Annotated in this window: 49 protein-coding genes and 1 riboswitch (1 of these 50 running past the window's edge); of the genes, 19 read left to right on the forward strand and 30 right to left on the reverse strand. The window is 37.3% G+C overall.

Features of this window, described 5'->3' with window-relative positions; all coding sequences use genetic code 11:
- Positions 1–116: 116 nt before the first annotated feature.
- From ABVT42_RS15605 to ABVT42_RS15625, 5 genes are all read right to left on the reverse strand, one after another.
- Positions 117–494 (reverse strand): Tse2 family ADP-ribosyltransferase toxin, encoded by a 378-nt coding sequence (locus tag ABVT42_RS15605; RefSeq protein WP_367024064.1) that lies wholly within the window; start codon positions 492–494, stop codon positions 117–119.
- A gap of 62 nt (positions 495–556) precedes the next feature.
- A complete protein-coding gene (locus ABVT42_RS15610; protein WP_353898114.1) occupies positions 557–1,174 on the reverse strand; it encodes an immunity protein Imm33 domain-containing protein in 618 nt (205 codons plus the stop codon).
- Positions 1,175–1,282: 108 nt separating this feature from the next.
- Complete coding sequence (locus ABVT42_RS15615; protein WP_353898113.1) at positions 1,283–1,699, reverse strand: hypothetical protein; 417 nt, start codon at positions 1,697–1,699, stop codon at positions 1,283–1,285.
- A 100-nt stretch (positions 1,700–1,799) separates the two neighbouring features.
- The gene (locus ABVT42_RS15620; protein ID WP_353898112.1) at positions 1,800–2,111 is read right to left on the reverse strand and encodes a hypothetical protein; all 312 of its coding nucleotides are present in this window, start codon (positions 2,109–2,111) and stop codon (positions 1,800–1,802) included.
- Between the two features lie 68 nt (positions 2,112–2,179).
- Positions 2,180–2,527: a hypothetical protein gene (locus ABVT42_RS15625; RefSeq protein WP_353898111.1), complete on the reverse strand. Its 348-nt coding sequence runs from the start codon at positions 2,525–2,527 to the stop codon at positions 2,180–2,182.
- Positions 2,528–2,818: 291 nt separating this feature from the next.
- Between ABVT42_RS15625 and ABVT42_RS22455 the strand changes: the two genes are divergently transcribed.
- Positions 2,819–3,010, forward strand: coding sequence for a hypothetical protein (locus tag ABVT42_RS22455; RefSeq protein WP_367024067.1), 192 nt, complete (start codon positions 2,819–2,821; stop codon positions 3,008–3,010).
- A gap of 361 nt (positions 3,011–3,371) precedes the next feature.
- On the opposite strand, the gene ABVT42_RS15635 is transcribed toward ABVT42_RS22455, so the two are convergent.
- From ABVT42_RS15635 to ABVT42_RS15655, 5 genes are all read right to left on the reverse strand, one after another.
- Positions 3,372–3,947, reverse strand: a complete 576-nt coding sequence (locus ABVT42_RS15635) for a DUF1240 domain-containing protein (RefSeq protein WP_353897955.1) — start codon at positions 3,945–3,947, stop codon at positions 3,372–3,374.
- Between the two features lie 7 nt (positions 3,948–3,954).
- Positions 3,955–4,938 carry a hypothetical protein gene (locus ABVT42_RS15640; protein ID WP_353897954.1) on the reverse strand — a complete coding sequence of 328 codons (984 nt, stop codon included), beginning with the start codon at positions 4,936–4,938 and terminating at the stop codon, positions 3,955–3,957.
- A 338-nt stretch (positions 4,939–5,276) separates the two neighbouring features.
- Positions 5,277–7,127, reverse strand: a complete 1,851-nt coding sequence (gene dxs, locus ABVT42_RS15645) for a 1-deoxy-D-xylulose-5-phosphate synthase (protein ID WP_353897953.1) — start codon at positions 7,125–7,127, stop codon at positions 5,277–5,279.
- A 48-nt stretch (positions 7,128–7,175) separates the two neighbouring features.
- A complete protein-coding gene (ispA, locus tag ABVT42_RS15650; protein ID WP_353897952.1) occupies positions 7,176–8,066 on the reverse strand; it encodes a (2E,6E)-farnesyl diphosphate synthase in 891 nt (296 codons plus the stop codon).
- Between the two features lie 3 nt (positions 8,067–8,069).
- The gene (locus ABVT42_RS15655) at positions 8,070–8,291 is read right to left on the reverse strand and encodes an exodeoxyribonuclease VII small subunit (RefSeq protein ID WP_353897951.1); all 222 of its coding nucleotides are present in this window, start codon (positions 8,289–8,291) and stop codon (positions 8,070–8,072) included.
- A 225-nt stretch (positions 8,292–8,516) separates the two neighbouring features.
- Here ABVT42_RS15655 and pomA point away from each other — a divergent pair, with 225 nt between their 5' ends.
- Entirely contained in the window at positions 8,517–9,275 is a 759-nt protein-coding gene (gene pomA, locus ABVT42_RS15660; protein ID WP_353897950.1) for a flagellar motor protein PomA, read from the forward strand.
- Positions 9,276–9,283: 8 nt separating this feature from the next.
- Complete coding sequence (locus ABVT42_RS15665) at positions 9,284–10,285, forward strand: flagellar motor protein MotB (protein WP_353897949.1); 1,002 nt, start codon at positions 9,284–9,286, stop codon at positions 10,283–10,285.
- Positions 10,286–10,500: 215 nt separating this feature from the next.
- Here ABVT42_RS15665 and ABVT42_RS15670 read toward each other — a convergent pair whose 3' ends face one another.
- From ABVT42_RS15670 to ABVT42_RS15690, 5 genes are all read right to left on the reverse strand, one after another.
- The gene (locus tag ABVT42_RS15670) at positions 10,501–10,953 is read right to left on the reverse strand and encodes a hypothetical protein (protein WP_353897948.1); all 453 of its coding nucleotides are present in this window, start codon (positions 10,951–10,953) and stop codon (positions 10,501–10,503) included.
- 478 nt (positions 10,954–11,431) lie between these two features.
- A complete protein-coding gene (locus tag ABVT42_RS15675) occupies positions 11,432–12,019 on the reverse strand; it encodes a hypothetical protein (RefSeq protein WP_367024070.1) in 588 nt (195 codons plus the stop codon).
- Positions 12,016–12,867 (reverse strand): hypothetical protein, encoded by an 852-nt coding sequence (locus ABVT42_RS15680; protein ID WP_367024071.1) that lies wholly within the window; start codon positions 12,865–12,867, stop codon positions 12,016–12,018. Before ABVT42_RS15680 ends, ABVT42_RS15675 begins: the two co-directional genes overlap by 4 nt.
- A gap of 199 nt (positions 12,868–13,066) precedes the next feature.
- The gene (locus ABVT42_RS15685) at positions 13,067–13,462 is read right to left on the reverse strand and encodes a DUF3574 domain-containing protein (RefSeq protein ID WP_353895753.1); all 396 of its coding nucleotides are present in this window, start codon (positions 13,460–13,462) and stop codon (positions 13,067–13,069) included.
- A gap of 404 nt (positions 13,463–13,866) precedes the next feature.
- A complete protein-coding gene (locus ABVT42_RS15690) occupies positions 13,867–15,417 on the reverse strand; it encodes a trypsin-like serine protease (RefSeq protein WP_353895754.1) in 1,551 nt (516 codons plus the stop codon).
- Between the two features lie 664 nt (positions 15,418–16,081).
- Between ABVT42_RS15690 and ABVT42_RS15695 the strand changes: the two genes are divergently transcribed.
- On the forward strand, positions 16,082–17,797 hold the full coding sequence (locus ABVT42_RS15695) for a lamin tail domain-containing protein (protein ID WP_353895755.1): 1,716 nt from the start codon (positions 16,082–16,084) through the stop codon (positions 17,795–17,797).
- Positions 17,798–17,880: 83 nt separating this feature from the next.
- On the opposite strand, the gene ABVT42_RS15700 is transcribed toward ABVT42_RS15695, so the two are convergent.
- Entirely contained in the window at positions 17,881–19,503 is a 1,623-nt protein-coding gene (locus tag ABVT42_RS15700; RefSeq protein ID WP_353895756.1) for a Na/Pi symporter, read from the reverse strand.
- A gap of 233 nt (positions 19,504–19,736) precedes the next feature.
- Between ABVT42_RS15700 and ABVT42_RS15705 the strand changes: the two genes are divergently transcribed.
- Both ABVT42_RS15705 and ABVT42_RS15710 read left to right on the forward strand, forming a co-directional pair.
- Positions 19,737–20,003 carry a hypothetical protein gene (locus tag ABVT42_RS15705; protein WP_353895757.1) on the forward strand — a complete coding sequence of 89 codons (267 nt, stop codon included), beginning with the start codon at positions 19,737–19,739 and terminating at the stop codon, positions 20,001–20,003.
- Entirely contained in the window at positions 19,978–20,226 is a 249-nt protein-coding gene (locus tag ABVT42_RS15710) for a MarR family winged helix-turn-helix transcriptional regulator (protein ID WP_353895758.1), read from the forward strand. Before ABVT42_RS15705 ends, ABVT42_RS15710 begins: the two co-directional genes overlap by 26 nt.
- 89 nt (positions 20,227–20,315) lie before the next feature.
- Here ABVT42_RS15710 and ABVT42_RS15715 read toward each other — a convergent pair whose 3' ends face one another.
- The 4 genes from ABVT42_RS15715 to ABVT42_RS15735 form a co-directional block, all read right to left on the reverse strand.
- Positions 20,316–21,200, reverse strand: coding sequence for an EamA family transporter (locus ABVT42_RS15715; RefSeq protein ID WP_353895759.1), 885 nt, complete (start codon positions 21,198–21,200; stop codon positions 20,316–20,318).
- A 917-nt stretch (positions 21,201–22,117) separates the two neighbouring features.
- On the reverse strand, positions 22,118–22,804 hold the full coding sequence (locus ABVT42_RS15725; protein ID WP_353895760.1) for an outer membrane beta-barrel protein: 687 nt from the start codon (positions 22,802–22,804) through the stop codon (positions 22,118–22,120).
- 346 nt (positions 22,805–23,150) lie between these two features.
- Positions 23,151–23,471, reverse strand: coding sequence for a DUF3718 domain-containing protein (locus ABVT42_RS15730; RefSeq protein WP_353895761.1), 321 nt, complete (start codon positions 23,469–23,471; stop codon positions 23,151–23,153).
- Between the two features lie 159 nt (positions 23,472–23,630).
- Positions 23,631–24,380 (reverse strand): SIMPL domain-containing protein, encoded by a 750-nt coding sequence (locus tag ABVT42_RS15735; protein WP_353895762.1) that lies wholly within the window; start codon positions 24,378–24,380, stop codon positions 23,631–23,633.
- 315 nt (positions 24,381–24,695) lie between these two features.
- Between ABVT42_RS15735 and ABVT42_RS15740 the strand changes: the two genes are divergently transcribed.
- Entirely contained in the window at positions 24,696–25,628 is a 933-nt protein-coding gene (locus tag ABVT42_RS15740) for a M14 family metallopeptidase (protein WP_353895763.1), read from the forward strand.
- Between the two features lie 49 nt (positions 25,629–25,677).
- Here ABVT42_RS15740 and ABVT42_RS15745 read toward each other — a convergent pair whose 3' ends face one another.
- Together ABVT42_RS15745 and ABVT42_RS15750 are read right to left on the reverse strand one after the other, a co-directional pair.
- A complete protein-coding gene (locus ABVT42_RS15745; protein WP_353895764.1) occupies positions 25,678–31,815 on the reverse strand; it encodes a GAF domain-containing protein in 6,138 nt (2,045 codons plus the stop codon).
- Between the two features lie 261 nt (positions 31,816–32,076).
- Positions 32,077–32,409 (reverse strand): tRNA-binding protein, encoded by a 333-nt coding sequence (locus ABVT42_RS15750; protein WP_353895765.1) that lies wholly within the window; start codon positions 32,407–32,409, stop codon positions 32,077–32,079.
- A 135-nt stretch (positions 32,410–32,544) separates the two neighbouring features.
- On the opposite strand from ABVT42_RS15750, the gene rsmD reads away from it, so the two are divergent.
- The 5 genes from rsmD to ABVT42_RS15775 all read left to right on the forward strand — a co-directional run bounded on the left by rsmD (position 32,545) and on the right by ABVT42_RS15775 (position 39,068).
- Complete coding sequence (gene rsmD, locus ABVT42_RS15755; protein WP_353895766.1) at positions 32,545–33,141, forward strand: 16S rRNA (guanine(966)-N(2))-methyltransferase RsmD; 597 nt, start codon at positions 32,545–32,547, stop codon at positions 33,139–33,141.
- A 228-nt stretch (positions 33,142–33,369) separates the two neighbouring features.
- Positions 33,370–33,729 carry a YciI family protein gene (locus tag ABVT42_RS15760; RefSeq protein ID WP_353895767.1) on the forward strand — a complete coding sequence of 120 codons (360 nt, stop codon included), beginning with the start codon at positions 33,370–33,372 and terminating at the stop codon, positions 33,727–33,729.
- Positions 33,730–33,878: 149 nt separating this feature from the next.
- Positions 33,879–35,102, forward strand: coding sequence for an RNA polymerase sigma factor (locus ABVT42_RS15765; RefSeq protein ID WP_353895768.1), 1,224 nt, complete (start codon positions 33,879–33,881; stop codon positions 35,100–35,102).
- A gap of 151 nt (positions 35,103–35,253) precedes the next feature.
- A complete protein-coding gene (locus ABVT42_RS15770; RefSeq protein ID WP_353895769.1) occupies positions 35,254–36,198 on the forward strand; it encodes an ABC transporter substrate-binding protein in 945 nt (314 codons plus the stop codon).
- Entirely contained in the window at positions 36,198–39,068 is a 2,871-nt protein-coding gene (locus ABVT42_RS15775) for a sensor domain-containing protein (protein WP_353895770.1), read from the forward strand. The genes ABVT42_RS15770 and ABVT42_RS15775 overlap by 1 nt, the downstream gene beginning before the upstream one ends.
- A gap of 25 nt (positions 39,069–39,093) precedes the next feature.
- Here the strand turns inward: ABVT42_RS15775 and ABVT42_RS15780 are convergent, their stop codons facing one another.
- From ABVT42_RS15780 to ABVT42_RS15790, 3 genes are all read right to left on the reverse strand, one after another.
- A complete protein-coding gene (locus ABVT42_RS15780; protein WP_353895771.1) occupies positions 39,094–39,597 on the reverse strand; it encodes a GNAT family N-acetyltransferase in 504 nt (167 codons plus the stop codon).
- Positions 39,598–39,691: 94 nt separating this feature from the next.
- The gene (locus ABVT42_RS15785) at positions 39,692–40,510 is read right to left on the reverse strand and encodes a class I SAM-dependent methyltransferase (protein ID WP_353895772.1); all 819 of its coding nucleotides are present in this window, start codon (positions 40,508–40,510) and stop codon (positions 39,692–39,694) included.
- Positions 40,503–42,554: a M3 family metallopeptidase gene (locus ABVT42_RS15790; RefSeq protein ID WP_353895773.1), complete on the reverse strand. Its 2,052-nt coding sequence runs from the start codon at positions 42,552–42,554 to the stop codon at positions 40,503–40,505. Before ABVT42_RS15790 ends, ABVT42_RS15785 begins: the two co-directional genes overlap by 8 nt.
- Positions 42,555–42,800: 246 nt before the next feature.
- On the opposite strand from ABVT42_RS15790, the gene gorA reads away from it, so the two are divergent.
- The 3 genes from gorA to ABVT42_RS15805 all read left to right on the forward strand — a co-directional run bounded on the left by gorA (position 42,801) and on the right by ABVT42_RS15805 (position 46,501).
- Positions 42,801–44,150, forward strand: a complete 1,350-nt coding sequence (gorA, locus tag ABVT42_RS15795) for a glutathione-disulfide reductase (RefSeq protein WP_353895774.1) — start codon at positions 42,801–42,803, stop codon at positions 44,148–44,150.
- A gap of 172 nt (positions 44,151–44,322) precedes the next feature.
- Positions 44,323–44,853, forward strand: a complete 531-nt coding sequence (locus tag ABVT42_RS15800; protein WP_353895775.1) for a gamma carbonic anhydrase family protein — start codon at positions 44,323–44,325, stop codon at positions 44,851–44,853.
- A gap of 487 nt (positions 44,854–45,340) precedes the next feature.
- Positions 45,341–46,501: a methyl-accepting chemotaxis protein gene (locus ABVT42_RS15805; RefSeq protein ID WP_353895776.1), complete on the forward strand. Its 1,161-nt coding sequence runs from the start codon at positions 45,341–45,343 to the stop codon at positions 46,499–46,501.
- Between the two features lie 57 nt (positions 46,502–46,558).
- Here the strand turns inward: ABVT42_RS15805 and aroE are convergent, their stop codons facing one another.
- From aroE to ABVT42_RS15820, 3 genes are all read right to left on the reverse strand, one after another.
- Entirely contained in the window at positions 46,559–47,353 is a 795-nt protein-coding gene (gene aroE / locus ABVT42_RS15810; RefSeq protein ID WP_353895777.1) for a shikimate dehydrogenase, read from the reverse strand.
- 112 nt (positions 47,354–47,465) lie between these two features.
- Positions 47,466–48,617 carry a ribonucleotide-diphosphate reductase subunit beta gene (locus tag ABVT42_RS15815; protein ID WP_353895778.1) on the reverse strand — a complete coding sequence of 384 codons (1,152 nt, stop codon included), beginning with the start codon at positions 48,615–48,617 and terminating at the stop codon, positions 47,466–47,468.
- A gap of 19 nt (positions 48,618–48,636) precedes the next feature.
- Entirely contained in the window at positions 48,637–51,567 is a 2,931-nt protein-coding gene (locus ABVT42_RS15820) for a ribonucleoside-diphosphate reductase subunit alpha (RefSeq protein WP_353895779.1), read from the reverse strand.
- 224 nt (positions 51,568–51,791) lie between these two features.
- Positions 51,792–51,955: riboswitch (cobalamin riboswitch) on the reverse strand.
- Positions 51,956–52,255: 300 nt separating this feature from the next.
- On the opposite strand from ABVT42_RS15820, the gene ABVT42_RS15825 reads away from it, so the two are divergent.
- Both ABVT42_RS15825 and ABVT42_RS15830 read left to right on the forward strand, forming a co-directional pair.
- Entirely contained in the window at positions 52,256–52,630 is a 375-nt protein-coding gene (locus tag ABVT42_RS15825) for a DUF3192 domain-containing protein (protein ID WP_353895780.1), read from the forward strand.
- Positions 52,631–52,892: 262 nt separating this feature from the next.
- Entirely contained in the window at positions 52,893–53,762 is an 870-nt protein-coding gene (locus ABVT42_RS15830) for a DMT family transporter (RefSeq protein WP_353895781.1), read from the forward strand.
- Positions 53,763–53,848: 86 nt separating this feature from the next.
- On the opposite strand, the gene ABVT42_RS15835 is transcribed toward ABVT42_RS15830, so the two are convergent.
- A complete protein-coding gene (locus ABVT42_RS15835; protein WP_353895782.1) occupies positions 53,849–54,397 on the reverse strand; it encodes a tetratricopeptide repeat protein in 549 nt (182 codons plus the stop codon).
- A gap of 218 nt (positions 54,398–54,615) precedes the next feature.
- Here ABVT42_RS15835 and ABVT42_RS15840 point away from each other — a divergent pair, with 218 nt between their 5' ends.
- Positions 54,616–55,266, forward strand: coding sequence for a Crp/Fnr family transcriptional regulator (locus ABVT42_RS15840; protein WP_353895783.1), 651 nt, complete (start codon positions 54,616–54,618; stop codon positions 55,264–55,266).
- A 296-nt stretch (positions 55,267–55,562) separates the two neighbouring features.
- Here ABVT42_RS15840 and ABVT42_RS15845 read toward each other — a convergent pair whose 3' ends face one another.
- Positions 55,563–56,285, reverse strand: coding sequence for a HisA/HisF-related TIM barrel protein (locus tag ABVT42_RS15845; RefSeq protein WP_353895784.1), 723 nt, complete (start codon positions 56,283–56,285; stop codon positions 55,563–55,565).
- Positions 56,286–57,316: 1,031 nt separating this feature from the next.
- Between ABVT42_RS15845 and argC the strand changes: the two genes are divergently transcribed.
- Positions 57,317–57,671, forward strand: partial view of an N-acetyl-gamma-glutamyl-phosphate reductase gene (gene argC / locus ABVT42_RS15850; protein ID WP_353895785.1) — the start only. It continues 704 nt past the right edge of the window; the window shows 355 of its 1,059 coding nt (coding positions 1–355); it begins with the start codon at positions 57,317–57,319; its stop codon lies beyond the right edge, outside the window.

Genomic DNA, 57,671 nt, shown 5'->3' on the forward strand with positions numbered 1-57,671 from the left:
CGATGCTATTTTCGTCTAGCTCTTCAATGTAATTAGTATAGTGACGAAGAGCGTCAAGCAATAAAGTCACTTCGGTATATGGCAGTTTTAAGTCTATTGTTTGCATAGTTAACTCCTTAGTTTATTTTGATAGCATGTTCTCTAACTTTATCCATTAGCGCATGAAATTCGCTCAATTTCATTGTTCGCTCTGGAGCTAGCATATAGTGCGTTTCATGATTTGGCCGCTTGTCAATTACAAACTTGACGCCTGGCGGCAGTGGTGTCCCTTTGCGAATTTTCCAAGTATTTTTCTTTCCTTGTGGCAGCGATGAAAATGCGCTAATTCCATTTCCATCTGCGATTATATATTTGATACCTGCGCGATCCTGAATTTTCGCATCTTTATTTGGTCTGATGTTATCAAAACGCGGTGATTTAGAGTTGCCAAACCTATAAAGGTCAAGAAACAGTTCGGTATGATCTGTAATAAATATTTCTTCTGGTGTAAGCACTTAAATCCTCCTTTATTAGTACGATGATTGTTTTGAGTCATAACGTCAACTGGAGCTGATTGTTATATTTTTTTGTACGATTGTGTTTTCTCAGACCATACATATTCATTTTCGTAGTCTTCTAGATCTAGCACATCTATAAAACGACTGCACTTATTTAAAACAGCACCCAGTGACACGTAGTTCCAATTTTCGGAATCATTTAGGTATTCCTCAGTTTTTTCTCCGGAAAAGATATTCCAACCACTATAATTTTCTTCGCTCTCTTCAGGTTGTTCTCTATATAGTTGACCCACTGGCTTAAGATCATTTAGAACTTCAGATGTTACATAACAACGCGGCAAGTATTTTTCCACTAAATCCGGCGCACTGTCTTCAATATCAGTTTGCATTATGTTTTTTTCATCAAACTCAATTACATCCTGATATTTAAGATCCGGTATATAATAAGGGTCATTATCCAAGGTTCCGGTGTATTTACTACCTTCTTTTTTTGTAATGATCACCCACATTCGTTCAGCAGACCATCCCTTATCGTTTTCTACATCACAGGAAAACATAAGCTTTACAATGTTTCCAACAGATAAGCTTTTTAAAACTGCATTCGAAGGGATATAAAATGTATAAGGAGCACTCTTAGCAATCTTAGTTACATCTTCTAGTTCCCACGTTTTCTGCACAAGCTTCACCTTAAAATATAACGCTAAGCTAAGCGGAAAAATACAGTTTGGCTAAAATGCGCGAAGCGCGAGCCAACTATAATTTTTCCGATTAAGCGCCTTGTTAGTTCACTTTCCACACAAATGCTCTGCAAATAATTCTGACCATTTGTATTTCTGTACGTTTTTACCATATTCTGTGACGTTTTCTACTAGACCATGTGACTCAAGGACTTTTACCTGTTGCTCTAGATTATTGTGGTCTTCTACGTAATAAGCTAGGTACTTGCCACTATGGTTAAAAATGCCACTTTTATTTAAGATAAAAAACTCTCTGTGAAACTCATAATCAGGATTAAGCAAATCTTGCTTCATTTCAGTTAACAAAGTTTGGTGTTTTGCCCATAAAGCATCAAAAAATCGCTTAGTCTCATTTACTTGCTCTTTTTGCTTGCGCTTATCCGTATATTTATTGCCAAAATAAGTTCCCGCAGCGCCAGTAGCACTTCCTACGAGAAATCCAACGGCTAGGCTAAAGTAATCCATGCTTTCCTCAGTGAACTAACGCCCGTTTAATTTGAGAGGCGCTTTTTGCCGATTCAAATTCAAACACTGGTTAGGGTGCATGAAATCGGAATGCCTCATATTATTTAGCACCATATAACAGTGCAATGGATGCAGCAGCAGCGAAATCATTTGCAATATAACGGCCTACAACTTCACCATTTATATAGATTTTATTATTCTTGTACTCACCCAAAACATTGTTCTTTAAGTCTGTAACAGTACCGTTTTTAAATACGGCAATTTTTTCATCATTAATGTTGTAGATAAATCCCTGCTCTACATGCTCATCATAAGATCCTAATCGTTTTCGCTCAGGTCGTGACCACGCAACCCCAGCTCTAAAAATTCCTATGACCTTTTCATTGAGATCATAAAATGTATTCATGTCCATGATTAAGCAGCCCCAACGCTCACCGCAGGCGTGCGATGTTTTGCATCGCTTGCCTGTATTTGTTAAGACTACATTCTAATTCTAACATGGCGGAGTGGGCTATTACTCCAGGACGGATATGTGTCGCAATTATATTCTGCGGAATCAATATAAATGGCAAGTCCCTTACCTGCCATTTGAGCAGCTAATGCTAATGATATGTTGTGCTTACCGGCAGTAGAATTTGCAATCGTTACCCACTTACCAACAGTTGCACCTTCAAACTTTCCAACAAGATATACGTTGTCAGTTTTGTTTCCATTTGTAATAACTTCAAAACCTCCAACAGCATAGTTACACCAACCTTCTGCGAATGCCGTCGTCGAGAACTGAAACAATGATAGAATGATAAATATTTTAAAAAAACGATTAATCAATTTTTTCTCCTAGTAGTTTTAACGCTTATTGAATGCAGCAAAGCAATATAATCCGCAATAGACATTCACTTCATTTTGAAATTCATTAATTATTTCAAAAGTTTACCTTAAATTAACCGATTAGCAAAGTGCGGAAAGGTTGCTTTACTGCTTATAAACAACAATCGCATTTAAGAATATAATTTTATTTTCAATCAGTTAAAAAATAATTAAGCAATGTATCATGCAATCGCTTGAACGTAACGACTTATTCAAGTGGTATAAAATAATCTAAAACAAGGATGTTTCACCATGAATAGTCAGCAAAAACCTAAGAGACTTACTCAAGTTAGAAATAAAATTCGTGCTTTAAATTACTCACTCCAAACAGAAAAAACGGTTCAAGAATTACTGGGGCATTCAGATGTGAGGACGACTCAAATTTACACCCATGTACTCAATAGAAATCCAACTGGCACTTTAAGCCCGTTGGATAATCTTTAATTCATTTTATCCATAATTTAATTAAGGTGTTTAAGTTTAAAAAAAGAAACAATATTTTTAAAATAAAAGATAAAAGTCATTTCACTTTTTTATTTTTTCAGCCCATCTTTTATGCACAAAATGTTATGCACAAAATGGCTTTTTATGATAGTCTAACTAAGCTTACGGTTGGAAAAGGTTAAGCCGACTTGCGAAGGAATAATTGATTAAAATGATTGATTAAAAAACTGAATCAATCGATTATTTTTTAATTTAATTGTTTCGTCGAAAAGCAGGTCAGTAAAAACCGCCAACCTTTCAGTTAGCGGCCATTCAAGATGTGGATATATTCCCTCTAAGTCCGTTATCTCTATTCAAAAGATTATTTTTCCTGTTCAAAATAAATATTAGCTTGATCTCGAAGCATTTGCCCAGTCACTTGAATACTATTTGCTTCTTGTTGATCGAGCCAGAGCATGACCTTTTTACCGACTTCTTTACTTTTTGGGTAACAGAGCTCGGGATCTTTAACATAAATATTAGGCCGCAACATACCACCAATTTCATATTGAAAACACCAATAGTAGTTGAGTTGTTCAAGTCGATGATCAACCCAAAAGCCAAAAAGTATGCGACTGACAAAAAATACAATGATGCTACCAATTGATACATAGTAGAATACTTTTTTCTCAATATCCGTCACTTTACTCAATATAAACTTTATTGCTAAATATATGATGTAAATAGAAAAGGGTAAAGCAGCTAAACTAGGTAAAGAGTATCTAGATACCTCAACATAATAACTGAGATTATAAATACGCTCATAGCAGTCTAATAATAAAGGGAGAGCTATATTTAAATTAATATAAATTAAGCCAGAAAATGCGATAATCATTACTAAAGCTGAAAGCTTTGCCTTATTTTCTGCTTTAATTTTTACTTGGATATATTCAGACATAAAGCTTTTAAAATTTAAAATATGGGGCATTTGTTAAACGAGATATAAAACCATAGGGATCTTCTATAGCTGTACTTAGTAGTCGTTTGGAATTATATTGAATATGATTTAGTTCCTGATTTAAGCGAGTTTCACCCTCTTTTAAATAGCCTGCTATTTTTTGTGGAAGTTCTAGGTGGTTAAATAGCATAGAAAGACCGATGCCTAATAATCCTCCTGCAAATACAACTATTATCATGGGGCCAACTGCAACCATAGTAGCCCCAGATACAAATGTTAAGAAACTAATACCAGCTTTGACAAGCCCAATTGCTGTAAACGCAGCAATAACATCAGTAGCAATACTACCGACAAAAAAATGCCAAGTTACTGTATCATCAAACACCAAATTAATACTATGAAACCCCACCGAAAAGATTACAGAAAATATACCGCCAGCCCTTAATGCCTTACTAGCGCCAGCATAACCGAGCCCCATACTAACAACTTTAGGATTATTTAATAAGTACCTGGTACCGATTAAATGATGGCGCAAGCCTGCATATCCTTGAATAATAATATAAGGTTTGGCACCTACAAAATTAACTTTAACTTTGGTGAATAAACTACCGCCTCGGTGTAAGTCTTTGGCAAGTACGGTCAGTGTGGCTGAATCGCTAAAAATAGGAATTAATGAGCCAACAAATTGTATACTTTCAGAATGCTGATCCCAACGTTCTTTTAACTTTTGCCAGTTCTTTTGAATCGATGATGAAATTTCAGTTGAGTTTTGAACAATGCTATTCATATGATTGAAAGCATCTAAATTGGAACTACCTGGGTTAATCCGTTTGTAGTTCACCAGATAAAAGTCCAAATACTCTTCTGTAGTCATAATCAATAGCGTATGTTGCTTTAGCTTAAGAGCATTTTCCAGTTGTTGTTGAGCGATTTGTTTTTGTGCTTTGTATTTGATTTGATTGTCAAGATGAATATCAAAGAGAGTTTGCATAAAAATATCCTTAATATTGTTGAAGCTCGTTTCACTGAATTAAAAAAACTATTTCAATGATTTTTTATAATTTGAATAAACAATTCAAATTTCCTTTTTAAATTTAGGAGGTCTGATTAGACCACGAATAAAATTAAAAAATCAAAGCGATAAAATAAAAATTTTTTATAATTAGACCGAATTAACAAAATAATCAAAATAAATAAGAGTTCAAGTCACTTGATTAATATGGTTTGGTGAACGGGGACACCTGTGACTTTTAAGCCTTGTTCCGATGAGCAAGGCTTTTTGGTTTTTAATGAGCATGGGATGTCCCATCTCGTTTGAATAAACTTGAATTAACACTGCACCGCTTTAAGTATGGACGCTTTATCCAATCCGCATCGACTTAATAGCTCTCCAGGATCGCCATGCTCAATAAATCGATCGGGCAAACCTAAGTGAGTTATTTTAATATGCTCACCTGCGCAGCTCAAAAATTCATTAACAGCACTACCGGCACCGCCCGCAATGGCATTTTCTTCTACCGTGATAAAGTGCTGATGTGACTTTGTTAACTCAACTAATAAAGCTTCATCTAAGGGTTTAACAAATCGCATATCGACAACCGTTGCATCAATCTCTTCAGCTACCGACAATACGGTGTGTAACAAACTGCCAAACACTAAAAAGGCTTTATCTTTTCCTTTGCGGCGAATTTTGGCTTTGCCAATTTCTAAAGTCGCTAAATCTTCACCGGGATCTAATCCAATCCCCGCACCACGCGGATAACGAACGGCTGCCGGGCCATCATAATAAAATCCTGTTGAGAGCATCAAGCGACATTCGCGTTCGTCACTCGGAGTCATAATAATCATATTAGGAATACAGCGCAGGTAACTTAAATCAAATGCGCCATGATGAGTTGCACCATCACCGCCCACTAAACCGCCGCGATCAATTGCAAATAATACATCCAGATTTTGTAGCGCCACATCGTGAATTAATTGATCGTAACCGCGCTGTAAAAAAGTGCCATAAATGGCACATACTGGCTTTGCTCCTTCGCAAGCCATCCCAGCGGATAAAGTCACCGCATGCTGCTCGGCAATACCAACATCGAAATATCGCGTAGGAAATTCTTTTGAAAAAGCGATCAAATCAGATCCTTCACGCATGGCAGGGGTAATTCCCATTAAGCGTTCATCAGCTTTGGCCATATTACATAACCATTTTCCAAAAACATTAGAATAAGTCATTTTCTTTTTCAATTTTGGAAGCTGTGTTTCACGTGGATTAAATACAGGCACAGCATGATAGGCAATTGGATCTTTTTCGGCTGGCTCAAAGCCTTTGCCTTTGCGCGTCACTATATGCAATAACTGAGGACCTTTTAGCGCTTTGATATTGGCAATCGTTGTCATTAGTGTAGGTAAATTGTGCCCGTCGATTGGGCCAATATAATTAAAACCCAGCTCTTCAAATAAAGTACCCGGCAAAACCATACCTTTCATATGTTCTTCGACACGATGTGCCCATTCAGAAATGGTTGGCATATTTTGCAGTACTTTTTTACCACCTTCTTTAATGCTGCTATAAAACTTACCCGATAGTACTTTGGCCAGATAATTATTCAAACCACCCACGTTTTCAGAAATCGACATATCGTTGTCATTGAGAATAACAATCAGATTGGCATCTAAATCAGCTGCATGATTGAGCGCTTCAAACGCCATTCCTGCGGTCATTGCACCATCACCAATAACGGCGACAAAGCGGCGATCGTCTCCTTTTGCCTTAGCGACAATAGCCATTCCCAATGCCGCACTGATCGAGGTACTTGAATGGCCGACACCAAAAGCATCAAATTCACTTTCAAATCGACTCGGAAAAGGATGGACGCCATCGGTCTGACGAATTGAAATCAAGTTTTCTTTACGGCCTGTTAATACTTTATGCGGATAAGCCTGATGCCCAACATCCCACACTATTTTATCTTCTGGGGTATTAAACAGATAATGCAGTGCAACGGTTAGTTCCACCGTGCCCAGCCCTGCCGCAAAGTGCCCGCCACACTGACTGGTAGTATCAATAAGAAACTCTCTTAATTCCTTAGCAACGTCATCAAGTGAAGATTCGTCCAGCGCTCTTAAATCAGCCGGAGAATGAATTCCTGCCAAAAAAGGATATTTTTTTGAATCACACAACATATTTGTTCTTTCTACTGTTTATTTTAAATTTAAATTAAACATTTAAACTTAATAGTTTCGCTTAATCATATATTCGGCAAAAGCAGCCAGGTTATCACTTTCATAAGGTAGTTGCCTTACTGCATGCAATGCACTTTCGACTAGTTCTTTTGCCCGCTGTTTTGCACCTTCCAAACCTAATAACGCCGGAAAGGTCGATTTATTTTTTGCTTGATCAGAACCCTGAGGCTTGCCCAATGTTTGAGTATCAGCTTCAATATCCAGCACATCATCCCATATTTGAAATGCCAGCCCCAGGCTTTGACTATATGTTTGCAGACTATGGAGTACACCTTGATCCCTGACAGGACTAGTCAAATAACCTAGTTTCACCGACACATTAATCAAAGCCCCTGTTTTCATACGATGCATTGCTTCTAACGTCGCCAGATCAGTCAGTTTATCGGTCATTTCCAAATCGATTGCCTGACCACCGCCCATACCCAGCGAACCACTTGCCCGGCTGAGTTCACCTAACATTTCGATGCGCACCTGAGGCTCAACACTGAGTGCTTCGGCGGTAGCTAATAGTTCAAACGCCAGCGTTTGCAGCGCATCGCCAGCTAATACAGCAGTTGCCTCATCAAATGCAATATGACAAGTGGGTATGCCACGGCGTAAATCATCGTCATCCATACACGGTAAATCATCATGAATTAGCGAATAAGCATGGATTAACTCTACCACCAGGGCAGGAATGTCCAACGCTTCGGGCGATGTCCCTAGCATTTCGCCCGTGGCGTATACCAAAGCCGGACGCAGTCGCTTACCCGGATTTAACGCACTATGGCGCATAGCACTGTGCAACCGCTGCGGGATGACAGTTTCGGCAGGTATATAGTGGTTTAACAGCTGCTGTACGCGACGCTGTATTTGTTTAAGGTAAATCTGGTGCGGCATAGATTATTCTTCAGTCACTGTAAACGGCGTTTCCCCATTTTGGGTTAACAATGTGACTTTTTGCTGGGCTTCATCGAGTAGTTGCTGACATTGGCGTGTCAATTTAACGCCTTTTTCAAACTGGCTGAGAGAGTCTTCTAAAGGCAGTTCACCTTTTTCCAGACTTTCAACAATAGCTTCCAGTTGTTTTAGTTGATCTTCAAATGAAAGTTTCTCAGCACTCATATCAGGGGTATCTCGCTATTCAAAGTGAGCGCTATTGTCTCGCATTTTTAGTTTGAATGAAATATTTTCACTAAACAGAAACTAATTTGGCCTTTAGTGCACAAATTTATATCTAGAACTGGAATTGTTGCAAATCTTGGCTAACCTTGAAGTAAGTCTTTTATAAATAATAAGTTGCGGCCAATCTTTAACCGCAACCACCTGAAATAAAAGGAGCTTTTTGAGTTGGACATAGCAACTTTAGTCGGGTTGCTCGGTGCAATTGCCATGGTGGTAATGGCAATGGTACTGGGCGGTAGTGTCCTGACATTTATTGATGTTCCTTCAATCCTTATCGTTGTAGTAGGTACTCACTTCGTCATAATGATGAAGTACCCTCTGGGTGATTTTTTAAGTGCCGCAAGTGGCGGTATGAAAGTACTCACATTCAAATCTCCCAATAATGATGAGCTGATCCAAAGTATTGTCGAGCTGGCCGATATGGCCAGAAAAAGTGGCTTATTGGCGCTTGAAGGTGCGCAAATTGATGATCCTTTTATGCGTAAAGGTATCGGACTGTTAGTTGATGGTCACGATGGTGATGTGGTTCGCTCTATTCTCGAAAAAGATATGAAAATGGCATCTGCACGTCACCAAAGTGGTGCCGGCATTTTTAAATCAATGGCTGACATTGCCCCAGCAATGGGAATGATAGGAACACTCATCGGCTTAGTCGCCATGTTATCGAATATGGATGATCCCAAGTCAATCGGTCCTGCAATGGCCGTTGCATTATTAACCACTTTGTATGGTGCGATTATGGCTAACATGGTGGGCATTCCCATTGCCGATAAATTGAACTTGCGCGATGAAGAAGAAAAAATCGCCAAAAAACTCATTATTGATGGATTACTAGGCATTCAAGCTGGCCAAAATCCAAGAGTTATTGAGCAAATCTTACATGGTTATCTGGCCGAAAGTAAACGCCCCTCAGCAGAAGAATAAAGTAAGTTATGAGTGACGACCAAGAAGAATGCGACTGCCCCCCCGAGGGCCTCCCCCAGTACATGGGCACTTTTGCTGATTTAATGGCGTTATTAATGTGCTTTTTTGTACTTTTGCTTTCTTTTTCAGAAATGGATGTCCTTAAGTTTAAACAAATTGCGGGTTCAATGAAATTTGCCTTTGGTGTACAAAACAAAGTTGATGTTAAAGATATACCCAAGGGTACCAGCATAATCGCACGTGAATTTTCTCCCGGAAAACCTGTACCAACCGTTATTGAAGCTGTCATGCAACAGACGATTGATATTACCAAAGAAACCCTTGAGTTTGATGAGCCCGATAAAGAAGATCCAGAGGAAGGTGAAGGCGAACAACCTGATAAAGGAAAAGGGCTGGAAATTAAGGAAGGCGCGGCAGAAGGTGAAAGTGTTGCCACAAAAGACAGTACTCACGAAACGCCCGAAGAAAAAGAAGCCCGCCTGGCTAAAGCACAGCAAGAAGCGGAAAATCTGGCCAAATCAATCGCGCAAGATCTACAGGAAGAAATTTTGGATGGACAAGTCGAGCTACTGGCCAAAGGAGCTTATGTGGTAATTCGCATTCGAGAAAAAGGCTCGTTTGCATCAGCATCAGACAGTATTGAATCACAATTTATTCCTGTGATACGTAAAATTGAAGATATTCTGGTCGATACGAAAGGCGAAATTCGGGTTGCCGGTCACACTGACAATTTACCCATTGATAATGAATATTTTCGCTCTAACTGGGAACTGTCTGGTGGTCGCGCAGGCTCAGTTACCCGAGAATTATTACGCAGTGGCAAGCTCGATAAAAACCGCTTTGTTATTACTGGTTATGCCGACACCAAACCCATTGCCGATAATGCAACCCTCGAAGGCCGTGCAACAAATCGTCGCGTAGAAATTATTATTGTTCAGGGTGAGCAACCAGCAGGAGAAATTGTTGGCGTTGGCCTCGACAATCAAGGTGAACCAGAGCCTCAGAATTAATTGAAAAAATTATTGTGTAAAGCAATTCCTTCATTAATGATTCTTTATGCTTGGATTTATCTTTTAGGCACGCGGAATAAAAAGTATCTTAAATTTTATTTATATACTCTTGTTTAAAACCTGGTAGCTACCATAGCTAAATTCATCGATAATTTGATTAACCCTGTCATTTTCATTTAAGTTTTCAAGCAACTTTCTAGTTAACGGCTTTTATACTATTGCCCAAACTCTTTTTCTAAAAACGCCCAATATCCTTTAATTATATGGTCTTGTTTTATTTCGCTAAAATATCGAAGAAGTTCACCACCTAAATCACTTATCCTAATTGCATTGCCGCTTTCACTTGGTTTATTAACATTATCACCTTTAGATATATTGAAGCGCTGCGGCTCAAGCTCTTTTTTATTTTCTTTTTCATAAACTCGACCAGAAAGTTCACTTAAACATTGCGCAAAATATTCTTTAATATTTTGTTCATCAATCTCTTTTTCAGGCTTTATTTTAAAAAGCTCATGCATTTTGGTATTTTTTTCTTCATACACTTGGCATAAAGCTTCAATCAGAGTATTAACAAAATTACAATAATCAAGAAATAATTTATCATCTGTTAATTGGCTAAAACCTTGAATTCCATTAAAAACAATGACTAATGTATTAGGACCATACACCAGACTATTAACAAGCTCCCAAAGGCAGTACTTACTTTTAAGATAAGCTGGGGAGATTATCATCACTCGTCTTCATGCAGTAACAATGGACTCAACCACCGCTTGTATTTTCTCACCTGTAGTTAAATAACGGGAGATTTCTCGTTATTATTATCTTTCGACTCATCAGTTTTAATGCGAACGAAAGGTTCAGAACTTTGATTTCTAAAATAAGCATAAACCTGATATGGTTTTTCTTATTCAGTTGTTTGTGTCGATATGTAATCTGCCAACTGGTCTACAACAGCTTGACTTTCACTGGCATAACTCACCCAAATCCCGCGAGTATAACTTGCCATCGTTTTACCTCCTTAGTAGAACTTCAATTGCCAGCTTTGAGTTTTTTTTCTTCTCTTTTCTTACGTGCATCTGCTGCAAATTCTAAATAATAACTGTCTCTGTCCAGTTTGGTTATTACATAATGAGACAAACAAAACCATTAACGAAACTGCGCTTCATAAGCTTCACTGATCTTATCCGCTTGCGCTTTCACTCTGTCAGGTGTCAGCACAACGCCCTTGGCTTCTTGTTCATCAAACCAGGGTAAAATATCACTTTTAGGATTGACCGGATAACAAAGGTCAGGCTGGTTCATATACACATTGGGCGTCATCATACTCACATTAGAATAGTACCAACAAAAATGATAGCCTTTGTTTTCAACATAATTGATTACCCAAAAACCGTAAAATAGACGGACTATTAAAAAACCTATACAAAAAAATATCATAATTCTTAGCGCCACCCTGCGCCCTTTTTCGGTGACTCGATTAAACAACAATGCCAAAGCAATATATATGGTGCTCAAAAGACAGGGAAGGCTAACTAAAATAGGAAGATCCCAGGTTGAAACTTCCACATAGTAACTTCCTCGATTCAGTCGTTCAAAACCATCAACCAAGTCATAAAAACTAGAAGACACCCCGAATATTGCGAGAAATAACATGCTAAAAACCACACTAATAGCCAACAATTTAGTTTTTAAGTCGGTGGGCACTTCGACATATTGTGTTTTTTGAGTTGTCATAGATCTAACTTAATATAGGGTAAACCAAATAAACGCGCCATAAACCCTTGTGGATCTTCCTCTGCATAATTAAGTAAACGCCGCGCTTGAGATTGAAACTGATCGCCATTAGCATTAAAACGCGCTTCGGCTTGCTTAAGCAATGCAGCAACTCGATTTGCCAGCTTCCGGTCATTAAAAAAATCAAATAACATAGCAGCGGTAAAAGCCCCCGCTGCTACCACAATAATCATGGGACCTATCGCTAACATGGCTGTTCCTGAAGCCAGCACCCATAGAGAAGTTGCCGCATAAGTGACAGCAACTCCCGCTAACGCAGCCAATATATCGGTCGAAATGCCCGCCACAAAATTATGCCAGGTGGCAGTATCATTGAGTAACTGATCTAATGAATGAAACGCGATTGAAAATACGACGGAAAAAATGCCGCCACCTTTCAATGCGTTTTTGACTCCAGACAGACCAATTCCCATGCTGACCACCTTTGGGTGGTTAGCCAGATAACGCGTTCCGGTTAGGTGTAGACGCAATCCGGGATAACCTTTTAAAATGACATGCAGTTTACCACCATAGGTTTTTATTTGGTATTGGGTAAACAAACTCCCGCTGCGGTGCATCTCTCGAGCCAGCAAAGTCAGCACCTTCATATCGAGCACTAAGGAGGGGGTCAAGGTGCCCATTAACTGAATGGTATCTTTGTGAGTTTGCCAGGATTGTTTGGTAGCCTGGGTAATATCGGCTGAGTTTTGGATAAGCTGATTAATCGCTTCAATCGCTTGTTGCTCTGTTAGCCTTAACTGGCGCTGGTAATTAACTGCATAAAAGTTAAAGTATTCTGCCGCAGTCATTACGACCAGAGTATGCTGGTGATTTTTTAGGGAGTTTTCCAGTTGTTGCTGTTGAGTGCGTTCTNTATTTGAGGATTATGTGTTCAATTCAATGAACAAGTTCGCAAAAAATTAAAAAATTCAGCAAGTTTTTGATAATATCAATAATAGAAAGTTATCATAAAAAGCAATAATACAAGACTATACCTGTAGCAACTATCTACTTGGCACTTTGTTCATTAAAGTCAGCACCCACAAAACTCCACTCTAATACAGGTACTTTGACAATCATAACGGAGTCTTGCTTAAATCGGCGAGCATATAGCGCAGCAATCTTTTTAGCCTTTTGAATATCTTTTTGTTCAACAATAACAGTGACTATTTTTGAACGCTCTGCTTTTCCTTGGTAATAACCAACTGAGTCGACGACATTAAACCCCTCAAAAACGTTAGCAATTTCATTTTGCTGAAAAGTATGCCATTCATCTAATGAAACAGCTCCACCACTTGGTAGTGAAAGACCAAAAAACATTCTTAATCGAAAAACATCATCAGCAACACAATATGGCGCCATGCTAAATAACACAGCAATGATCGAACACTTTATAAAATTCATTTTCCTTTGACCTCTACTGTTGAAATTAATAACCTTGAGTGATTCTCTTTTGACTAAAGCATAATAACATAACTTGAGCCATATACTTTTCTAGATTAATACAAATAACATTAGCAAAACCATTCAATTTCAATGATGGCAGTCAGACTGACTCACTGTAAAACTTTGACCAAAGTATATTACCTTAAAGCGCACATTTATCAAGCATTACAATAATAGTTTTAATCGTCTCAAAGTGATGTTTTAGGATATGTGTTATCAATCAAAATACGACTCGCTATTCAATTTAACTAATACAGAGACATGAAAGAAACAACAACGAAAGAAAAGAATAAATAAAAAGCCAAAGAGAGCATTGCCTCTTTGGCTAACTACCGATAAAAATATTCAATAAAAGAGAACGACTATTCAGCTTTCCAGTTCAGTGTTACACCAGAGGCTGATGAATAGCCATAAAGATCAATATACCAAGTACCTGCTTGTGGATTATCGATAGTACAGGTTTCAGTATTACCATTTAAATAAGGGCGGCAGTCCCAATTATTTGAAGTTGATTGTGAACCGAAATTCACATACAAATCCGCATCCCCTGTTCCACCAGAAATATTCACCGTCAGTTTACTATAGCCTGAAGGAATTTCTTGGGTGTAACGTTTCCAGGCACCACTGGCAACAGAAACATCATTGTGTGTTTGTTGAATTGGATCAGTTCCTGGGTCAGTGCCATCCGTATAACTGGCAGTAATAGAAACATTTGAAAATGCACTATAGGCTTTTATACGTACATAATAAGTACCATTGGTTTGGCTTCCAGTACAAGATTCATTGTTGCCACTTTTATATGGACGACAATCATAACTTGAATCAGTTGGTTGTGCGCCAAACTTCACATACAAATCAGCATCACCATTTCCACCACTCATATCAAACTTGATATTTTGAGCACCAGCAGGCACTTTAAATGTGTAGTTAATTTCGCCACCTTGTGACGCTTTTAAACCAGTTTTAGCAACACCATTTTGTAACTCTTGAGAAGGATCAGGACCAGGGTCTTGGCCAATTTTAGAGTTTATCCAGTCTACAAAATTAACAGTACGTGTATAAACACCATACTTATTTGCACGCGCACAGCCTTGTCCCCAACTGACAACACCAATGCTGTAATACTCACCACCATACGAAGCAACTAAAGGTCCACCACTGTCACCTTGGCAAGAATCTTTACCGCCTTCAGCCAATCCGGCACAAATCATATTTTGGGTGACGGCACCGCCGTAAGCCGACGAAGAGTTACAGGTTGTATTTGAAACAACAGGAACATCAACTTCGTTCAGTATATCTGGGCCACTTCCTCCTTCACGCAATGCTCCCCAACCAGAAACAGTTACAATTGATCCTGGTGAACCAACTTGGCTCATCACATCTGAAGTCGGTAATTTTAATGGCGTCAAACTAGATGGTGCGCTTGATGATAATTTAATTAAAGCAATATCGTTATCACTGGTTGTTGAATTATAATTAGGGTGAAGGATGGTTTGGGCAATACTAATTACCTGACCTTCGTTACTACTCAATGTTCTTACACCTACACGAATATCGTAACCTGATCCACCTAAACAGTGTGCAGCAGTTACAACCCAGTCAGCATTCAGTAAAGCACCACCACAGTAATGACCGCCATTTTTTCTTAGTTGAACCTGGTAAGGTCTTGCACCAATTTCAGATTCAACACCACCAACAATTTTAGGGCTGATTGCTTCATCATACATCGGTACTGCTTCTACAGGGCGCGCAACACCCAGCGTTTTCATAATTTGATCAATTGATAACTCTGTTGAAGCGCCACTGGTTAAATTATTTTCGCTATTGTCTTTTTCGGCATTTACCACACCGTGAAATAACATGGATGGAATAACGCAGCTGAGAAATATTTTCTTCATTTTTATTTTAAGCATAATAAGGTCTCCCGACACATATTTTATATATTTAGTTTTACAGTTTAAATATTATTAATATCTTGGATTTAGATGCAAAAAATTATTCATGTATCTTTTGCGTGGATGAGTATGATTAAGATCACGCTTAAGGGTAAAGTTAATTATTACCACTTTTAAGAGACATAAAGTTTAGTTGTGACTTAGTCGCACATTTGGCTTTCTACTAATTAACAATATATGCCTTGCTAGGTAATATTTGTAAAATAGTCAGAATTTAATTCTTAGTCAGAAATTGTTTTTCTGTTTAGTTAATGTGCAAAGTCTTAATTATATTTTATTCACTGACGATTCAAAACTAATCAGCAACAACTCATTATAAGATAATCAATTCTATTTTTTATTTAAACAATTAAACAATAAAATTTTTATAACAAGTATTAATCTTAATCACTTAGTCATACTGTTCATTTAAGCTTCGCTTGATTAATTACATTTGAATACCGATGCGCACTAATGAAATGCGTATTAACAAAAATGAAAATTCTGAAAAAATCGGGAGAAAGCAGTGAATAAAAATCCAACAATTAAAACCTGCGTAACACTCAATTTACTTTTATTAAGCCAATTAGGCTTTACTGGTAACGTTACCGTTAATGATGTCATCATCAATGAAATTGCCTAGATGGGAACAAGCACAAGTGCTTATGATGAATGGATTGAATTAAAAAATACAACATCCTCAACGATTAATCTATCAGGCTGGCAATTGGTGAGCAATGATAATTCACCGAGTATTCAGTTATCAGGTAGTATCGCCCCTTATGGATATTATCTCTTAGAAAGAAGCAATGATAATTCTGTTCCACAAATAACCGCCGATCAAATTTATACGGGATCACTCGGCAATTCAGGAGAACAATTACAATTACTCAGTTCACAAAACCAATTAGTTGATCGTGTTGATAAGTGGTATGCCGGTAGTAACGCCAATAAAGCCACGATGGAAAGAGTTGATGGTAGTTTATCGGGCAACTTAGCGAATAACTGGCAAACAGCAATTAGCGGATACAGTGCCGGTTTAGGTACTCCTAGAAAGGTTAACTCAGTGGTCAATGATGGACCAGTCAGTGATGTTAATTGTCAATATCCACAAAATCTTGAAATTATCTCGATTAACATTGGTCAGGGTGACGCAACCTTAATTGTCACACCAACTAAAATTTTATTGGCTGATGCGGGTGAAAGTTATTGGAATAGCCATAACGATGCAGTAAAAGTCGCTGAAGTTATTCACCAAAAATATGGCGCACAATGTAACACCATTGATTATGCCGTTATTTCACACCTACATTTAGATCACATCGGCTACATCAAAAGTGACGAGAATACCAATGGTGAATTATTAAACGAACAAGGAGGATTACATCAGGAAGGTCAAAATTTGCGTAATCCTCAGTTTTTAGCGGGCTTTGCCTATTTGGTTAAAAATTTAGGTTTTCAAGTTGGGCAAACCATTGTTCGTGATTATAAAACCAATAACCCTAATCCTTCACCGGCCCAAGGCGGCAGCAAAACCTATCGCAACTGGCGAGCTTATTTAGAATCGCCACAGGGTAAAACGGATTTTAATCCAACCACTGCGGAATTAGGCACACATCAAATTAATTTAGGGACAGTTGCCGGTAATCGTGTTGTCATCGATATTGTTCAGGTCGACGGTTTAACTCCCGCAAATGCAACCCACGGTTGCGATCCGGCAACTTACTTTTCAGGTGCAAGTCATTTATTACGGGGGCAACGCTGGAATGATGCTATACCGCCATCAGAAAATGATTTAAGTGTCGCATTTATACTCTCATTAGGTCAGTTTAATCTATTTGTTGGTGGTGATACTTCAGGTGAAAATTATCAATCACAGTGGGGTTATCGTTATCATGATACGGAAACTTGTCTGGCGCAAGACGCTATCATTCAACAAAAATACGCTCACCATTTAGATGTACTTAGAGCAAACCATCACGGTAGTAGTCACAGTACCAATCAAGTTTTTGTTGATACATTTCAACCCAAAGTAACAATATTTTCAGTAGGCGACAATAACTCATTTAGTCATGTAAACCGCGCGGTGCTCGATCGTATTTTGGCGGAAAGTATTGGCAATCAGCAAGGTGCAGTGCTAATGACAGAAGCCGGAGCCAACGTTTATTCTGCAAATGATGTTTGCCATAGTCAACAGGCTAACTGGTGTGCACAGGTCGTTGACAATGAGTATCCTACAACCACAGAAACCAATGAATCAGGTGATGATAATGTGGTTATTCAAGTAAGCCAGGACGGTAAAAGTTACATTGTAAAAGGAAATAATAACACACCAGCCGTACAGTTTATATCACGCTAAAAAGTGATTTTCAGTCATAAAAAATAGTTAAGAATAAACTAAAAAATTAAATTTTCGACTTGTTTATTCGCAATTCACGATTGCTAATGTTTCAATTTTATATCCGAGGACATGGTATTATTTGATACCATGTCCATCGGTATCAATTGCTCAGAGTCAACCAATAATATTACACTCTTATTGAGATGTCTGGCAAACTCGGTTAATTCACGAATAACATTTAGCAAGGAAGATTTGTCATGAATATCGTACTCGTAATAAACTTTGGCAACCTGTTTTTCATACTCTTCAACTAAAGCCCCCTCTAACTGATGGAAATTATCAGGTAGTTTCTGTTTATGATTGAGTAGCCCACGGTTTACTTCAACAAGCATTAACATTAAAAACTCTCGTAAACTTTCAAAACTTTGCAATCCATCCTGTGTTTGATAAATGCTGACAATATTATGTCGAATATCTTTGATAGACTTAGCCGCTAAAATCGCATATCGAATAGACTGTATTAGATTTAAAACTATCTGTTTATCTTTAGCATCTGATGCATTGGTTTGAGTCAACAACAGGTATTGTAAAATATGCGACTCAAGTCGTTTTAGCTCTGCATATTTTTTTAAAAAATCCGAATCATTTTTTATTTGCAGATTTAGTGTCTTATGGGTTAAGACGGTTATTTTTTTTGCAAGCATCGCAATATCTTCAAATGCGGCTTTAATGGCGGCTTCGGTGATCTGTGAATCAACCTTGTCTAATGATAGTGTTTGTTTGTCTTGAGTGCTATGAAAAACCTTTTCAAGCCATAATGCATAATGTTTTAAAAAAGGAAAAAAAGCCGCTATGCCTAAAAAATTAAATACAGTATGAAAAATCACTAATCCATATAGGGGATCGGTGATATTCAGCCATTGCAATATGTCTTTTAAAAAGGGCAACAAACAGAACAAGGCAACAATATTGGTGACAAAGTTAAAAATTATTTGTCCTGCCGCTATTTGTTTTTTGACTGACGCGCCTCCCAAAGCTCCCAACAACAAAGTACTCGTTGTTCCCAGGTCAGCGCCGATAACTAAAGCCCCCGCATCAATTAAGTCAATCATGCCAGCATTCATGGCGGCCAATGTGATACCAATAGTTGCAGAGCTTGACTGAATAATACTGGCAATAACAACGCCCGCAACAAAGAAAACCCAAACAGGCATTTCCTGCAATGCGGCAATATCAATCTGGTCACGAATGATCATTGTTGCATCTTTCATTTCATTAAGACCCAGAATGAGCAATCCAAGCCCGGTTATTGCTTTAAATAATAAATATCGGTTTGAGCTTTCATTCAGTAAAGTTAAACCTAAAGCACCTCCCCCAATCAGCACATAACTAATAGAAGCAAAGTCAAACTTAAAACCTAATGTTGTGATTATCCAACCGGTAAAGGTTGTACCAAGATTTGCGCCAAAAATTAGCGCAAGAGAGCCCGCCAATGATAATAGTGACGCGCTGGCGAATGCCAAAATAATCAAACTTAATAGAGAACTGGATTGCAAAATTGCCGTTGCAATGGTACCAAATATTACACCTTTGAATGGTGTGTCGGTATGTTTTTTTAAAATAAGTTGTAGGCGCTGATGACTTAAGCCAGATAAACCAGACTCAAGTTCGCGCATACCTAAAATAAAAAAGCCCAAACCTGCGAGTAACGCCCAAAAATTCATCGAAATATGATTTTTTTAAGTTGTGATTAATCTGCCAAAATTAAAGTGTTTTATTAAATAACACAACTATTTTCGATAGATAAAAGTTATTTATAGTAAGAGATATAAATTATATTGACGTAAATCACCTAATGAGAAAGATACCTGGAACACTCATCTGTGGTGTAGATAAAACGGTTTATGTTAGACTAAGTTTTATTACTTAAAAAATAACTCAGCAACAGGATAAATGAATGAAGACCGACCATGTTGATTTCGTTATTCGACAGTGGCAAGCAGAAAGACCTGACTTAGACTCGGCACCTACCGGCGTTATTGGTCGAGTAGGTCGTTTAAATCAGTTTATCGGTAGCGAATTACAACAGGTTTTTTCAGCCCACGACCTGCTCAGTGGCGAGTTTGATGTGCTTGCAACTTTACTGCGTTCAGGCCCCCCCCTATCAACTGACTCCAAATCAGTTATTAAATGCATTAATGTTGTCTTCAGGCGCGATGACTAATCGCATAGATAAATTAGAGCGCAAACAACTCATTCAACGAAAACCGGATCCGGCCGACAGACGCGGCGTTCTGGTTTGTTTAACCGCGCAAGGCAAGAAGCTGACCAGTAAAGCTATTGAAGCCCATTTAGCTAACTGCGCACGCATTCTCGATCCCTTATCTACAAAAGATCAGCAGTTACTGGCAAATTTACTCAAAAAGCTGCTGTTAACATTTGAATGAGAAGGTCACGCCTTATTAAGTGAGTTAACCGTTGAACTGTTAATATCCTCCAATCAGCTCAAGAAAATAAGAATGACTAATAGTCAGGGTTAAACTAACTTTTTACTTGCGCTTACACTGGTCTTTTGTGCCAATACAATGGCAATTGTCACGCCTAAAATGCCAATGATTTGCGCTAACGAAAAAGACTCATCTAGCAATATAATTCCCAATAAAGTAGCCGTTAGTGGACTACCAAACGCAATAAAAGAAATACTGACCGCAGGTAATCGTTGAATTCCTCTAAACCAGATAACATAGGCAAGTAACCCACCAATTAAACTCAAATAAAGGAAACCAGCTATATTCATGCCACTTAAGACATGAGGAATACCTTCACTAAACAGTGCAATAGGTAGTAAGATAACTCCCCCAAATACCAGTTGCCAGCCTGTTGAACCCAATAAGTTTACACCGGGCGGCATCCCCCAATGTTTGGTCAAAACAATTCCGCAAGCCATACTCACAGCACCGGCAATACCGGCTAAAATACCAATAGGATCCAGTGAAGTGACCGGATGCCATACCAGTAAAAAGATACTGATTATGCCAATAACTCCCGCCAGAATCTGCATAAAACGAATCGGCTGTTTAAACATTATGTAAGATAAAGCTAAAACAATAATCGGTTGAATCGCCATTAAAATTGCAGCAATTCCGCCAGGTAACCGATAAGCAGCAACAAATAAACAATAAAAGAAAATGCCAATATTCAGAGCGCCTAACAAAAATATGCGTCCCCACCAAATACCTCGAGGAAATTGTCTAACCAATAACAATAATAAAATACCCGCAGGTAAAGCTCTTAGTACTGAAGTCGTTAAAGGACTCTCAGGCGGCAACATTACAGTTGTTACCCAATAAGTTGTTCCCCATATCATCGGCGCCAACATGGTAATGAAACTATTTAAAATTAAGTATTTTTTCGATTCCATAAAATATTCACCCTAAATTTACGGTCACTTAGCATATCCACATATCTTTACTTAAAGACATATTAAAAGAACATAGCTTTTAGTCAAGATTCTTTACATCAAGATATGTTTCTACTATCGAATTGATTGTTTATTTAGAGGTATTAGAAAATTCACAAATAAGTAATCTAACCTGGTTTATTCGATTAATTACTCTTTAAAAGAAAGTATTAAATTGAACAATAAAGGCTAATACCTTGGCAGAATCAACCAAAAAACAGGCATGCTCATATTCGGCAATAACTTCTAGAAACTCTTCAAAGAACTTAACACTGGGCACAGGTTGATAAACATGCCACTTTAGAACTTGTCTTTTTCAATATATTTTCCAAAGTTTGTCTTTTTTACATAGGTAGCCTTAGCAAATAGATATTCACGAATAACCATAGTAGTTACTCTTTAAAGTTTTTAACTTTTTATCACTTTTCATTTATTATTTCTGTTAATTCTCAAGTGCTTATCAAGATTAAGATCTAGCGTTTTTATTTAATCTAAATGAACCCATTCAAATTAAAAAAATTCTCCTTCCGGTCAATTGAACATTGCTAATTTAACAATGATGAAAGATAACGTATAAAGGTCACTCGATTTTTATATCAAATATTGACGATTCAAACCGAGTTAGTTGATAGTTTATTCAGTCAATAATTTGTTCAGCCGATAATTAGTTCGAATGATAATTCGCTTGGTTGATAAGACATTTAAATTATTGAAACGGAAAACTGGGTAAAGATAGTTTTTGAAAAGACAAAGTAAATCATTAAATTTTTTGTGATTTTGCCTTAAATCGCAACTCATACAGAAATATGGCCAACAGATTAAAGCGTTGACCATAATGATTGATAAATATAGGGGAATAAAAATATCAATCGTTCAATTTAGAAACTGAACGATATAAAAAAAGATGTTTGCATTAAATCATGCTCATACTTATCAATTGTATCTTCATCCACGATGCTGTATTGCATATTGTAACGGTTATAGTCCATGCCAACTTTCGTTGTATTCGAAATATAGTAAGCAACACCAACACCATAGAATTGTTCAGTACTTGCTTTTTTCAACATCGAAGATTCGATAACTTTACCTAAATAGGTTTCCTTGGTTTTTCCGCCAACTTCTGAGTTGATAATACCTGCACGAGCAAAAAAGAACCAGGGACCATTTTTCGGATCCGTATGCAGCATTAAACTGGCAGTGATACCTTCACCAAACATATAAGAGCTTTCTAAAACTTCAATAACATCTTCGCCAGTATCATATTCACCGTAGAAATCACGCAATATAAGCGCTTCACCAAAATCAACAAACCCTAATCCAGCAGAAAAATACTCGGTGAGGCTCATATCGAAATTAATTCCATAAGAAGTCGCGGTTCCCGACAAATTAGACACTAAATCCAGTGGATCAGTTGAAACATTAGTGTGCTTGGTTTGTCCAACTTTAGCCGTTACATGAAAAATACCATGATTAGTGCCAGGAGAATCAGAAAATGGAGACGCCGCAAAAGTAGAAGTTGACGACAGGATTAAAGCTAGGGAGGTTAGTTCCTTTAAATAATTCATTTCACTATAAATTGTCTGGTTTTAGGAGCTGCGTATAATATAAGAACTTGCCAGTATGGATCAATCACTTATATCAAATAATTAAAACGGCTAAATGGCCAAGTGGGAGAAATAAATTACCAAAAACCATCAATCAATCCGCAAATCGAATGACACTACTTTATTCATACTTTACTTGATTATTTTTATTGCATAACTTATAAACAGTTACCGAATTAATAATCAGTTACCGAATTAAGTTAGGTAATTTATTAGATACAGAACGGTAAATCCTTTAATTCACCGAATGTTTAGACAATTCAGCGAATTAAAGAAATGAAGCATAAAGATACGCGATTAAATTAGATTATTCAGCCATTTCTTTTTGATAGCGCTCCAGATATTTAAAGTTATCTAACTGGCCGGCTTTAGCCGCGAAATCGGCGATGCTGACACCATTACACTGAATATTATTCGCAATATGACGTACAGTCATACCACTTTCAGAGACCGCTTTTTTAAGTCTCGCGGGGCTACCCTGGGCAGCTTGAACACAAATTTTAGTATAAAGTGAAGTATTATCAGCAATATAGGCCTTCTCTTGTGCGAAACTAGCTCCGCTTGCCAAAAGACTACTACAAAATACTGCCACGGTGGCATTGATTAATTTTTTACAATTGGAAGACATTCAAAGCGCTCCTGATTATCACTGGTTGAAGTCTCTAGTGTAAAAAAATCATATGAATGATGTTTGTCTAAAAAACCATCAATTGTTACAAAGTGACTATTCCGTTACATTCTATTTACATTCTGAATGTTCCAACTGTACGAATTAGTTCAATCCCCATTAATCGACCAAATAAAAAGTAATATTCGTCACCACTCTCACATCCTTTTGAATACTTTTAGTATCGCCATAATCTTGTCCGGCATCACGCACATAAAAACTACCTTGTCTGGCATTACGAATACCACCAACAGTTACACCGGCATTTTCGGCAAATTCATTGGCCGCAATACGTGCATTTCGTGTTGCTTCGCGCAGCATATCGGGTTTGATTTCATTAAGTCTGGTAAAACGATAACTAGGCTCATGATTGGTAATATCAATACCTTTTGCAATCAGTTGGTTTATTTTCGCCCGCACATCAGAAACCATTTTAACTTTATCCGTTTCAATATCGATAGAACCGGTTAACTGATGTCTTTCATCAACTAATTGTTGATTATCGTTTCTAAATTCGGTCTTATAATAATTTAAAACACCAATTTTAATTTCATCTTGCTCAAAATGATTTTGCTTTAATAATTCAATAATAATTTGCTTTTGCTTTTCTGACTCTTGATAAAGCCCTGGAATTTCACTTTTATTATTCCCTGTAACGGTAAAAGAAATTGTCCAGTTTGCTCTATCTGCCTGTACACGCCTTTCAGCAAGCCCTTTTGCCTCTGCCGTATTCAACGCAATTTTAGCATTCACCATAGTTTGACTAATAAAGTAACCCGCAGCAGCAATACCTATGGCCAAACAACTGCCCAGTAAAAATTGGCCAAACAGGTTATTTTTTGCCGTTCCGCCGGATGTATTTGCGTTCATGAGTATCCCCCTGAAATTTAATGTTCAATACTAAGTCGATGTTTAATCTATGCTACTATTGACGTGTATCAAGTTTATCAATGCGCTATTTCAGCCAAATATTCTGACGAAGTAAACAATCAATGATAAATAGCTCACTATTAAATTGCCAAAGCATACGCTAATTATCTATCTTTGAGGTTGAATTTTTCTTAATATATCAAAAACTTATAATAGTAAGTAAAAAAGCGAGCTGATATTTCGGCGTTGAGACTGACACTAAAACTACCTATAATAGAAAAAATAAATGTATAAAACTAAATTGGTTTTTTAAAGATGACTCAAGATAATCAAACAAATGGCGCTTCATCTTCTTCGTCCTCCTTAACTCAATGGGGAGATAAAGAACGTCAAGACTGGTTTCAAAAACAGGTTATCAAGCGTTCATATCAGGATGAAGTCGTATCCAAAATCAAAACACTGACTGATAAGTTTGAGATTATCCAATATGGCTCACTCTCCTGTAACCCTGAGCAGTACCCATTATTTGCAATTAAATCGTTAAACTGGGATGCAAACAAACCAACAATCCTAGTGACCGGAGGTGTACATGGCTATGAAACCAGCGGTGTTCATGGTGCATTGGGTTTTGCTGAGCAAAAAGCCCTTCAATACCCACACTATAATTTTGTTATTACACCTTGCATCAGTCCTTGGGGCTATGAAACCATCAACCGGTGGAACAATCTAGCTATCGATCCTAATCGTTCTTTTTATCAGAACAGTCCTGCAGAAGAGTCAGCCAATCTAATGGCTTTTATTCAATCACTGAATACTGAGTTCTTAATGCACATCGACTTGCATGAAACGACTGATACAGATAATCAAATATTTTTACCGGCTCTTGCAGCGAGGGATGGCGTTAAACCAACTATTTGGGAAATTCCCGATGGTTTTTATGTAGTTGGTGATGCAGAAAATCCAGCCGATGAATTCCAAAAAGCAATCATTCAATCAGTTGAAAATGTAACCCATATTGCGCCATCAGATAACAACAACAGAATAATAGGTGAGCCGGTGAGTCAGCACGGCGTGATAAACTATATGGCACAAAAACTCTTTTTATGTATGGGTTTTACCGGTGCAAAATACTGCTCTACAACCGAAGTTTATCCCGATAGCCCCAAAGTCACGCCCCAAGAATGCATCGACGCACAGATTGCCGCAGTTATTGGTGGGCTTAATTATCTTGACAGTTTAAACAGCTAATCGATTTGATTTATAAGTTTAATGAATATTGGTCACTTAAGCCAAACGTTTAAATGACCAACTCAATCTCTACAATATAATCCATTAGGGTACGGCTTAATAGTTTTAAGTTGCGCGAAGTTGGCGCTCGGTTGCTTTTTAATTCCAAGTCGACTTTTTCAGCCAGTTGAAAGAGTTCATCCATGCCTAACTCTCCTGCCGAACCTTTAAGTTTGTGCACTATTTTTTCGGCAGCTAAAAAATCTTTTGCCCTGACCAGCTCCATTATTTTTATTGAATCATTACTATGATTTTCATGAAACATTTTTATTAATTCTAGCGCAAAATCTTCACTACCAAATTTATCTGATAAGTACTGCAAATTAAAAGGATGATTGTCATTAGCAATCGCTTTATCTTTACAATTATTGCGGCATTCAAATTGATATTTTTCTTCGTCAATTTTTATTTTCTTATCACCAGTTAAATTGTTTTTAATTACCTCAAATAACTCAAGTCGTTCAAAAGGTTTACCAATAAAATCATTCATGCCACAGTCAATACAACGCTCGCGGTCTCCTTTCATCACATTAGCTGTCATGGCAATGACTGGAAGTTTGTCAGCACTAATCGTTTCACGAATAATTTGAGTTGCGCGATAACCATCCATTACGGGCATTTGCATATCGAGCAATACTATATCAAACGGATGTGTATTAACCAAATCAACCGCTTTCTTACCGTTATCAACAATCGTAATAGTTGCACCAAAATCCTGAATAATTTCTCTTGCAACTTGCTGGTTAATCGGATTATCTTCTGCTAATAAGATATTGATTCCTTTCAGCTGATTAGTGAGCTTACAATCATTAATCTGTTTAGGTTGTGAAAAAGAACGGAAGTTTTTATTTAAGCGACTTAACAGCATTCCGACTTTAACCGGTTTAGGGAGAACTTGAATATCGTATTCGAGAAAAGGCAATTCAGAAAGGTGCGGTGCGGGTTGAATTAATAAATAATAATTTGCTTCACTAATTTTTTGTCGTAATTTTTCAGCAATTTCCAGCCCGGTAATTTCCTTAACTTCATCATCAATGAACACATGAATATGGCGAGTCGCACTAAACTTGATATTAAAATCATTCTGCATAATCTGTTCAACATGGTAATGGTTGAATTCTATATCAAATCGAGCACAAATATGCTCCCATGCAGTAATTTGATAATCGGTATCAGAGACAAATACAGCACTGACATTTTTAAAATTATAATGGGGTATTTCGGCACTTTCATTGACCGCAATGCGAATATCAAAAGAGAAAATGCTACCAACACCAAGTTCGCCATCAACTCTTATTTCACCACCCATCATAGAAACCAGTTGTTGGCAAATACTCAATCCCAATCCAGAGCCACCAAAGCGCCTGGTTGTAGCATCATCAGCTTGTGTGAAAGACTGAAAAATTTTATCTCGCTTATCAACATCGATACCAATACCAGTGTCTTTAACAACAAAAGATAAAATCCCCGATTGAGACTCAGAAACTATCAATAAAATATAACCAGTTTCGGTAAATTTAACCGCATTCCCAATTAAATTAATGAGTACTTGCGAAAGACGTAAGGAATCACCATTTCGTTCAAGAGCTACGTTTGCCGAGAGATCAATACAAAAATCAATTTGTTTCTCATTCACTTTACTCGAAAACAAATCGGTTATATTTTCAAGAACTTCCAATAAATTAAAGTTAATATTTTCAAGCTCTAGCTTACCATGCTCCATTTTTGAAAAATCAAGAATATCATTAATAATTGCCAACAGTGTTCTTGCAGAGGTTGAGCTTTTAGAGACATAGTCTCGCTGTTTACGACTTAATGAAGTTTCGCCTAGTAGTGAAAGCATTCCCAAAATACCATTCATCGGCGTTCTTATTTCATGACTGACCGTGGCTAAAAATGTTGATTTCGCAGCGTTTGCTTCTTCTGCTTTTTTAGTTTTTTCAGCGAGTTCAGAGTAAGCTTTATTTAGCTTTCTTTCTGCATATTTTCTTTGTAGCGCTTCGGCGATATGTGTCGAGACAAAGTTAAGAATATTAACCTCTTTTTCACCAAAAAGATTTCCTTCATCATAACTTTGCAACACCATAATCCCCAAAATATCACCACTGGAAATTAACGGCACTCCAACCCAGTCAATTGGATAAGGTCCAATGCATTTAAGTCTGCCTTGTGCTTCCAACTGCTGAATATCTGATTTAGTAAAATGCGTTATTTCACCACATTCATATACATAGCCGGTTAACCCAATATTAAATGGAATACGATTCATCCCCACATCATATTCATCAACTACATATTTCATTTCAAACTGATTAAAATCTTTATTGGCAATAGCAATGTAGAAATTTTTCGCCACCATTAAGTTGCTGATAGTTTCATGTAATCTTGAATAAAGCTCTTGTTCAGTTGTACACAACTGAGGCATTTCGGAAATTTTAAATAATGCTTTTTGCAATTCTACAGCTTGTTTACGCTGAATAATTTCTTTTTGTAATAACTGATTAGAAACCGTCAATTCTTGAGTTCGTTTACGAACACTTTCTTCTAACTGTGAATGATATTCATGTCGTTCAATCGTAGACATAATTGACTGTGCGACAAATATAAGTAACTCTTTATCAGACTCTGTATATTGAATATCTTTCATATAAGATTGCACCGCCATAACCCCAGCGACACCTTCTGAACCAACCAACGGAACGCCAAGATAATACTCAGAAGTCGGTCCCATTAAAATAATTACCCCATCCTCAGCCATTAATTCAATACGACGTTTATCAACCATTAAAGGCTCACCGGAAACAACAACATGTCGAGCAAGGCTGCGGTTACGCTGCTCTTTAGGCAACTCTTCTAAAAAGCTGTAATCAAACCCATCATCATCATCGTAAAAATAGATCCAATTCATTTCTTGAAGACTTTCATTCCATAGTGCCACATAAAAACTTTCAGCATAAATCAGTTCTTTAATTGCTACGTGGATTTCAGCAAATAGGGTTTGTAATGATATGTCTTTATTTGCAAGTTTTGATACATAATAGAGCGTTGCCTGTATCAGTTCGCTGCGCTCACGTTCAATTACTTGCTGTTCCAATGACGCATTGGTTTCTGCTAATTTATAGGTTCGCTCTTCTACCCTTTTCTCTAATGCTTCTTGCGCTTGCTTTCTCTCAAGTGTCAGTGCAATTTGATGCGAAACAAATTCCAGTAAATTTCTATCTTCATTACCCAGCTTTTTATGTTCATCATAGCTCTGGGTTGCAATCATACCTAAAATATTATTTTCAAGTTTAAGGGGAACACCTAACCAATAAAGCGAACGTTTACCAATATACGAGTCATCACCGATAATTTGTGAAGTATTATCTGGCGTCCTTAAAATGGACTCTCCAGTTAATAATACCTTTCCGGTAGAAGTTTTTAAAATGTCACTACTGGGAATTAAGCAGACTTGTTCAATATCCATTTCATCTTCGATATCAACAAAGTATACAAATTCAACTTTTTCTTTTGTTTTATCATACAAACAAATATAAAGATTTTCAGCACCAATTAACCGCATAATTATTTCATGAATGGCTGAGTACAATCGATTCATTGACTCGGCCCCCGAAGCTAAATCAGCAATTTGAAATAGAGCGGTTTGTAGTTTTTTAGACTTTTCGGTAATTTTAATTTGATATTTCAGTTGCTCATTAGAAAGGTTCAACTCATTGGTTCTTTCTTCAACCATAAATTCGAGAAAGTCTTGGTTTCTTTTACGCTGTATGGCTGTTGCAACATGCTGCCCAACAAAAATCATCAGCTCCTTATCCTTTTCCGTATAATAGAAATCAGGCAAATAACTTTGCAAAGCCATAATACCAATGACTTTATTTTCAACCATCAACGGAACACCAAGCCATGAAACCGTTTCTTCACCGAGGGTCTTCAATTTGTGTTTTTTAACAAGCTCAGCAATCCCCTTTTTGGTAGTTAATAGCGGTTTTCCTTGACGCATAACAAAACCAGTTAAGCTATTTTTTAGACTATGAGCAGGCATTTCAGAAAATGAATTCACATCAAAGTCATCCATAGTGTCAACATAGTGAACCATCTTGATCTGATCATTTTTTTCATCTTGAATAGCAATATATAAATTTTCACTATATAGTAAGGTGCCTATAATTTGATGAATTTGTTGATAGAATAACTCCAGCTCAATATCCATATTAGCCAGATTAGCTATTTGATAAAGCGCCGACTGTGTCGACTCTGTTTCTTTACGAATTTCAATTTCTTTTTCAAGCTCTTCGGTTCGCTCTTTAATTTCTTTTTCTAAATTAAATTTGTAACGTTTGCGCTCAATCGCAATGGCCACATGATGGGCAATAAACTCTAATAAGTCGCGATGCCATTCACTATAAACAATATCTTTATGATAACTTTGAATAACCATGATACCAATGTTTTTGTTGTTATTCTTTAGTGTTACGCCCAACCAGGATTCAAACAAACTGCCAATCAATTTAAAGTTATACTTCTCTATTAAATCGTCTAAATCTTTTGGATCAATTAATAATGACTGATTAGAGCGATAGAGCACTGTTGTCAGTGTGTTTTTATTAATCGGTAGTTTCATATTTTCGATTAACTGTCCATCAAGCTCATCTCTGGCATAATGAATAACCAGGCTATCACCTTCGGCTAGTCCAATATAAAAGTTTTCTGTTTGAAAGAACTGTCGAATAATATGAAATAGATTATCAAAAAACTTATAGAGATCTTCAGCACCTGATGCTAAGTTAGCAATTTCATACAACGCACTATGCAGCTTTTCTGCTTTTGTGACTTCATCAAATTGTTCTTGCAACTTTTTATTGGTATCTTGCAAAGCCAGTGTTCGCTTATTGACTAATTCTTCTAGCTGACTTTGCACACTCTTGCGTTGAATTGCATTGGCTACAGGTTTTGCCACATACTCCATAAGCAGCATATCTTTATCATTATAAATTTTTTCTTCAATATATGATTGCAGAACAATCGCACCAATCGTTTCTTCATCGATTCTCAATGGAATTCCTAACCATGAGCGCGTTTTGGGACCACGCCGAATAATTTCACCTTGTTCAGCGAGCAACTCAATATCTTCATTACGTAGAACCAGCGGTTGATCAGAACGAAATAATCGAGCGGTTAAACTTTTATGCGTAGTACAGTCGTACGCTTTAAAGTCACTGAGAGATGTATCATCCTTTGAATCAGAGTAGTAGGCAAAGCGATAAAGATTACCCTCTCTTAAAACAATATACAGATTTCGAGCATAAATTAGTGTTGATATCAGACGATGTATTTCAAAGTAAAAAGCATTCAGACTAATTTTTGAGTTAGCTAGTTCTGCAATATTCAGCAGCGTATTTTCTGTTTTTTGCAGCATCCGTCGCATTCGAATTTCTTCGGTCAGTTTATCGGTGCGATCAGCATATTTATGTTCTAGATTAAGCTTTTGTAATTTTCGCAAGAGTGTAGAAGCAACCATATTGCCAATGTAATCAAATAGCTGACAGCTGCGTTCTTCAAAATAATGATCTTCAGAATAACTGTGTATAAACATCATACCAATAGCTGAACCATCAACAACTAATGGAGTACCTAAAATTGAACGAGGTCTTTGCTGTGAAAAGAAAAAATCATCTGAAAACTGGCTTTGATTGATTTGAATTTCGGTTAATAGTATTGCGGAGGTTTGTTCAAACAAATAAGTGATAATATTATTTTGGTTAAGCCCAATCAACTCGGGTAAATTAGCCCGGCATTGTTCACTCGCATATGCACATTGCAACGCATTTTTGTTGTCGGTTAACAGTAATAGGCAAAAATTTTCTGTATTAAATAACTGATTAATAATATCATGCAATGATCGATAAAAATGAGTTAGATCATTTTTATCGATGGCTAATTCAGAAATTTTAAATACAACCTGCTGAAGTTTTTGGTTATAAGTTGCTTCTTGGGTACGAAAAAACAGTTGTTGTTTTAATGATTCAATTTCTGCATCTTTATCATTTAACTGCGCACTTAATTCCTCAATTGAAGGGTTCACCTGTTTTTCCGAGAAGTCAGGATTCGGAGATTGTGTTGTCAACTTTTCATCACGTCTTTGCGACATACACGCTACACAAGTTAAGATTAAAAGAATTTGTCACTTAAAAGTATGGTTGATAAAAATGAGAAATTCCAATAATAATATGCTTGAATATTGATAAAAACTTCTTTAATAATAAATATTTAGGTGATGTCATAAAATTAAATTAAAAGGCATTAATTAATATAGACAAGATCGTTTTTTTCTTTATACCTTTTACGATGAGTTTTGCTGATTTTTATAAATTGACTGTTTGTTTATTGACCAGAACTATCATCATTCGAACTAGGCCATTCGCGTTCCGTTAGGCACATACCTTTCAACACTGCTAAGCACCACGGCTCCATCTTCTTGGTGAAACCCGGTAACCAGACACTCTGACATTATTGGTCCAATTTGTTTAGGTGGAAAGTTGACAACGGCAATAATCTGTTGACCAACAAGCTGCTCTGGTTGATAAATCTGAGTAATTTGCGCACTCGATTTTTTTATACCGATCGCCTCACCAAAATCAATTTTGAGCAAATAAGCCGGTTTAATTGCTTCTTGAAAAACGCTGGCTTCTATAATGGTCCCTACTCTCATTTCAACTTTTTGAAAATCGTTCCAGCTTATCATGTTTATTTCCTCTATATTAAGATTATTATTTTGTTTTCAACAGCTTAATGCTTGTGATAAATACGCCGTTCTAACCATTGTGGTCGATGTGTATCTCTATTAAAATACAATGTAAAGTCAATTTGCAATGAAATTATGCAACAATCAAAGCCCCGCAATCAAAGTGATAAAAAACAATCTAATTTGACCCAAGGTACTTTACGTATAATTGGGGGTCAAATGCGTGGCAGAAAACTGCAGTTTGCTACAGTAGACGGACTCAGGCCAACTCTAGATAGAATTCGCGAAACTTTATTTAACTGGCTAATAGCTGACATCCATCAAGCCCATTGTCTGGATTTATTCGCAGGAAGTGGTGCCTTGGGATTTGAAGCCATTTCGCGTGGTGCTGTGCAACTTACTTTTGTCGAGAAAAGTCCCAAGGTAGTAATAGACCTTAAAAAAAATTGCCAATTACTCGCTATTGAGAACGCTAAAATCGTCAATCAGAGCTTTGAGAAATTTTTACACACTAATCAACAGCAATTTAACTTGGTCTTCTTAGATCCTCCTTTTGGTCAAGCAATGCTTACCGATATTGAAGCCAGGCTCACCCCACATTTAATGCCGGGCGCATTAATTTATGTAGAACATGAAAAAAACACAGCTGATCAGGTAGATTTTTCATGGGACACGGTCAAATCCAAACAGACTGGTAGTCTGGTGTATTCTCTGTACCGCTACGGAGCTTGAATGTTTGGTTCTATTAATTTATTTAACGAATATTCTGCTTAAATAATAAACACTTACATCGCTATCATTCAAAATGATAAATATTCTGTAAGTTTTTTATTTATTTTGTCGATTTTCAATTGGCTTATTCGTCTTTATAACAGTTGCCGATAAAAGCTATAGATAGCAATCATCAATGACAATTATTGTAAATAGTGCAATAAACCAATCACAATACAGGAGAATACCATGCAATTTTTATGTTTAATCTATGAGTCAGAAGCACTGATGGGCTCGCGTCCTGATTCCGAAAATGAGCAAATTTTTAATGAATATATGCAATTTACTCAAGAAGTAAAAGATTCTGGGCAATTTATTGCTGGTGATGCCCTTCAACCGACAGCAACCGCAACGACGGTAAGGGTCAGAAATGGCGAAACCATTATAACTGATGGCCCATTTGCCGAAACGAAAGAACAATTAGGGGGTTACTATTTGTTAGAATGTGATACCTTGGAAGAAGCGATTTCCTTAGCCGCCAAAATCCCCAGCGTGAGAGATGGTTCAATAGAAGTTAGGCCAATTATGTTATTTGACGAACAATCATAACCATCCATATAAAGTTGCCAATATTGACAATTATTAAGAACATATTGGCATTTTATCATTACTACACGACGATACTCTTGCTGAAGCGATAACTTCTTAAGTTTTTCAAATCGCTGTATACTGCTTTTATTTTTAAACACCAATCGCTAATGAACAGGGTCAACGCACACATTCAAGCCGCATATCCCCAAGCATTGGCACGTTTAATGACACATTTAAAAACAATTGACTGCGCCGAAGAATATTTACAAGTTGCTGTCGAAAAGGCGCTATTCAACTGGCCCAAAAACTTACCTGACAGTCCAGCCGCTTGGTTGATTCGTGTAGCACTCAATAAGTATATTGATCACTATCGAATTGAGCAGAAAAAAGTATCACTCGAAGCTTTGCCAGAGCCAACCCTACTACCCGATTTGAATGAGCAGGCGCTGTTATTAAGCTATAACGATGACTTACTCCGCTTGATTTTTACCTGCTGCCATCCGGCACTTAATCAACAAACTCAAATCATTCTGGCACTGAAACATGTATTAGGTTTATCGATTACCCAAATTGCCAGTGCGCTGGTTATCAATGAAACAACCCTAGAACAGCGGTTACTACGAGCTAAAAAGAAAATATCAAGTAATCAGATTCCCTACCAAACACCTTCTTGCAAAGACTGGCCTACTCGTCTGGCAAGTGTATTAAAAACTATTTACCTATTATTTAACGAAGGCTATTTTCCTTCCGATAATCAGATATCGATTCATGATGAGCGTTGTAAAGAAGCGATTCGACTTGCCAGACTACTCGACCAATGTATAAAAAATGATGCCGAAGTGAAAGGATTACTCGCCTTATTATTGCAGCAAGATGCCCGCTCACCCGCAAGAATTTCTGCACAAGGAAACTTTGTATTACTTGATCAACAAAACCGGCATTTATGGAAACAAAAAAATATCCAGGAGGGTAATATTTTAGCAGAAAAAGCCATTAAAATGGGCAAAGGTACACCATATGCACTCCAAGCAGCAATCGCATCACTCCATAATAATGCAGTAAGTAGCGAGCAAACCGACTGGTTACAAATTTACCAGCTTTATCAATTACTGATTCAACAGGATCCGAATCCTGTCATTCAATTAAATGCGGCAATTGCATTAGCCAAGAGCGGTCACCCACAAACCGCCATTGAACAAGTCAAACAGTTAGCAGAGCAACTGGACGGTTATCGTCACTATTATACCTCACTGGCAGGTTTATATTTTGATAATGGCCAGTTTCAACTAGCACTTGAGCATTATCAAATCGCTCAGACCCGGCAACGCCGACACATTGAAAAGTCATTTATCATCAATCGCATATTACAATGTCAACAACAACTCTTTTAATAAATCTTCTTATGTTGAATTTTTTTAACTCGAATCGATTTAAAAAAACTATCTTTTTCAATTCTTGCAAGTTTCTATTTAGAGAAAAATCCTTTAAATTGAAGTAATTTAGCTATACTTAAACAAAATATAGCTGAAAGAGTAAGTATCGATGCGTTTTTTGTTTCTCCTCATGGGATTCATTTTTAGCCTCAGTAGTATTTCAGCAACTGAGGAACCGATTAGAATAGGGACAACACTTTGGCCAGGTTACGAACCTATCCATCTGGCCAAGTCATTGGGTAAATTGGAACCGCATAATATTCGAACTATCGATTACCCATCGACAAGTGAAGTGCTCCGAGCTTTTAAAAACCATACGCTTGAAGTTGCAGCATTAACATTGGATGAAGTCGTCAGTTTAGTAGAAAATGATACACCAGTGAAAATCATTTTGATTTGCGATATTTCAAATGGTGGCGATGTTATTCTTGCTAAACCATCAATCAAAAATGTTACTCAACTCAAGGGAAAACGCGTTGCCGTAGAAAGTTCGGCGGTGGGCGCTTATCTACTAAGCCGAGCGTTGCAGCTCAATGATGTACAGTTAAAAGATATTCAGGTTGTCAATATGGACGTCAATAGTAATATGGCAGCACTAAAACAGGATAAAGCCGATGCTTTTGTTACCTACGATCCCATTAAAACCAGACTATTAAATGAAGGGTTGACACCTATTTTTAGCTCTAATCAAATTCCAGGTGAAGTTGTCGATGTTTTGGTCGTACATGAATCCTTTTATTTACAACATGCCGAAAAGATTCATGCGCTAGTCGATGCCTGGTTTGTCGCACTTAATGAGATACAAAAAAATCCACTAAAAAGCTATCGATTTATTGCAAATCGCATGAAAATCAGTGTTGATGAAGTGGCAAAAACCTATGAAGGATTAATCTTACCTAATGCAAGAGAAAATTTTGATTTGTTGACCGGCGAACATCCTAAATTAAGAGAAACTATGGAGCGCTTGGTTAACTTAATGCAGCATTTACAATTAATCAGTCAAAAACCTAGTCTCTCTAACCTGATAACCGATGAGTTTATTCCACAACAATAATGAGAATTTCATTAAAGTTTTTATTAGCACTATTACTGTTTGGGTTTGCATTACTAGCGACACTGGTTAGTTTTATTATCAGCAAACAACAGGTTACCGATCGGGTAACCAAAACCATTACCAAGCAATTACTCAATGACTTAAACCTGATTCAAAGTGAATTTGAACGCTATATCATCTATGGTCAAGCGGAAGGTATCAGCCAGTCCGTTGCGGCCAAATCATCAGAAATTGATACCTTGCTACTTGTCGTAACCTCACCCAATGGAAAAGTTAGAGCCTCAACATCGCCCGTTGATATTGGTAAATATTGGAAGCAACTTAATTACGAATTTAATTCCAAACAATATCAAAGAGTACTTGAAAAAAACACCTCCTCTGTATGGTCATCGACAGAAAACCAATGGATTGATGGTATGGTTCCTATCTGTCAAAGTAATTTTCAAATTAGCTTAAGAAATCAGCAATGTGGTGTAGCTATTTATCGAAAAGATTTAACCTACAAAACAAACGAAGTCTTACAAGGAATCATCACTCAGTCAGTCTATATCGGTATTGGTAGTATTATAGGGGCTATTTTTATATTAATTATCACTCACTACTTAATCACTGAGCGAGTCATAAAAATTAAAAATATTTTAATTCGTTGGATTGGCGGCGAAAGAGATGTTCAAATTCAATTAAATATTAATGATGAACTTTCCGATATTGCCTCATTAATTAATGAACTGGTACAACGGTTTAGCGAAGAAGAAGAAGCTCTACAAAGAAGCGAACAACTAAAGCAGGCAATTATTAATAGCGCAAATTATTCAATTATTGCAACATCACCTGAAGGCATCATTACTTCTTTTAATAAGTCAGCAGAATATTTATTAGGTTTTAAAGCGGAAGAACTAGTCAATAAAAAAAATCCAGAGGCTTTTCATGATAAACATGAAGTTAGCCGAAAAGCAGAAGAATTAAAGCACCGATTTGGTATTGATGTACAACCCGGTTTTGATGTTTTTGTCGCGATTCCCAGTATGGGCGAAGTCTATGAAGATGAATGGACTTATGTGCATAAAAATGGAGATAAAATTCCCGTCCACTTATCAATTACCGCTTTATTTAATGAACAAGGCGATATCGAAGGCTATCTGAGTATCGCTTATGATATTAGTGCAAAGAAAAAGAATGAAAGAGATTTATACCTAGCAGAAAAAGTCTTTAACAATACTAATGAAGCCATCATGATTACAGATGAAAATTTAAATATTGTTAATATTAATCAGGCATACTGTAGTATTACTGGCTTTTCTAAGAACTATGCGATAGGAAAAAAAGCCAATATTGCCTACTCAGGAAAACACGATAAACTTTTTTATGAGGAAATGTGGCAAAAAATCGCCCATGAAAATCATTGGAGCGGTGAAATATGGAATCGACGTAAAGACGGCGAAATTTTTCCAACCTGGCTAACTATAAACACTGTGCGCGGAAAAGATAATCGTATTTGTAATTATATTGGTTTATTCAAAGATATTACTCAACAAAAGCTGGCAGCAGAAGAGCTGGAAAAACTAGCCTATTATGATCAATTAACTCAATTACCCAATCGCGTATTATTTAATGAAAGACTTGATCGTATGATCATTCAAGCAAATCGAGAAAACAAAAGATTTGCCTTGATGTATATGGATTTAAATCGATTTAAATATGTTAATGATACTTATGGTCACGAAATTGGTGATGAATTATTAATTCAGGTTGCTCAGCGACTAACAAAATCCGTCCGAGAATCAGACACGGTTGCCCGATTAGGAGGTGACGAATTCACCATTATTTTGTCAGAACAAAAAGAGCTGATTAATCTAAATGATATTACCGGCATAGCCAATAAATTAATCAATGTTATTAACCAGCCATTTATGATTAATAATTTAAACTTATATGTTGGCACGAGTATTGGTATTTCAATTTATCCAAATGATGGTACTGATACATCCAGTCTGTGTAAGAATGCGGATACCGCAATGTATAAAGCGAAAGAATCAGCCGCAGCAAACTATAAGTTTTTTGCCGAATATATGAATAAAGAAAATCACTCAAGACTCGAACTAGAATCTGCGTTGCGCTCAGCAATGAAAAACAATGAATTCAGCTTACACTACCAACCTATTATTAATATCACTAACCAAAAAATTCTCGGTTTTGAAGCGCTATTGCGCTGGCAGCATCCGCATCTCGGTAATATTTCACCCGAGCATTTTATCCCTATTGCCGAAGATCTCGGATTAATTAATGAATTAGGCGACTGGGTATTTTGTCATGCACTTGAGCAATTGAGAGAGTGGAAAACCAATATTTCACAAGAATTTTATATTGCAATCAACTTGTCGGCTAAACAACTCCAATCGAACACTTTGGTTACATCGTTAGTAAACACTATTGAGGAGTATCAAATCAATCCTCAGAATATTCACATTGAAATTACCGAAACCAGTGTCATCTCCGATCCTGAAATGGCCGTTAAAAAACTTAAAAAACTACGCGATATCGGTTTTAAAATCTCTATTGATGACTTTGGGACAGGTCAGTCATCTTTAAATTATCTAAAAAAATTTCCAATTAACACCATTAAAATTGATAAAACCTTTGTTAAAAGTGCGGAGTCAGATCAGGTTGATATGGCCATAGTCAAAGCCGTTTTATCTATTGCTGAAAGTATGGATTTGGCAGTCGTCGCGGAGGGTGTTGAAACCAAATCCCAGGAAAAACTATTATTAGGCGAAGGCTGTAAAATTGGTCAAGGCTACCTTTACTCTAAGCCATTACCTGCCAGCCAGGTAAAACAATTATTTAATCGGAAATTACGCCTAGTTGAATAACATGGATTTTAACACATTCATTTTTTTACCATTGAGTTTCAAAACGATGTACTAAATAGCCATACTTTTGATATTGCGCTACATGTTGTAACCCCGACTTAAGCATTACTTGTTGAGAAGCAATGTTTTCATCAACTGCTTCGCCAAAAATTTTGAATAATTTTAGTTTTTCTTTAGCATATTGCAGCGTGGCTTTAACCGCTTCGGTCGCTAAACCTTGTCCCCAATAGACTGGTAGCATTCGATAGCCAATATCGGGCAAATTATCTTCTGGTTCAAACTTAATACCACAAAAACCAATGATGCGCGCATCCAATTTATGGATTAGTGCATATCGGGCATAGCCGTATTGTTGATACTCTTTTAACCAAACATTTTCGATTAGTGCTTTAGCATTTTCGCGTGACTCTACCAATTTGTCGCCAGTAAACTCAATAACCTGAGGATGACTTGAAAATTCATAAACCGCATCAACATCTTCCAGTGTAAATTCACGCATTTGTAGGCGGGGAGTGTCAATAAGAATCATTATTTTATTTCCTGTTAGTGAAAGTTTAAGACTCCATGATTAGCCATAAATCATTTAATCTGCCATTAACATCAGATTTATCATATCGTAGCATCTAGTGATTCAAATAAACATCATAACGAAATTTTTTGGCAATAATTTCGTGATTAGGCTTTTTACTGGCTAAGTGCTCAGCTCCTTTTGGCCGTTTCACCACGACACGTTTCACGCCACTTTTAAGCGTATTTATCATTAATTGATCGGCATCGGCATCTTCACCAGCCAAAACTTTAAAAATCCGCATCTCTTGTTTGACTAACGCCGACTTTTTTCTCTCGGGAAACATGGGATCAAGATAAACAACATCAACTTTTCGTTCCCTTATCCAATGCTCATTAACCTGTAAACTATCATAATTTTCCAAATGCATACATGCAGAAATATCAGGCCACTTTTGTTGTAAACGGTTTAGTGCATTTTCAAGCAATAAATAAATAGGTAAACTCCGCTCATGCATTATTACTTCACAACCAAGCATCGCCATAATCAATGAATCGCGCCCCATGCCAGCAGTGGCATCAAAAACTTTTGGCCGGTAATGCGGTTTACAACCTATTGCTTTAGCAACAACTTCATTACTTTTACTGACTCTTGCTGCACGAAAGCCAACTTCGCCTTCGGCTAAATCGAATTGTAGTCGAGTAACTCGCCCGTTCAATTCCAAATACAGAGATAACCAAGGATGGGAATAAGCAAAATAAATCTGATTAGCAACTGGCTTAAATCCACTATCAACGATAGTCATATCAAACTGTTTTGCCAGTTGCACAATTTTATTATTTACAATCTCGTTATTTGCCAGTGGACTTTTTTCTGTAAGTTGTTCGGAGGTCTGTTGCGCAGCTTCATAACCGATAAAATACAAATTATTCATACACATTAGATGTGTCAATGCCAGCGTGGCGCAACAATGGTTCAACCGATGGTTTACGACCGCGAAACGCAACAAATAATTCCATCGGATCGGCTGAACCGCCCTTTTCCAAAATATTGGTTAGAAATTTTCTACCTGCCGCTTGGTTTAAAACACCTTCTTCTTCAAATAAAGAAAATGCATCTGCAGATAAAACTTCAGCCCATTTATAACTGTAATAACCAGCCGCATAGCCACCTGCAAAAATATGTGAAAAACTATGCTGGAAACGATTAAATTCAGGTGGAGGCATAACCGCAACTGCTTTGCGAATTTCATTTAGCTCTTGTTGAATAGTATCAACTTTTAATGGTTCGGCCATATGAATTTTAATATCAAAAAGTGAAAATTCGATTTGGCGTACCATCATCATTGCCGATTGAAAGTTCTTTGCTTCAATCAACTTATTCAATTTATTTTCGGGCAAAGGTTCGCCGGTTTCATAATGTCCGCTTATTTGATTAATAACTTCGGGATGATAACAAAAGTTTTCCATAAACTGACTGGGTAATTCAACAGCATCCCAAGGTACATTAGAAATTCCCGAGGCCGCCAGCTCATCGACTTGCGTTAACATATGGTGGATACCATGACCAAATTCATGAAACAAGGTCACCACTTCATCATGAGTTAATAATGCTGGTTTATTTTCAGCAGGTTCGGCAAAATTACACGTCAGATAGGCAATTGGAATTTGGATTTGCTGGGTATCAGTTTTGTAACGGCTTTGACAAACGTCCATCCACGCACCGCCACGCTTATGCTGACGAGCGAACAAATCCAGATAAAATTCAGCAATTACCTGATTGTCACGTAACAACTCATAATGTCTAACTTTAGGATGCCAAATAGCCTTATCATTAGTTTGTTGAAAAGTCACATTGAATAGTTGCTCAGTTAAATCAAACAGCCCCTGCATCACTTTATCGACCACGAAATAAGGTCTTAATTCAGACTGAGATATTTCAAAAGTTTTCTGTTTTAATTTTTCGCTGTAATAAGCCACATCCCAAGACGCAAGTTCATCAATACCGGACTGTTTTGCATAAGCCTGCAATGTTGCCAGCTCATCTTTGGCCTGCTGATGCGCAGCATGATTTAACTGCTCTAAAAACGCGATTACTTGCTCTGGTGATTCGGCCATTTTTGATTCTAGACTCAACTGGGCAAAATTATCAAAACCTAATAGTTTAGCTTTGGCATTTTTGAGTGATAATATTTCTTCCATGATAGGCCCATTATCATATTGCCCTTTATCAAAACCGAGTTCTGATGCCCGCGTAACGTAAGCATAATAAACTTCTTCACGCAGCTTTCGATCATCGGCATAAGTTAAAATTGCAAGATAGCTAGGTATTTCTAAGGTAATTAAATACCCGCTCTCACCACGAGCTTTTGCATTCGCGGCCAGAATTTCTAATTCAGTTTCGGGTAAACCGTTGAGTAAGTTTTTATCACTAATCGGTTTGCGCCAGCTCATAGTGGCATCGAGTATATTATGTTCAAACTTTGATTTAAGTTGTGATAAGCGCTTTTGAATTTTTGCAAATTCAGCCTGCAGCGCTTCAGATAAATCAACACCCGATAATCGAAATCCCAACAATGAATCTTTTAAAATATGGGTTTGTGTTGCAGTCAGTTGCAGATTTTCTCGGTCATCATAAAGCGCTTGAGTTGCACTAAATAGCGCTTTGTCCTGCCCAAGCTGTGTAGAATAATCGGTTAAATGGCTAAGCCCCTTATCGTAAGCTTCTCGCAATGCCTGACTGTTACATACGCTATTTAAATGAGATACCGGCGACCAGGCTTTGCCCAGCCGATTTTCTAGAATATCCATCGGCAGCATGAAATTTTCCCAGGTTTTATTGGGTAGCTGAGTCAACGCTGCAATTTGCTGACGATTATCGGCAATTATTTGTTCAATAGCTGGCTCAACATAGTTAGCATCTATGTCATTAACATGCTCGATAGGATTTTGTAATAATAAAGGGTTGGTTATAGTCATATTGGAATAGTATTTCATTAGAAATCATTGCAAACTACCCACAAGTTTAATTGCTTATCTGGTTATGTAAAGTAGTCAAGCGTAACTTTTTATAGATTGAACAACGCTTCAGTCGACCAGATCAATCATTTTACATGCGTAAGCTTTTCGTTTTTTGAAACTGATAGCGTCATCAGTTAACTTTTAACCAATGAATTATCGGATAAATCAACTTATTCAGATAATATTTACAGTAACGGGATTTATATGACTCAATATGATTACGATTATCTAGCCATTGGCGGCGGCAGTGGCGGTATTGCATCAGCAAATAGAGCCTCAATGTATGGTAAAAAATGTGCCATTGTCGAGGCAAAAGCCCTTGGTGGAACTTGTGTCAACGTTGGTTGTGTCCCGAAAAAAGTCATGTGGTTTGCTGGGCAAATTGCTGATGCATTTAAATTGGCACCAGATTATGGATTTGATGCACAAATCAACAGTCTCGACTGGTCGACCCTGGTTAAAAATCGTGAAGCCTATATTGGTAGGATTCATCAGTCTTATGATAATGTTCTAGGCAAAAATAAAGTTGACGTTATTCAAGGATACGCGACTTTAGTCGACTCACACACGGTTAAAGTGGGTGATAAACATATTACTGCCGAACATATTTTAATTGCAACTGGCGGAGAACCGATGATTCCCGATATTCCGGGCAAAGAACATATTATTGATTCTGATGGTTTTTTCGCACTCGACAAACAACCGAAAAGCGTTGTCGTCGTTGGCGCAGGTTATATAGCAGTTGAAATCGCTGGGGTTTTTAACGCACTCGGTAGCGAAACCCATCTGGTAGTTAGAAAAGAGCATCCGCTACGAGAATTTGATGAAATCATTTCAACAACCTTGACCGAGCAAATCCAGCATGAAGGAATTGTTTTACATAATCACACACAAATTACTCAAATTGACAAAGCTGAAAATGGCCAATTTGTATTGACCACTGATGGTCAAGCGCTCCCCAATGTTGATGCGGTCATTTATGCCATTGGACGTAATCCACATACACATAGTTTAGGCTTGGAAAATGCCGGAGTAAAAATGGATGAGCGCGGTTACATCATTACTGATGAATATCAAAATACCAATATCCCTGGCATTTATGCCGTCGGTGATAATACGGGGCGCGCACAATTAACGCCTGTTGCAGTTGCTGCTGGGCGTCGTTTATCAGAGAGATTATTTAACAATAAGCCAACGGATAAACTGGATTACACTAACATTCCTACCGTCGTTTTTTCGCATCCAGCCATAGGCACCGTCGGTCTAACAGAAACTCAAGCACGCGCTGAATTTGGTGATGCGGTGAAAACTTATACCTCGAGTTTTACTGCAATGTACACCGCCATTACTGCTCATCGTCAACCGACAAAAATGAAACTGGTCTGTGTTGGCCCAGAAGAAAAAGTTATTGGTATTCACATCATTGGACTGGGTGCCGACGAAATGCTACAAGGTTTTGCCGTTGCGGTAAAAATGGGTGCAACAAAAGCCGACTTTGATAACACTGTTGCCATTCACCCTACATCAGCAGAAGAGCTGGTTACGATGCGATAACCGAGCGCTATTAAATTCACGCCTTTCGATACAACACGTTTCGTCGTATAAACCGATGAAATGTGTTGTACCCTTGAAATAACGTAATTAAGCGTAACTTTCATTATGTAAGCTAATCAAATTAAGCTAAAATGCGAAGATTCTATAAAATTATCATTCTTACGGATACGCGATGACGGTTCGATCTTTTGAAAATACGCATCCTAAATTAGGTGACCGGGTTTATATAGACCCTACGGCATTAGTCGTAGGCGATGTAACAATTGGTGATGACAGTTCTATTTGGCCTATGGCAGCCATTCGCGGTGACGTGCATTCAATCAGTATTGGCGAACGAACCAGTATTCAAGATGGCTGTGTTTTACATGTCACTCACGCCGGCCCTTATGACCCCGAAGGCCACGATTTGACCATTGGTGATGATGTCACTATTGGCCACAAAGCGATTATTCATGGATGCTCTATTGCCAACCAATGCTTAATTGGCATGGGTGCAGTGGTAATGGATAATGCCGTGATTCAGTCTCAGGTGATTTTAGGCGCAAACAGTTTAGTGCCACCAGGACGAAATCTGGAAAGTGGCTTTTTATGGGTTGGTTCTCCAGCACGCAAAATTCGACCATTAACCGAAGAAGAGTTGAAATTCTTTAAATACTCTGCCGACAATTATGTCAAATTGAAAAACCGCTATTTAGCAGGGTAATCAAGGCCAACTATCTGTAGCAAATCTTAGCTCATAACTCAATCAACAGACCGGTCAAATCACGACAATTATCTCAAACACCGGTCTTGCCTGAATCAATTTTTGTATCAATTGCTTTTCTCCCTTGGCTTTTAAGCAAACTCCTCACACTTGGATACTTTTTAAAAGTAAAAGCGGTATCCTCCTCCGCTATGTATGTGCTCACTTTAATTTATGGTTTTATCATCAAGCGTTTGGCTGACTTATACTTAACTTAACTTAACTTAACTTAACTTAGCTTAACTTGACTTGACTAAGACAAATGAACTTGCCACCGCGTTTTCGGCGAAAGAATAAGCTTTGGTCTATGCTTTAAAAAAAGAATTTTTTAACTGTGATGCTTTATGTAAACCGGTTGGCCTATTTAAAATAGCGCCAGTTTGGCAAAGGCAATAATAGACCATCGGTAAAATAAGTCATTTGGCTTTACAGCAGGGAAAATATGTCAATGCTTCAAAAGCTTATTTTTGGTGCCATTAGTATTAACCTTATCATTATTCTGATGATAATGACTCAGCAAAACAATGTGTTTGTCTATTTGCTGATTGCACTTGAAATAATTATTTTAATTAGCCTTTTTCGTTCTAATCTAACGCATGAAAGTGTCGAAAGCTCATCAGAAACCGCTCACGCCGAAACTTCTCAGTTAATTTCCCAACTCATATCCATGGCAGAAGCTGAGTTTATTCTCACCAATGACGAACTGGAAAAAATCACTTCGATAATTTCTCATGCCAGTGAAAATCTTGCAGGTAACTTTACTGGATTACTAGGGGAATCATTCTCTCAAAAACTACTCGTTAGCGAATTAATAAAAAAGCTCGAAGTATTAATTAAAGAAGAACATGATATTTCTGATCAGACGGCAGATTTTTCTAAACGTAGTCACGATATTTATGAGCGAATGCTGGGTTCAATCAATACCATTAAATCTTCGTGTGATTCTTTAGCCAGTGAATTTATAGAAGTCTCTGAACAAATGAATCACATCTATAAAACCCTGGATGAACTCAACAGTATTACCGAGCAAACCAACTTACTTGCATTAAATGCAGCCATTGAAGCGGCCAGAGCTGGCAACATTGGCCGAGGCTTTGCCGTGGTTGCCGACGAAGTGAGAGCGCTATCGAAACGTTCTCAGTCATTTAATATGGATATTGCCAATCAAATTGGCAAAATCAAGCAATCAATTAGCGGTGTATCACACAAAATAGAAGATCTCTCACAAATAGACATGGCACAAAGCCTCGCTGACAGAAAGGAAATTGACGGTATGTGGGAGGGAATGCAACAGATTGTGAATCAAGCCGGAACCGATAGTGAAGACATTAATCGAATCGCAGAATCGATTAGCCAGCATGTACAAAGTGGCGTTGCATCATTGCAGTTTGACGATATGTCACAACAAGTCATGCAACATTTGAAACATCGACTAACTATTTTAAATTCATTCACTTCTCAAGCAAAAACATTGGTTTCACAAGGACTCGACAGTGAGCGAATTGATGCTCTCAAAGCGTTGATTGACAAAAAAATAAAAAAACTGGAAAACCTAGATGGCTCCGTAAAACAAAGAAATATGGAAATTGGAAAAATTGAACTATTTTAGCCTTAAATTGTTTTATATCTTCTTCTTGCCAGCCAGCTCTAATTATTTTTTCTCCAATCAACTTGCTATTTTTACACGATTAATATCAGGTAACTTTCCTAGCCAAATTTGATAAGCATGTGCAGCCTGCCCCAACAACATGCCAAGACCATCAGCAAATCTTAAACATCCTGACTGTTTGGCAAATGCGTAAAAAGCTTGAGCTCGAGCGGCATAGTTTAAGTCATAGCAAAAAGTGTTAGCGTCAATACATGCAGCCACTGGCGCAAGTAACGATGCATTAAATTCACTAATTGTACTAATTACCCCATCAAATTTTTCAATCTCAGAAAATGCTTGAATGTTACCGACACTCTGCAATCGCTCAACCAAGCGTGTAACTTTATCCTGACTACGATTAAGCAGTCTGATTTCTGCACCGGATTTTAATAAAGAGACTAGAATGGACTGACTTGCACCACCAGCCCCAATAACCAATAACTTCTTTCGCTCAACTGCAAACCCATGTTGTTCTAAATCGAGTAATACCCCTTGTCCATCTGTCGTATGTCCAACTAATTGTCCAGCGGTATTTTTATAAAGTGTATTAACAGACTGTGCCAATCGCGCTTCATCGGTTAATTGGTCAACCAGCGGAATTACATGTTGTTTATGTGGCAATGTTACATTTAATCCAACTCCGCCCTGGGTAAAAAAATTTTCAATAAAGCTTGTTAAGTTTTCAGCTTCAACCAGATATTTTTGATAGTCAATGACATGCCCAAACTGCTCGGCAAACTGTTGGTGAATTTGTGGAGAAAGGCTGTGTTTAATAGGATTACCAATCACTCCAAGTAAAATTTTATTTGACATAGATTGTATTTATAACTGGCTCAATTTTAGCACATAATATTACACCCATTGAGCCAATAATAAAAACACTTTTCTTTAATGTGAATTTATTCCGCTGCTAAACATAAAGGCATCACTCCCAAGATAATGCAGCACCGGTTTGATATTCAGTTACTCGAGTTTCGAAAAAATTTTTTTCTTTACGCGTATTTGCTTGCTCATCTAACCATGCAAGACGATTTTTTGCACCAGGAAAAGGAGCAGAAATATTCAGCTGCTTTGCCCGACGATTAGCAATAAAGCGAAAATGCTCAATATGATCATTAGCAGAGTAACCTAATATAGGCTCCGGCAAGATATAGTTAGCATAATCGATTTCGGCCGCCTCGCATTGTGACCACATTTTCGACAAGCGACTTTCATCAAAGATAATATTTTCTTCTTTAACAATTTCATTAACCACACGAATACCAAATGCACAGTGCAAAACTTCATCTCGCATAATATATTGAAGTTGTTCGGCCGTTGCGGTCATTAATCCACGACGCTGTAAGGCAAAGATTGGACTAAAACCATTGTAAAACCAGCAACCTTCAAATACACCAGCAAAAAATAGATACGAATAGACAAAGTCTTCAAGATTATCACGAACACTTAAATCACTATCAAATTTTAAAACACTATCTAAATATTCATTCGCTAACTGAATTTTTTGATAAATCTGTGGAACAACCCGATATCGATTGTATATTTCATTTTGCTCTATTCCAATTGACTCAATGCAATGTTGATAAGTCCAGGTATGTAGTGCTTCTTCATAAACTTGTCTAGCCTGATAAATTTGCAATTCTGGGGCAGTCATTTTTTCCATAACGGCTAACCCAATATTGCGCATGGCTAAAATATCTGAAGTGGTTAAATAAGCTAGCACATTTTCATATAAGTGTTTTTCTTCAATAGTTAATTTATGGTGATAGTCTTGAACGTCTTTTGTCATATTAATATCAAGCGGGGTCCAGTGGTTTTTATTTGCATTCAAGAAAAAATTCCACGCCCAAGGATACTTGAAAGGGGCTAATTGATTAATATCCCCTTGGCCATTGACTATTTTTTTATCACCAACGGAGACTGCTTGTGGTTGTTTTTTTTCTGATACCGTTTCGCTAACAATATTATTTGATATAACATCATCCGCTGTATCACGGGCATTTAAATTATCATCTTGCATTTGCAAAACATTTTGATTCAGTTGAAACCCGGCAATGGGATCATCCCAGTTTAACATGTTAATTCTCCTTTATAAGTTATTGGCAAGCTTCACAATCGGGTTCAAGAATAGAACAGACTGCACTGGTTACAACTTGAGACTTAGTATGACGCTTATCAATCGATGTTTTCTCAATTTGGGTCGCGCCGAGTGAACGTAAATAATAGGTCGTTTTAAGACCCCGTACCCAAGCCAGTTTATAAAGTTGATCCAGTTTTTTACCTGATGCTTCGGCTAAATATAAATTTAGGCTTTGTGCCTGATCGAGCCATTTTTGTCGACGCGAAGCGGCTTCAATTAACCATCGCGAGTCAATTTCAAATGCGGTAGCAAATAAGCTTTTTACTTCATCGGGTATCCGCTCAATTGACTGTAGTGAACCGTCAAAGTATTTTAAGTCATTCACCATGACCGAATCCCAAATTTTTAACGCTTTGAGTGCTTTAACCAGGTATGGATTGGTCAAGCTAAATTCGCCTGACAAATTCGATTTCACATACAAGTTTTGATACGTGGGCTCAATAGACTGAGACACTCCACAAATATTTGAAATGGTTGCTGTAGGTGCGATTGCCAAACAATTACTGTTACGCATTCCTTGCATCTGTATTTTTTTTCTCAGTGAGTCCCAGTTGAGTGTTGTAGATGTATCTTGATCAAAATAATTACCACGCTCGGCTTGTAGATTTTTAATCGAATCAATAGGTAAAACTCCCTGACTCCACAATGAGCCTTGATAAGTAGCATAAGCACCACGCTCAACAGCTAAATCACTAGATGCTTCTATCGCTAAATAACTAATTATTTCCATCGAAGCATCGGCAAAGTCAACCGCTTGTTGACTGGCATAAGCAAGATTCTTTTGAAACAATGCATCTTGAAAGCCCATGATTCCTAATCCGACGGGCCGATGTTTAAGATTAGATACTCTAGCTTGTGGAACGCTATAGAAATTGTAATCAATAACATTATCTAACATTCGCATTGCAGTTCGAATGGTCTTTTTCAGCTTTTCAATATTTAGCTCACCATGGTCAATGTGTTGTGCCAAATTGACTGAACCTAAATTACAGACTGCAATTTCCTGTTCATTCGTATGTAGAGTGATTTCGGTACAAAGATTAGAACTATGTACTACACCAACATGCTGGTTAGTGTATCGTATATTGCATGGGTCTTTAAAAGTCATCCAAGGATGACCCGTTTCAAAAAGCATTCCCAACATTTTGCGCCACAGATCAACGGCCTTTATTGTTTTGACATTTTTTAATTGACCAGTTTCTGCTTGCCGTTCATAACCTAAATAAGCATCACGAAATTCTTTACCAAATTTTTCATGTAAATCGGGCACTTCATCAGGAGAAAATAATGTCCAGTCACCTTCCTCAACGACTCTTTCCATAAATAAATCAGGTATCCAGTTAGCCGTATTCATATCATGTGCACGTCGTCGATCATCGCCAGTGTTTTTTCTTAAATCGAGAAAATCTTCAATATCGATGTGCCAACTTTCTAAGTAAGCACATACCGCACCTTTTCGTTTCCCACCTTGATTTACAGCTATTGCGCTATCATTGGCAACTTTTAAAAATGGAATTACACCTTGTGATCGGCCATTTGTACCATTGATCAATGCATTCATCCCTCTAACTTGCGTCCAATCATTACCCAGCCCTCCCGCATACTTAGACAACAAGGCATTATCGCGAAGTGCACTATAAATATCGGATAAATCATCAGGCACTGAGGTGAGATAACAGGAAGAAAGCTGAGGTCTTAATGTCCCCGAATTAAACAGTGTTGGCGTTGAACTCATAAAATCAAAAGCGCTTAACAACTGGTAAAATTCGATCGCTTTACTTTCTCGATCAATTTCATTAATTGCTAATCCCATAGCAACTCGCATAAAAAAAGCCTGAGGTAACTCAAGACGCACACTCGCAGAGTGAATAAAATATCGGTCATATAGTGTTTGCAAACCAAGATAACTAAACAGTAAATCTCTTTCTGGTTGCAATGCGTCGGCAAGCTTTTTTAAGTCGAAGCGGGTCAATTCTTCATCTAATAGTTTTAGCTTGGCAGCTTGCTGAATATAGCTTGCAAAATAATTTCTATAACTCTCTGGCTCCACTAATGTACCGGTTAACTTTTTAACATCAAACGGTAATAAATCTAGTCCTTTTAAATCCATTAACCCAAGCCCATTATGTGCTTGAGTGTAGAGCTGTGCGAGCAGTAATCTAGCCGCCACCTGACTATAATTTGGCTCTTGATCAATCAAGTTTCGTGCTGCCAGTAACAACAACTGATAGAGATCTTTTAAATGAATACCTTCATAAAGACTTTCTGCCGTTTGTTTTAATATTGGCTCAGCACTGACATCCGTCATATTGTGAACAGCCCAATTAACCAAATGACAAACGTTTTCCCAATTAATGGGCTGTTGCTGTCCATCTAGACCAATGACGTGTACGACAGGAATAGTGGATATATTTTCTGCTGTTAAATCATTCCCCCGCTTTTTCGCATGTGCTTCGCGATAAAGCACATAAGCACGCGCAACTTTATGCTCACCAGATCGCATTAGCGCTAATTCAACCTGATCTTGAATGTCCTCAATATGAAGTACACCATTGGCAGGAATACGCCGAATCAATGCGCTATAGACTTCTTTTCCGAGTGATTCGACAATTTGGTGAATACGTTTGGAGACAACCGCTTCTTTACCTTCAACAGCTAAAAATGCCTTGGTCATTGCAACAATAATTTTTTGTCGGTCAAATGGTGTTTTTTGACCATTGCGCCGAATCACTGTATAAGAAACATCATCTTGCCGTTGATTGGTACTATGAGTGGGCGACAGAAAAGTCGCCTTATTATCTTGACTGACAACGTTTTCTTTATTAGCTAAGTGCGCGGTTAATTCAGTTTGTTTATCTGAATCACATTCCGCAGTTTGTTCGAGCATATATTCCTCACTTGAATGAATGCTCGCGTTTGTAAGTTTGTAAAGATTCTGATCGCAGCTTTTATTAAACAGTTTTCTGCTAAACGGTCTTGCTTAAAATACGCTTATTTAAGATGCTTTTATTTTTAAACTACCTTGTTTTAAATTAACTAGCTTTTCTAAATAAGTTTTTAGCCGTCTCTGTCTAAACGATCTTTAGAACAACTTCAAACCAACCTTGACGCGAGGCAGTAGAGTACATGACAGGTAATCGGACTAAAAGTATGACGGACTTTTCTCATAAAAAATCGATCAACTTATCACCGTTGCGCGACAGTGTTGGAATTTCACCAACTTCCCCTGTTTCGTTAGTCAAACCGACTTCAACACTATATATATGAATCAATTTAACTTAGAACACAATATAGTGTGTTTCGTTTATTTGTACAAGCATCTTGCAAAAATATTTGTGGCGGGTTGATGTCGGCATTATTTAGCTATTGGCTAAAAATACAAGTTTTACTTACTTTTTAGTCAGCTTTACTCTTAAAATTAGTCAAACTCACTAAAAACTCTATAAATCGACCCAAATTCATATGAAATTGAGTTATTTTTATTGGCACGATTTCTGCTTTTACTGTCGATTTAGGAAAAGAGTTGTTGAATTGTTTTCCACTGTAATAATGATAAATTTTTGGAGGTTTTCTTTATGAAATATTTTGCTCATCTATTAGCCAGTTTATTTTTAATTTCTTCGTTATCAGGATGTATTATTGTTGGTGAACGCTATGATGATGACGGCCACCATTCCAGTTGGGAAGAAAGACAACGAGAAAACCGACAAATTATCAGTCAGCTCCCTATGCAATCGAGTCGAAAGTCAGTTTTAGATCAATTAGGTGCGCCCGAGTTTTCAGAAGCTTATACCAAAGGCAATGATGAGTATCGAATATTGTACTACCGCACTCAGCGCAAACATGACGACGGTGACACCACTATTGATGAAACCACACCACTGGTTTTTAAAAACGATCAATTACTTGGTTGGGGTGAACAAATTTTAAAATCAGTAAGTAATCTTTAGAAAGCTTTCACTGAATAGTTGTTTTCAGCCAGCAAATGAGATACAGAATTTATTATCGACAATCATTATGGTTAACGCTCAAGTAGGTTGACCATAGTGACTTTTATATTATGTTATTTGTCAATTAAGTACTTTTTCATAATCGCGAAACTCAAGTAAAATATTTTTTGTACACGCTATAACTTTTTGCTACTTGCATTCACTCAACGAAACCGATTAACTCAGCGGATTACGCTTTTGTATCAGCAATTGAAAATCCAGTATGCAGAATAATCCCGCATTTCGCCGCTTGCTTCTAATCGCCAGTATTGCCATGCTCTCAATGAGTATTGTACCGGTGCTTATTCGTTGGACTTCTGCCAATGAAATAACCATAGGTCTGATTCGCCTATCAATTGGCGCACTAGGCATTGGCATCATATTACTGTTCCAACAGCAAAAGATCAGGCTAAAGACCAAGGAAATAATGTGGTTAATTTTACTCGGGGTCATTTTTGCTGCTCATTGGCTAACTTACTTTACCGGTATAAAACAGGCTGGTGCATCGTTGGCTTCAATTGGTGTCGCAACTTTTGGCGTCCATTTGCTGATACTCGATTTTATTATTAACCGCCAGAAACTCAATATTACTGACATTTTCGCAATTGTCTTATCTTTTACCGGTATGTTAATTACCTCGCCACCAGAAAGTCTCGCGCCAACGCAATCCAATGGATTTATTTTTGCCATTATCAGTGGCTTTTTATACGCCTGCTTGCCGTTAATTAATCGGAAAATTCCACACTTAAAAACCAACATTCGCGCATTCGCGCAATTTTTTGTCGCCTTGATTATATTCCTCTTGTTGCTGCCAAAAGCTGACTTTAACTTATCCAGTGCAGACTGGTTAAGTTTAGCCGTATTAGGGATAGTCAGTACATTGCTTGCACATACCTTATGGATAAAAGCCAGTACAGAACTGCCAACGAATATCACTGCCATTATTTATTATGCTTATGTACCAATTGCAGTGGTGTTAAGTTTTGTCTTTTTAAACGAGCCATTAACCAGTAATAAAATAATTGGGGCAGGATTAATAATAGGCGCTAATATTTTAATCGTTTTACTACATAAACCTGGCGTTAAACGATAATTTTTGAACTGACTTGGTGAACTGATTAAACGTTAATTGGCAAACAACTAATACAAAACAGATTTAATGTTTAACTGGTTTGATAATTAGTGATGCTCGGGCATTTTGGCATCACGAAATCGTTTGGACTTAATGATTTTTTGGTAGTGTTTAATTCTTTCTTTGGCTTCAACCAATTCGGTCGATGAAAGTTGCTGTTCGAGTTGCTGTACAATAACACCAGTTTTTGTATTGATATGTTTAGCCACTGGACTGGTGTTGGTTGATGCAAGAAAAAACCACACATAAGATTCAAGAATATCTTTTTTAAATCCAAGTCCTTGGTGCAGCATTAATGCGATATTATATTGTGCTGCAGCATAATCTCGTAAACTTGCCTGAAAATAAAACTCGGATGCTTTTTTATAGTTACGCCGAAAACCATTACCTTTAGGTGGATCAAAATAGAAATTACCTAAAACAAATAATGCTTCTGGATCGCCCAACTCAGCCCGATGTTTTAATTTGGACCATTCGGTCACATATACATTCTTCTGACTGGCAAACTCTCGAACCCCTTCAGCACTAGCGGAATAAGGCAGCAGGCTAGTGAATAAAAGGAAAAAGATGTACCATAAATTCTGTAAAAACCGCAAGCAATTTCCTTAGTAGGTGACAAAACATATGTAATGTCTAATGATGAACTCACATTTTAAAAAACCAATTTGAGCTTGTAATAATTATAATTTAAGACACATCCACAAATTGGTTATTACTTTATTCTTTTTTTGTGTAATATTTACATGCTTTTGAGTAAATTATCCAGCTTTTTAGCGTACACTATACCCAAATTTTGAAGTGACGAGACCCCTAAATGTTACAGTTGAGAAATTTTGAGCTATTTAATAATTTAGACAAAAATACCGTTGAAGACATTTTATCGCATATTCATAGCCGTAGTTTCCCCAAGAAAACCCAAATAGTTACGGAAGGTGATGACTCTCATAGCTTATATTTTTTGCTAGAGGGTAGAGTAAAAATTTACCTGGATGATGATAGCGGTAAAGAAATTATTGTGAATATTCATGAAGCAGGAGATTTCTTTGGTGAATTGGGCTTGATTAAATCAATTCCCCGCACTGCATCAGTTGTCACATTGGAAGATTCCCGACTGGGTATTATGCCCGAAACGGATTTCAGACGATGCCTAACCTGCTATCCAGAGTTTGCACTCAATTTGATTGAAAACTTATCAACACGTTTGATTGAAGCAACAGAAACCATTAGAAAATTAGGCTTAATGGATGTTTACCGCCGTATAGCTGTAACTTTTTTAAACCTTTCAGAAGAAGTTGATGGTATCAGAGTAATCAATGAGAAATTGACTCAGCAAAATATTGCCAGCCGAGTCGGTGCCTCACGAGAAATGGTTGCGAGAATTTTAAAAGATTTGCGTGCTGGTGGGTATATCTCTCAAGAAGATAATAAAATTATCATTCATAAAGCTCTGCCACATTCCTGGTAAGCATTATAATGTGACAGGTAAATTAATAACCATCAATTTACCTGTCAAAAAATAGTTAAGACGATTACACTAATATTCATTCGAGTCAAACTGCCGATTTAAAACTCCGGCTCAAATCATTGATTCAAAGTAGCCAATCAAGGTGCCAAATCAGCATGCTCATCAATCAAACTCAATGCCACTTTTCCTTTTTTGGTTTGATTTTGCAAAAATAATTGATTAAACAATCCGCAATAACCAGCTTGTTTTATTCGATAAAGTTAATAAGATAACGAAACAAATTAATTGAGTAAATTTCAATCAGTTGATAGTTGATGAGTTTTGATTACCTCGTTTGCATCGGTAAGCGAAAAAGCATTTGAATAAAGCACTTTACTAATCAGTATGCCATCAACTCGGGCAACTTCAGGTGATAAATAAAATGCCACATCTTGGGTATTTTCAATGCCACCGTTAATAAAAATAGGTAACTCAACGTGGCGAATAAGATCACAAATAGAAATAATATTTTGCTTTACAATTTGCGTTGTCGCACCGATATCCGTCATAACAATACCAGCGACACCATCTTCATCCAGTCTTTGCAATAATTCCAAAATAGCATCGCCTTGTTGTTTAAACTGACAGCAGTCCAGCTCAACTAATACTTTGTTAGGAAAGCTCAAACAAATATCATCCAACAAGTTTTTGCGCTTAACTGATTTACTGTTTAATACCAGATAATCAACCCCGGCATCAATCCATACAAAGGCCGCATCAACGCTATTGATACCACCAATTAATTGCAGCTGAATGGTTGGGTAACGAATTTTTATTTTTTCAATCAGATCAACATTTTCTGGCTCACCAGATGCGATGGCATCAACATCAACAATATGAAAACGGGTTATCCCACTGTCTACCAAACGCTCAACCACTTCTAGAAGATTTTCTTTAACAATCTGCTCAGTTGAATTTTTTTTCGGCAAAGTATGAACACATTTTCCGTGACGAATTTCTAAAACCGGTACTAACTGCATATAAACAATCCATCCACAACGTTTCTCAATTTAATAATAGAATTAATATATGTAAATAGTCATGCAAATAATAAATTTTAGATATAAATGTTAATAGCCTTCCTTACCATTTAATCTAAATGAATAACCTTAATTAATGCAGGCATGATTTTAATCAAAGTTGATGAAATAATACATGATAATATTATTTCTACTTGAACAAAGTTAAAAAGTAACAGCACCTTGTTTGACTTTATACCGTAACCGGCCATCGGGCGTATGAAACTCAACTGTGCGATAAAATATCAGCAACCTTTTAATGGTAACGGGCCAAGGCAAACATCCTAATCAATAAAAACCCAATCGTAATCAATTGATTAGCACAAGCCTTCCTGCGGTTTAGCCTATTAACAGTGACAATAAGTGATACTTTAACCAACCGTTAAAGCTCTAGTTATAATCAAACTCAAGTGAATGGTACTGATTCATTTCTGATCGCAAGGTTAACATAATCAATTAGCCAACTTGTGAATTTAGTCACAACAAGACTCATCGAATCAATTGTTATGATTGAGCAGCCTTATTTATTGAGCATAGCGTTTTAATGGTTTGTCTGCACACTCTTTTGCAGTTTGATTAAATTTTCTGATAAGCATGGCAACTTGCTTGCGCTTTAGGCATAATTCTGCTTGAGAAAGTGAGTAGAATGTGAAAGGCATTGCCATACTTAAGCGGTAAGGCTGAGCCACCTTAATTGGTTTTCAATAATTGAGTTCCTCTTATGTGGTTTTGTTAAATCAAATAGTCAAAGCATGTCCACAAATTTGGTACTGTCAATTTGTTCAACTTATTTTCTTAGCGGTAATTTAAATTGAGCAATTATAAGTTACCTGTTGATAGGTTCACATCAAATTACTCTTGGTGGAGCGAAGGCTGCGGGAATGACGGCAAGTAATCATATTCATTCAAACCGATTACTTTCTGACGCAGTAATCATCTGAAGTTTAACAAAGCTTCATTACGATTAACGAGCTTTAGGTAGGAATTTAATCATGAGTAAAGTAAAAGTTTCAATTATTGGTGGCGCGGGTTATGGCGCAGCAGAAATCCTAAGACATATTCTGGTACGTGAAGATGTCGAATTACTAAGAATTTCAAGTAAAGATTACATTGGTAGTTCGGTTAGTCAAGTTCACCGTAATCTACCCGGATATGACCACATCAAACTGCAAGACATTAGCCCGCAAGAATGTGCACATGGCGCAGACATTGTATTCTTGGCCATGCCACATATCATCACAGCCAAAGTTGCGATGGAACTTTTTGATCTTAACGTTAGAATTATCGATTTATCTGGTGACTTTCGATTACAAAACTTGGAAGACTATACGCGCGACTATGCGCCTC

The organism is Aliikangiella maris, from assembly GCF_040719265.1.
Classification (GTDB): domain Bacteria; phylum Pseudomonadota; class Gammaproteobacteria; order Enterobacterales; family Kangiellaceae; genus Aliikangiella; species Aliikangiella maris.

What these genes read in the sequence shown, in the direction of transcription:
- ABVT42_RS15685 (WP_353895753.1), bottom strand. Translation starts at nt 13,462, where the DNA reads ATGAATTTTATAAAGTGTTCGATCATTGCTGTGTTATTTAGCATGGCG.
- ABVT42_RS15760 (WP_353895767.1), top strand. Translation starts at nt 33,370, where the DNA reads ATGCAATTTTTATGTTTAATCTATGAGTCAGAAGCACTGATGGGCTCG.
- ABVT42_RS15830 (WP_353895781.1), top strand. Translation starts at nt 52,893, where the DNA reads ATGCAGAATAATCCCGCATTTCGCCGCTTGCTTCTAATCGCCAGTATT.
- dxs (WP_353897953.1), bottom strand. Translation starts at nt 7,127, where the DNA reads ATGTTGTGTGATTCAAAAAAATATCCTTTTTTGGCAGGAATTCATTCT.
- ABVT42_RS15710 (WP_353895758.1), top strand. Translation starts at nt 19,978, where the DNA reads ATGTTGTCTTCAGGCGCGATGACTAATCGCATAGATAAATTAGAGCGC.
- ABVT42_RS15730 (WP_353895761.1), bottom strand. Translation starts at nt 23,471, where the DNA reads ATGTCTTCCAATTGTAAAAAATTAATCAATGCCACCGTGGCAGTATTT.
- ABVT42_RS15765 (WP_353895768.1), top strand. Translation starts at nt 33,879, where the DNA reads ATGAACAGGGTCAACGCACACATTCAAGCCGCATATCCCCAAGCATTG.
- rsmD (WP_353895766.1), top strand. Translation starts at nt 32,545, where the DNA reads ATGCAACAATCAAAGCCCCGCAATCAAAGTGATAAAAAACAATCTAAT.
- ABVT42_RS15770 (WP_353895769.1), top strand. Translation starts at nt 35,254, where the DNA reads ATGCGTTTTTTGTTTCTCCTCATGGGATTCATTTTTAGCCTCAGTAGT.
- ABVT42_RS15840 (WP_353895783.1), top strand. Translation starts at nt 54,616, where the DNA reads ATGTTACAGTTGAGAAATTTTGAGCTATTTAATAATTTAGACAAAAAT.
- ABVT42_RS15775 (WP_353895770.1), top strand. Translation starts at nt 36,198, where the DNA reads ATGAGAATTTCATTAAAGTTTTTATTAGCACTATTACTGTTTGGGTTT.
- aroE (WP_353895777.1), bottom strand. Translation starts at nt 47,353, where the DNA reads ATGTCAAATAAAATTTTACTTGGAGTGATTGGTAATCCTATTAAACAC.
- ABVT42_RS15740 (WP_353895763.1), top strand. Translation starts at nt 24,696, where the DNA reads ATGACTCAAGATAATCAAACAAATGGCGCTTCATCTTCTTCGTCCTCC.
- ABVT42_RS15695 (WP_353895755.1), top strand. Translation starts at nt 16,082, where the DNA reads ATGGGAACAAGCACAAGTGCTTATGATGAATGGATTGAATTAAAAAAT.
- ABVT42_RS15620 (WP_353898112.1), bottom strand. Translation starts at nt 2,111, where the DNA reads ATGGACATGAATACATTTTATGATCTCAATGAAAAGGTCATAGGAATT.
- ABVT42_RS15655 (WP_353897951.1), bottom strand. Translation starts at nt 8,291, where the DNA reads ATGAGTGCTGAGAAACTTTCATTTGAAGATCAACTAAAACAACTGGAA.
- ABVT42_RS15820 (WP_353895779.1), bottom strand. Translation starts at nt 51,567, where the DNA reads ATGCTCGAACAAACTGCGGAATGTGATTCAGATAAACAAACTGAATTA.
- ABVT42_RS15680 (WP_367024071.1), bottom strand. Translation starts at nt 12,867, where the DNA reads ATGACTGCGGCAGAATACTTTAACTTTTATGCAGTTAATTACCAGCGC.
- ABVT42_RS15785 (WP_353895772.1), bottom strand. Translation starts at nt 40,510, where the DNA reads ATGAATAATTTGTATTTTATCGGTTATGAAGCTGCGCAACAGACCTCC.
- ABVT42_RS15700 (WP_353895756.1), bottom strand. Translation starts at nt 19,503, where the DNA reads ATGAATTTTTGGGCGTTACTCGCAGGTTTGGGCTTTTTTATTTTAGGT.
- ABVT42_RS15640 (WP_353897954.1), bottom strand. Translation starts at nt 4,938, where the DNA reads ATGCAAACTCTCTTTGATATTCATCTTGACAATCAAATCAAATACAAA.
- ABVT42_RS15735 (WP_353895762.1), bottom strand. Translation starts at nt 24,380, where the DNA reads ATGAACGCAAATACATCCGGCGGAACGGCAAAAAATAACCTGTTTGGC.
- ABVT42_RS15705 (WP_353895757.1), top strand. Translation starts at nt 19,737, where the DNA reads ATGAAGACCGACCATGTTGATTTCGTTATTCGACAGTGGCAAGCAGAA.
- ABVT42_RS15715 (WP_353895759.1), bottom strand. Translation starts at nt 21,200, where the DNA reads ATGGAATCGAAAAAATACTTAATTTTAAATAGTTTCATTACCATGTTG.
- ABVT42_RS15615 (WP_353898113.1), bottom strand. Translation starts at nt 1,699, where the DNA reads ATGGATTACTTTAGCCTAGCCGTTGGATTTCTCGTAGGAAGTGCTACT.
- ABVT42_RS15725 (WP_353895760.1), bottom strand. Translation starts at nt 22,804, where the DNA reads ATGAATTATTTAAAGGAACTAACCTCCCTAGCTTTAATCCTGTCGTCA.
- ABVT42_RS15745 (WP_353895764.1), bottom strand. Translation starts at nt 31,815, where the DNA reads ATGTCGCAAAGACGTGATGAAAAGTTGACAACACAATCTCCGAATCCT.
- ABVT42_RS15665 (WP_353897949.1), top strand. Translation starts at nt 9,284, where the DNA reads ATGAGTGACGACCAAGAAGAATGCGACTGCCCCCCCGAGGGCCTCCCC.
- ABVT42_RS15635 (WP_353897955.1), bottom strand. Translation starts at nt 3,947, where the DNA reads ATGTCTGAATATATCCAAGTAAAAATTAAAGCAGAAAATAAGGCAAAG.
- ispA (WP_353897952.1), bottom strand. Translation starts at nt 8,066, where the DNA reads ATGCCGCACCAGATTTACCTTAAACAAATACAGCGTCGCGTACAGCAG.
- ABVT42_RS22455 (WP_367024067.1), top strand. Translation starts at nt 2,819, where the DNA reads ATGAATAGTCAGCAAAAACCTAAGAGACTTACTCAAGTTAGAAATAAA.
- ABVT42_RS15825 (WP_353895780.1), top strand. Translation starts at nt 52,256, where the DNA reads ATGAAATATTTTGCTCATCTATTAGCCAGTTTATTTTTAATTTCTTCG.
- ABVT42_RS15675 (WP_367024070.1), bottom strand. Translation starts at nt 12,019, where the DNA reads ATGACAACTCAAAAAACACAATATGTCGAAGTGCCCACCGACTTAAAA.
- ABVT42_RS15780 (WP_353895771.1), bottom strand. Translation starts at nt 39,597, where the DNA reads ATGATTCTTATTGACACTCCCCGCCTACAAATGCGTGAATTTACACTG.
- ABVT42_RS15800 (WP_353895775.1), top strand. Translation starts at nt 44,323, where the DNA reads ATGACGGTTCGATCTTTTGAAAATACGCATCCTAAATTAGGTGACCGG.
- ABVT42_RS15815 (WP_353895778.1), bottom strand. Translation starts at nt 48,617, where the DNA reads ATGTTAAACTGGGATGATCCCATTGCCGGGTTTCAACTGAATCAAAAT.
- ABVT42_RS15790 (WP_353895773.1), bottom strand. Translation starts at nt 42,554, where the DNA reads ATGACTATAACCAACCCTTTATTATTACAAAATCCTATCGAGCATGTT.
- ABVT42_RS15690 (WP_353895754.1), bottom strand. Translation starts at nt 15,417, where the DNA reads ATGCTTAAAATAAAAATGAAGAAAATATTTCTCAGCTGCGTTATTCCA.
- ABVT42_RS15845 (WP_353895784.1), bottom strand. Translation starts at nt 56,285, where the DNA reads ATGCAGTTAGTACCGGTTTTAGAAATTCGTCACGGAAAATGTGTTCAT.
- ABVT42_RS15805 (WP_353895776.1), top strand. Translation starts at nt 45,341, where the DNA reads ATGCTTCAAAAGCTTATTTTTGGTGCCATTAGTATTAACCTTATCATT.
- ABVT42_RS15750 (WP_353895765.1), bottom strand. Translation starts at nt 32,409, where the DNA reads ATGATAAGCTGGAACGATTTTCAAAAAGTTGAAATGAGAGTAGGGACC.
- gorA (WP_353895774.1), top strand. Translation starts at nt 42,801, where the DNA reads ATGACTCAATATGATTACGATTATCTAGCCATTGGCGGCGGCAGTGGC.